This window comes from Paraburkholderia sediminicola, from assembly GCF_046030555.1.
GTDB lineage: Bacteria > Pseudomonadota > Gammaproteobacteria > Burkholderiales > Burkholderiaceae > Paraburkholderia > Paraburkholderia sediminicola_E.
The window spans coordinates 1-55,233 of sequence record NZ_JAQQCH010000036.1; the positions used below are offsets into that span (position 1 = coordinate 1).

At 60.8% G+C, this 55,233-nt stretch carries 47 protein-coding genes, 1 tRNA gene and 1 pseudogene; 28 read left to right on the forward strand and 21 right to left on the reverse strand.

The window, feature by feature from the left end; translation table 11 throughout:
- Window positions 1-287 precede the first annotated feature (287 nt).
- The 3 genes from imuA to PQQ52_RS31850 are packed head-to-tail and all read left to right on the forward strand — an operon-like array spanning window position 288 to window position 6,491.
- Entirely contained in the window at window positions 288-1,127 is an 840-nt protein-coding gene (gene imuA, locus PQQ52_RS31840; RefSeq protein ID WP_408220546.1) for a translesion DNA synthesis-associated protein ImuA, read from the forward strand.
- Entirely contained in the window at window positions 1,027-2,796 is a 1,770-nt protein-coding gene (locus PQQ52_RS31845) for a Y-family DNA polymerase (RefSeq protein WP_408220548.1), read from the forward strand. The genes imuA and PQQ52_RS31845 overlap by 101 nt, the downstream gene beginning before the upstream one ends.
- A gap of 5 nt (window positions 2,797-2,801) precedes the next feature.
- On the forward strand, window positions 2,802-6,491 hold the full coding sequence (locus tag PQQ52_RS31850) for an error-prone DNA polymerase (protein ID WP_408220550.1): 3,690 nt from the start codon (window positions 2,802-2,804) through the stop codon (window positions 6,489-6,491).
- 111 nt (window positions 6,492-6,602) lie between these two features.
- Here PQQ52_RS31850 and PQQ52_RS31855 read toward each other — a convergent pair whose 3' ends face one another.
- A complete protein-coding gene (locus PQQ52_RS31855) occupies window positions 6,603-7,523 on the reverse strand; it encodes a dTDP-4-dehydrorhamnose reductase family protein (protein ID WP_408220552.1) in 921 nt (306 codons plus the stop codon).
- 13 nt (window positions 7,524-7,536) lie between these two features.
- Window positions 7,537-7,755 carry a heavy-metal-associated domain-containing protein gene (locus PQQ52_RS31860; protein WP_408220553.1) on the reverse strand — a complete coding sequence of 73 codons (219 nt, stop codon included), beginning with the start codon at window positions 7,753-7,755 and terminating at the stop codon, window positions 7,537-7,539.
- 123 nt (window positions 7,756-7,878) lie between these two features.
- Between PQQ52_RS31860 and cueR the strand changes: the two genes are divergently transcribed.
- The 3 genes from cueR to PQQ52_RS31875 all read left to right on the forward strand — a co-directional run bounded on the left by cueR (window position 7,879) and on the right by PQQ52_RS31875 (window position 10,635).
- On the forward strand, window positions 7,879-8,301 hold the full coding sequence (gene cueR / locus PQQ52_RS31865; RefSeq protein WP_408220555.1) for a Cu(I)-responsive transcriptional regulator: 423 nt from the start codon (window positions 7,879-7,881) through the stop codon (window positions 8,299-8,301).
- A 293-nt stretch (window positions 8,302-8,594) separates the two neighbouring features.
- Window positions 8,595-8,741: a DUF3563 family protein gene (locus tag PQQ52_RS31870; RefSeq protein WP_153136489.1), complete on the forward strand. Its 147-nt coding sequence runs from the start codon at window positions 8,595-8,597 to the stop codon at window positions 8,739-8,741.
- Between the two features lie 844 nt (window positions 8,742-9,585).
- Window positions 9,586-10,635, forward strand: coding sequence for an ABC transporter substrate-binding protein (locus PQQ52_RS31875; protein WP_408220557.1), 1,050 nt, complete (start codon window positions 9,586-9,588; stop codon window positions 10,633-10,635).
- Window positions 10,636-10,691: 56 nt separating this feature from the next.
- Here the strand turns inward: PQQ52_RS31875 and PQQ52_RS31880 are convergent, their stop codons facing one another.
- Complete coding sequence (locus PQQ52_RS31880) at window positions 10,692-11,537, reverse strand: 23S rRNA (adenine(2030)-N(6))-methyltransferase RlmJ (RefSeq protein WP_408220559.1); 846 nt, start codon at window positions 11,535-11,537, stop codon at window positions 10,692-10,694.
- A gap of 196 nt (window positions 11,538-11,733) precedes the next feature.
- Entirely contained in the window at window positions 11,734-12,705 is a 972-nt protein-coding gene (locus tag PQQ52_RS31885; RefSeq protein WP_408220560.1) for a potassium channel beta subunit family protein, read from the reverse strand.
- Between the two features lie 222 nt (window positions 12,706-12,927).
- Between PQQ52_RS31885 and PQQ52_RS31890 the strand changes: the two genes are divergently transcribed.
- Entirely contained in the window at window positions 12,928-13,725 is a 798-nt protein-coding gene (locus PQQ52_RS31890; protein ID WP_408220562.1) for a 3-hydroxybutyrate dehydrogenase, read from the forward strand.
- 10 nt (window positions 13,726-13,735) lie between these two features.
- Entirely contained in the window at window positions 13,736-14,974 is a 1,239-nt protein-coding gene (locus tag PQQ52_RS31895; RefSeq protein ID WP_408220564.1) for a DUF3734 domain-containing protein, read from the forward strand.
- A gap of 240 nt (window positions 14,975-15,214) precedes the next feature.
- Here the strand turns inward: PQQ52_RS31895 and PQQ52_RS31900 are convergent, their stop codons facing one another.
- A complete protein-coding gene (locus tag PQQ52_RS31900) occupies window positions 15,215-16,414 on the reverse strand; it encodes an amino acid aminotransferase (RefSeq protein ID WP_408220565.1) in 1,200 nt (399 codons plus the stop codon).
- A 397-nt stretch (window positions 16,415-16,811) separates the two neighbouring features.
- On the opposite strand from PQQ52_RS31900, the gene uvrB reads away from it, so the two are divergent.
- The 5 genes from uvrB to PQQ52_RS31925 all read left to right on the forward strand — a co-directional run bounded on the left by uvrB (window position 16,812) and on the right by PQQ52_RS31925 (window position 22,587).
- The gene (uvrB, locus tag PQQ52_RS31905) at window positions 16,812-18,905 is read left to right on the forward strand and encodes an excinuclease ABC subunit UvrB (protein ID WP_408220567.1); all 2,094 of its coding nucleotides are present in this window, start codon (window positions 16,812-16,814) and stop codon (window positions 18,903-18,905) included.
- Between the two features lie 327 nt (window positions 18,906-19,232).
- Window positions 19,233-19,781 carry an iron transporter gene (locus PQQ52_RS31910; protein WP_408220569.1) on the forward strand — a complete coding sequence of 183 codons (549 nt, stop codon included), beginning with the start codon at window positions 19,233-19,235 and terminating at the stop codon, window positions 19,779-19,781.
- 136 nt (window positions 19,782-19,917) lie between these two features.
- A complete protein-coding gene (locus PQQ52_RS31915) occupies window positions 19,918-20,250 on the forward strand; it encodes a cupredoxin domain-containing protein (protein WP_408220571.1) in 333 nt (110 codons plus the stop codon).
- An 88-nt stretch (window positions 20,251-20,338) separates the two neighbouring features.
- Entirely contained in the window at window positions 20,339-21,184 is an 846-nt protein-coding gene (locus PQQ52_RS31920; protein WP_408220572.1) for an FTR1 family iron permease, read from the forward strand.
- Window positions 21,181-22,587 carry a 4Fe-4S binding protein gene (locus PQQ52_RS31925; RefSeq protein ID WP_408220574.1) on the forward strand — a complete coding sequence of 469 codons (1,407 nt, stop codon included), beginning with the start codon at window positions 21,181-21,183 and terminating at the stop codon, window positions 22,585-22,587. Before PQQ52_RS31920 ends, PQQ52_RS31925 begins: the two co-directional genes overlap by 4 nt.
- Window positions 22,588-22,883: 296 nt before the next feature.
- Here PQQ52_RS31925 and hemP read toward each other — a convergent pair whose 3' ends face one another.
- The 4 genes from hemP to PQQ52_RS31945 form a co-directional block, all read right to left on the reverse strand.
- On the reverse strand, window positions 22,884-23,144 hold the full coding sequence (gene hemP / locus PQQ52_RS31930) for a hemin uptake protein HemP (RefSeq protein WP_408220576.1): 261 nt from the start codon (window positions 23,142-23,144) through the stop codon (window positions 22,884-22,886).
- 193 nt (window positions 23,145-23,337) lie between these two features.
- Window positions 23,338-23,817 (reverse strand): SRPBCC family protein, encoded by a 480-nt coding sequence (locus tag PQQ52_RS31935; protein ID WP_408220578.1) that lies wholly within the window; start codon window positions 23,815-23,817, stop codon window positions 23,338-23,340.
- Window positions 23,818-23,894: 77 nt separating this feature from the next.
- A complete protein-coding gene (locus PQQ52_RS31940; protein ID WP_408220580.1) occupies window positions 23,895-24,293 on the reverse strand; it encodes an OsmC family protein in 399 nt (132 codons plus the stop codon).
- 188 nt (window positions 24,294-24,481) lie between these two features.
- Entirely contained in the window at window positions 24,482-25,360 is an 879-nt protein-coding gene (locus PQQ52_RS31945) for a pirin family protein (protein WP_408220582.1), read from the reverse strand.
- Between the two features lie 122 nt (window positions 25,361-25,482).
- On the opposite strand from PQQ52_RS31945, the gene PQQ52_RS31950 reads away from it, so the two are divergent.
- Window positions 25,483-26,469 carry a LysR family transcriptional regulator gene (locus PQQ52_RS31950; protein ID WP_408220583.1) on the forward strand — a complete coding sequence of 329 codons (987 nt, stop codon included), beginning with the start codon at window positions 25,483-25,485 and terminating at the stop codon, window positions 26,467-26,469.
- Window positions 26,470-26,881: 412 nt separating this feature from the next.
- Here the strand turns inward: PQQ52_RS31950 and PQQ52_RS31955 are convergent, their stop codons facing one another.
- The 9 genes from PQQ52_RS31955 to PQQ52_RS31995 all read right to left on the reverse strand — a co-directional run bounded on the left by PQQ52_RS31955 (window position 26,882) and on the right by PQQ52_RS31995 (window position 34,611).
- Window positions 26,882-27,301 carry an ExbD/TolR family protein gene (locus PQQ52_RS31955; protein ID WP_093646616.1) on the reverse strand — a complete coding sequence of 140 codons (420 nt, stop codon included), beginning with the start codon at window positions 27,299-27,301 and terminating at the stop codon, window positions 26,882-26,884.
- Window positions 27,302-27,317: 16 nt separating this feature from the next.
- Window positions 27,318-28,049 (reverse strand): MotA/TolQ/ExbB proton channel family protein, encoded by a 732-nt coding sequence (locus PQQ52_RS31960; RefSeq protein WP_408220585.1) that lies wholly within the window; start codon window positions 28,047-28,049, stop codon window positions 27,318-27,320.
- A gap of 27 nt (window positions 28,050-28,076) precedes the next feature.
- On the reverse strand, window positions 28,077-28,805 hold the full coding sequence (locus PQQ52_RS31965) for an energy transducer TonB (protein ID WP_408220587.1): 729 nt from the start codon (window positions 28,803-28,805) through the stop codon (window positions 28,077-28,079).
- A 273-nt stretch (window positions 28,806-29,078) separates the two neighbouring features.
- Window positions 29,079-29,315: a (2Fe-2S)-binding protein gene (locus PQQ52_RS31970; RefSeq protein WP_408220589.1), complete on the reverse strand. Its 237-nt coding sequence runs from the start codon at window positions 29,313-29,315 to the stop codon at window positions 29,079-29,081.
- Between the two features lie 215 nt (window positions 29,316-29,530).
- Window positions 29,531-30,418 (reverse strand): glutamate racemase, encoded by an 888-nt coding sequence (murI, locus tag PQQ52_RS31975; protein ID WP_408220626.1) that lies wholly within the window; start codon window positions 30,416-30,418, stop codon window positions 29,531-29,533.
- A 167-nt stretch (window positions 30,419-30,585) separates the two neighbouring features.
- On the reverse strand, window positions 30,586-31,065 hold the full coding sequence (gene bfr, locus PQQ52_RS31980; RefSeq protein ID WP_090685707.1) for a bacterioferritin: 480 nt from the start codon (window positions 31,063-31,065) through the stop codon (window positions 30,586-30,588).
- A 192-nt stretch (window positions 31,066-31,257) separates the two neighbouring features.
- Window positions 31,258-32,781 (reverse strand): fumarate hydratase, encoded by a 1,524-nt coding sequence (locus PQQ52_RS31985; RefSeq protein WP_408220591.1) that lies wholly within the window; start codon window positions 32,779-32,781, stop codon window positions 31,258-31,260.
- Between the two features lie 55 nt (window positions 32,782-32,836).
- Window positions 32,837-33,445, reverse strand: coding sequence for a TIGR00645 family protein (locus PQQ52_RS31990; RefSeq protein WP_408220593.1), 609 nt, complete (start codon window positions 33,443-33,445; stop codon window positions 32,837-32,839).
- Window positions 33,446-33,717: 272 nt separating this feature from the next.
- Window positions 33,718-34,611: a DMT family transporter gene (locus PQQ52_RS31995; RefSeq protein ID WP_408220595.1), complete on the reverse strand. Its 894-nt coding sequence runs from the start codon at window positions 34,609-34,611 to the stop codon at window positions 33,718-33,720.
- Between the two features lie 477 nt (window positions 34,612-35,088).
- Between PQQ52_RS31995 and acs the strand changes: the two genes are divergently transcribed.
- From acs to PQQ52_RS32025, 6 genes and pseudogenes are all read left to right on the forward strand, one after another.
- Window positions 35,089-37,071: an acetate--CoA ligase gene (gene acs / locus PQQ52_RS32000; RefSeq protein WP_408220597.1), complete on the forward strand. Its 1,983-nt coding sequence runs from the start codon at window positions 35,089-35,091 to the stop codon at window positions 37,069-37,071.
- Between the two features lie 148 nt (window positions 37,072-37,219).
- Entirely contained in the window at window positions 37,220-37,603 is a 384-nt protein-coding gene (locus PQQ52_RS32005; RefSeq protein WP_408220599.1) for a DUF4212 domain-containing protein, read from the forward strand.
- Between the two features lie 4 nt (window positions 37,604-37,607).
- Window positions 37,608-39,626, forward strand: coding sequence for a sodium:solute symporter family protein (locus PQQ52_RS32010; RefSeq protein WP_408220601.1), 2,019 nt, complete (start codon window positions 37,608-37,610; stop codon window positions 39,624-39,626).
- 60 nt (window positions 39,627-39,686) lie between these two features.
- Window positions 39,687-39,777: transfer RNA gene (locus tag PQQ52_RS32015), tRNA-Ser, on the forward strand.
- A gap of 1,038 nt (window positions 39,778-40,815) precedes the next feature.
- A pseudogene (locus PQQ52_RS32020) lies at window positions 40,816-41,658 on the forward strand (DUF6402 family protein).
- Window positions 41,655-42,170, forward strand: coding sequence for a hypothetical protein (locus PQQ52_RS32025; protein WP_408220603.1), 516 nt, complete (start codon window positions 41,655-41,657; stop codon window positions 42,168-42,170). The pseudogene PQQ52_RS32020 and the gene PQQ52_RS32025 overlap by 4 nt, the downstream one beginning before the upstream one ends.
- A 186-nt stretch (window positions 42,171-42,356) precedes the next feature.
- Here the strand turns inward: PQQ52_RS32025 and PQQ52_RS32030 are convergent, their stop codons facing one another.
- Window positions 42,357-43,160: a helix-turn-helix transcriptional regulator gene (locus PQQ52_RS32030; protein WP_408220605.1), complete on the reverse strand. Its 804-nt coding sequence runs from the start codon at window positions 43,158-43,160 to the stop codon at window positions 42,357-42,359.
- 121 nt (window positions 43,161-43,281) lie between these two features.
- Here PQQ52_RS32030 and PQQ52_RS32035 point away from each other — a divergent pair, with 121 nt between their 5' ends.
- The 6 genes from PQQ52_RS32035 (at window position 43,282) to PQQ52_RS32060 (ending at window position 51,064) form a co-directional block, all read left to right on the forward strand.
- Window positions 43,282-44,685, forward strand: coding sequence for an APC family permease (locus tag PQQ52_RS32035; protein WP_408220607.1), 1,404 nt, complete (start codon window positions 43,282-43,284; stop codon window positions 44,683-44,685).
- A gap of 18 nt (window positions 44,686-44,703) precedes the next feature.
- On the forward strand, window positions 44,704-45,813 hold the full coding sequence (locus PQQ52_RS32040) for a DmpA family aminopeptidase (RefSeq protein ID WP_408220609.1): 1,110 nt from the start codon (window positions 44,704-44,706) through the stop codon (window positions 45,811-45,813).
- 114 nt (window positions 45,814-45,927) lie between these two features.
- Entirely contained in the window at window positions 45,928-47,190 is a 1,263-nt protein-coding gene (locus tag PQQ52_RS32045; RefSeq protein ID WP_408220611.1) for an MFS transporter, read from the forward strand.
- Between the two features lie 110 nt (window positions 47,191-47,300).
- Window positions 47,301-48,245 (forward strand): LysR substrate-binding domain-containing protein, encoded by a 945-nt coding sequence (locus PQQ52_RS32050; RefSeq protein ID WP_408220613.1) that lies wholly within the window; start codon window positions 47,301-47,303, stop codon window positions 48,243-48,245.
- Between the two features lie 203 nt (window positions 48,246-48,448).
- Window positions 48,449-49,756 carry an MFS transporter gene (locus PQQ52_RS32055; RefSeq protein WP_408220615.1) on the forward strand — a complete coding sequence of 436 codons (1,308 nt, stop codon included), beginning with the start codon at window positions 48,449-48,451 and terminating at the stop codon, window positions 49,754-49,756.
- A gap of 60 nt (window positions 49,757-49,816) precedes the next feature.
- Window positions 49,817-51,064 carry a metal-dependent hydrolase family protein gene (locus PQQ52_RS32060; RefSeq protein ID WP_408220617.1) on the forward strand — a complete coding sequence of 416 codons (1,248 nt, stop codon included), beginning with the start codon at window positions 49,817-49,819 and terminating at the stop codon, window positions 51,062-51,064.
- Between the two features lie 43 nt (window positions 51,065-51,107).
- On the opposite strand, the gene PQQ52_RS32065 is transcribed toward PQQ52_RS32060, so the two are convergent.
- Window positions 51,108-52,019, reverse strand: coding sequence for a DMT family transporter (locus tag PQQ52_RS32065; protein ID WP_408220619.1), 912 nt, complete (start codon window positions 52,017-52,019; stop codon window positions 51,108-51,110).
- 122 nt (window positions 52,020-52,141) lie between these two features.
- Between PQQ52_RS32065 and PQQ52_RS32070 the strand changes: the two genes are divergently transcribed.
- Together PQQ52_RS32070 and PQQ52_RS32075 are read left to right on the forward strand one after the other, a co-directional pair.
- The gene (locus PQQ52_RS32070; protein ID WP_408220621.1) at window positions 52,142-53,062 is read left to right on the forward strand and encodes a LysR family transcriptional regulator; all 921 of its coding nucleotides are present in this window, start codon (window positions 52,142-52,144) and stop codon (window positions 53,060-53,062) included.
- Window positions 53,063-53,210: 148 nt separating this feature from the next.
- Window positions 53,211-54,308: an asparaginase gene (locus PQQ52_RS32075; protein ID WP_408220623.1), complete on the forward strand. Its 1,098-nt coding sequence runs from the start codon at window positions 53,211-53,213 to the stop codon at window positions 54,306-54,308.
- Between the two features lie 21 nt (window positions 54,309-54,329).
- On the opposite strand, the gene PQQ52_RS32080 is transcribed toward PQQ52_RS32075, so the two are convergent.
- The gene (locus tag PQQ52_RS32080) at window positions 54,330-55,109 is read right to left on the reverse strand and encodes a hypothetical protein (RefSeq protein WP_408220625.1); all 780 of its coding nucleotides are present in this window, start codon (window positions 55,107-55,109) and stop codon (window positions 54,330-54,332) included.
- Window positions 55,110-55,233: the final 124 nt, after the last annotated feature.

A 55,233-nucleotide genomic window follows, 5' to 3' on the forward strand; every position in this document is an offset into this window, starting at 1 on the left:
AACGTCACCCCGTCGTGGCTCACCCGTACGGCACCCACCCATAGCACGTTAACTCGGTTTTGTTCGCTTGGCAGCAGTGCCAAAGAACAGCTCTCCGGCAGGCGGAAAACCTGCAAAAACAAAAATAGCTTTCCCCCTTTTCATTTCCTTCCTGCGCGTGTTCCGTTGCGTCGCCTTGTCTTAACATCTACCTCAAAGTACTGTATAAATATACAGTGAAAGCTCGTCGCCCCATGCTTACCAGATGCTGGGCAGGGCGGAGCATTTCCTATTGAACGAGCGTATCTATGGCAGCAGCGATTCACCTGGGGACGACAACGCTGTCGTCGCAATTGAGGCGTCAAGTGTGGCAGGGCAATGAGCTTGCCGAGGCGGACCCGCGGGTGATTTCCAGCGGCTATGCTGCGTTGGATCAACTGCTGCCTGGGCAGGGCTGGTCGGCCGGTGGCTTGACGGAGTTGTTGATTGAACACGAGGGAGTCGGCGAACTGCGCCTGTTGGCCCGCGCGCTTCGGCATCTTACGGCACAAGCCGAACGGCACGTCATGCTCGTGGCACCCCCTTACCAGCCCTGTGCCTCGGCACTGAGGGCGTGGGGTATCGACGTCGAGTGTGTCGTATGGGTGCGTTCGAGTGAAGATCGGGCGCTGTGGGCTGCTGCTCAGGCATTGAAGCAGGATGGCATCGGCGCAGTGCTGGTATGGCTGCCGAATGCACGCGCCGACAAGGTTCGGCGTCTGCAGGTGGCCGCTCAGGAGTCGGCATCGCTGGCATTTTTGATCCGGCCCGTCGAGGCGGCTACGCAATCTTCGCCGGCGCCATTGCGAATGATCTGCGAGCCGCTCTTACCGGCCAATGCGCAGACGATCAACCGTCGTCAATGGTTGCAGGAGATTGGCATCTCGATTGACATCTTCAAGCGCCGCGGGCCGCCGCTAGCTGAGCCTCTGCGGCTCATTTTACCGTTACAAAGCGTCTCGTTGCCGGAAAGCAGAGTCGGCAGCAATCAAGGACGAGAGATCAAACATGTTGTGGATCGCAGTCACATTGCCGCTCTTGTCGCTGGAAGCGGTGAAGCCTCTCGAGTCGCTCCCGGATGGTTCACTCGCAAAGCCGAATCGGTGTGAGCCCGGCGATGCGGCAAGCCAACCCCCAGGTGCCGAAGACGTCACCGAGGTGCGCTGCTATGCGCTGGCCGATCACGCGCACATCCTGATGCCGGATTTCGACGCATTGCGTGCTGGGGTGCATGCGGGTCATTCGCGCTCATACGCATTGGCTTTGGCACCAGGTCTCAAGATGCTTGCGGCGGATACAGACCGCGAAACCCATGCGTTCGAAGCGATGGCGCTCGCTTTGTTGACGTACACGCCGAGGGTGTCGCTTGCGCACGCGCACACCTTGTTGCTGGAAGTCGGCTCCGGTTTACGGTTGTTTGGCGGCTTGCGCGCGTTGTTGTCACGGGTATCCGCGACGGTGGCCGAATTCGGCTATACGGCGCGCCTCGCATGTGCGCCAACCGCTTGGGGCGCATGGCTGTTGGCGCAGGCGCATGCCGATCGGCAGGGGTATCGTTGGCATGTGATAAAGGAAACGTCGCTTGCGCGGGTGCTCGACCGCGTATCTGTGTCGTTGTTGCCGGTTGCGCAGGCGCATCGCGATGCATTTGTGCACGTCGGTTGCACGACATTGGCCGATTTGCGTCAGTTGCCAAGGTCGGGGATCGTGCGGCGTTTCGGCAGTGGCATTCTGGATCTGCTGGCGCAAGCATATGGTACGCGTCCGGATCCACGCGAATCGTTTCGTGCGCCAGCATCGTTTCATGCACAGTTGGAGTTGCCGTCGCGGGTCGATAATGCCGATGCACTACTGTTCGCCGCGCGTCGGCTGATTGTTCAATTGGCCGGATGGTTGAGCGCGCATCATGCCGCGCTCAGTGGTTATACGTTGGTGCTCGAACATGAGTTGGCAGCCCGTCATGCGCCGAAGACGTCGAGTCTGAAGGTCGCGTGGGCCATACCGTCGCGCGATGCCGAGCATCTGATCTGGCTGTTGCGTGAGAAGTTGAATCAGACGATTCTGGTGGCGCCCGTGATCGAGTTGAAGCTGGTCGCGGATCAGATCGGCGAGTATGCAGGGCGGTCGGATACCTTGTTTCCAATGCCCGAATCAGACGGCGATTCGATTGCGCGTCTGCTCGAACGCTTAAGCGCGCGTTTGGGGCCGGAGAACGTGCTGCAGATGTCGGTGCAGGACGATCATCGACCTGAGCAGGCAATGCGCGTCGAAACCTACCAGGCGCAAGCGTTTTCGCGCAAGAAGCGTTCGTCTGCGAAAGCTAAGACAAAAATCAAAGCGGATAAAACCTGGCTGACCGATGAGTTGCAGCACGCAGCACTGGAAAATGTGCACGCAGACGACGATGCGGCGACACACGCAGAACACATATCACCACACCCTGAAAAAACGAGTGGCGCTAAAAGCAGTTGCCTATTCGTAACACAACCGGTCGATGCTCAGGCTTCGCTCGATCTGCCCGACAGTGCATTGCCATCGCAGCTTCGCCCTGTCTGGATGCTCGATAAACCGTTGCGCTTGATGATGCGCGACCAGCGGCCGATCTATCGTCGGCCGCTAAAAATGCTCACGCGTACCGAACGGATTGAAGCAGGATGGTGGGATGGTAACTGCGTCGAGCGGGATTACTACGTTGCGGCAGACGATCGTGGTCATATGTTCTGGGTGTATCGAGAGCGGCTTGGCGGCGAGTGGTATTTGCAGGGTTTGTTCGGCTGAACATCATGACGAGTTCCCGGCCCACATTCTTATTCGAGCAGGCGCTCGCGGCTCAACTGCCGCTGTATGCAGAATTGCATTGCCTGACTAATTTCTCGTTTCTGCGCGGCGCTTCGCATCCGTATGAACTGGTCGAGCAGGCGATGTCGCACGGCTATAGCGCGCTCGCGATTACCGATGAATGTTCGCTGGCGGGCGTCGTGCGCGCTCACACCGCGGTGAGAGAAATCAAACAGGAGCGGGACCGCCAAAAGAAGGAGCGCGAAGACAAGGCGAAAGCCGCGCAAGCAGGAGTGTCTTTAGAAGAAGCAACAAAGCCAGCGGGCCCACAACAGGAGACCTCGCAACAGGAGACCTCGCAACAGGAAACCTCGCAGCAGGAAACCTCACACCAGGAACCCCCACACCAGGAACCCTCGCCACAAGAAACTTCACAACAACAAGCCACCGACCCAAAAACCACTGATCAAGAGGCGTTAAAGCCGATCCCTCACCTCATCATCGGCAGCGAACTGAATCTGACGAACGATGCAGGCGAACCATTCTGCACACTGGTTGCACTCGCGACCAACCGTGATGGCTACGGCAACCTCTCCGAACTGATCACGCTCGCTCGCTCGCGTGCCGACAAGGGCAGCTATCGCCTCAGCCCGTCCGATTTTACCGATGCATTGCCGCACCTCGAACATCTCAGAACTTTGCCCGATTGCGTCCTGATCCTCGTACCGCAACGCACGGCGACGCTCTCACACACGCTGCGCTGCGCGCATTGGCTCGCCTCATTGGCTCCACAACGCTCATGGATCGCACTCGAACTCTGGCAAACCGGCAGCGACGATCTTCAGATCGACGCGTTGCGGATGATTTCGAAAGCGAGCGGATTGCCTCTGGTGGCGGCAGGTGGCGTCCTGATGCATGCGCGCTCGCGCAAGCCGTTGCAGGACACCCTGACCGCGATCGGCCTCGTCACACCGCTATCGGCATGCGGTCACGCGCTCGAGGCCAATGCCGAGCGGCATATGCGCACTCGCGTCCGGCTCGCCAAACTGTATCCGCGCGACACGCTTGAAGAAACGCTGCGTATTGCAGCCCTATGCCGTTTCTCGCTCGACGAACTCAAGTACGAGTATCCGGAAGAACTTGTACCTGCCGGGGAATCGCCATCGAGTTATCTGCGCAAGCTGGTCATGGCCGGTGCAGTCGAGCGTTGGCCGGACGGCATGAATCTGAAACGAATTGGTCAGATCGAGAAAGAGTTGCTGCTGATCGCCGAGCTGAAATACGAAAAGTATTTCCTGACGGTGCACGATATCGTGAGCTTCGCGCGCTCCAGAAACATTCTGTGCCAAGGCCGCGGTTCGGCGGCAAATTCGATTGTGTGTTACTGCCTGCATGTGACGGAGATCGATCCGATAAGCATGAATATGCTGATCGAACGGTTCATCTCGCGCGCACGCAACGAACCGCCTGATATCGACGTCGATTTCGAGCATCAGCGCCGTGAAGAGGTGATTCAATATATCTACGGCAAGTACGGCCGTCATCGGGCGGCGTTGACTGCGTCGCTGATTACGTATCACGCGCGCAGTGCGCTGAAGGATGTCGGCAAGGCATTGGGACTCGAAGCGTCATTGATCGAGCGGATCAGTAAATCGCAGCAATGGTGGGACGGCACGGATGCGGTCGCCAAATACCTGGCCGAAGCGGGCTTCGATGCCAACTCGCATATCACGCGCAATCTGATTCGCCTTACCAGGGAATTGCGTAATTTTCCGCGCCATCTGTCGCAACATGTCGGCGGCTTTGTGATCGCGAAAGACAAGCTGTCGCGGCTTGTGCCGATTGAAAACGCGACGATGAAAGACCGTAGCGTAATCGAGTGGGATAAGGACGATATCGATGCGCTCAATCTATTGAAAGTCGACGTACTGGCGCTCGGCATGTTGTCTGCTATCCGCCGCGCGCTGGAGTTCGTCGCATTGCGGCGCGGCTTTCCCACGTTCAGGATGCAGGATATTCCGCGCGAGGATCGGGCTGTCTACGAGATGTGCGGACATGCCGATACGATCGGCGTTTTTCAGATTGAGTCGCGCGCGCAGCAAAGTATGCTTCCGCGGTTGAAGCCGACCAAATACTACGATCTCGTGATCGAAGTCGCGATCGTGCGGCCCGGGCCGATTCAGGGTGGCATGGTGCATCCGTACCTACGCCGCAAGCAAGGTCTCGAGCCAGTGGACTACGCAAAGGATGAGTTGCGGCCGGTGCTCCAACGCACGCTGGGTGTGCCGATTTTCCAGGAGCAGGTGATGCACCTTGCGATGGTTGCGGCGAAATACACGGGTGAGCAGGCCGACCAGTTGCGACGTGCGATGGCCGCGTGGCGGCGCACCGGCAATCTGGCGAAGTATCAGAAGGATCTGAACGACCGCATGTCGGCGCGTGGTTACGAAAAGGACTTTATCGACCGGATCTGCAAACAGATCGAAGGCTTCGGCGAGTACGGCTTTCCGGAGAGCCATGCGGCGAGCTTCGCGTTGCTCGTCTATCTCAGCGCGTGGCTGAAGCGTTATGAGCCGGCCGCTTTTCTGGCAGGGTTGCTCAACAGTCAGCCATTGGGATTTTATTCGCCGTCGCAACTGGTGCAGGATGCGAAGCGCCACGGCGTCAAAGTATTGCCGCCTGACGTGACATTGAGCGACTGGGAATCGACCTTCGAAAGACGCGCTCGTGAAGGGCAGCGGATTTCATCGAGCGAGACCTGTTTGCATCGTCAGCAGGGCGTATTATCCGCGCAGCAATTGCGCGATCTGTCGCTGCGACGCTTCACGGTGGCCCGGACGATCCGGCGCGCGGCAAAACAGCTGACCGCACGCGTATTCCAATCGTCGAAAACCTATGGTGCGGGTGGTCCGGCAGTGCGCATCGGCATGCATCTGATCAAAGGTCTTTCACAGGTGGCGGCCGAACGGATCATGGCGGCTCGCAGCGACGCACCGTTTACCGACGTCGACGATCTGACGCGTCGCGCGGCATTGACGCGGCGCGATCTCGAAGCGCTCGCCGCGGCGAATGCACTGGTCAGCATCGCGGGCCATCGGCGCGAAGCGTGGTGGGCGGTGACCGCGCAGCACACGGTGCCCAAGCTGCTGCGCGATGCGCCGATCGCCGAAGCGCCGTTGGCATTGCCGCAGGCAGCCGAAAGTCGCGAGATCGTCGACGATTACGCGAGCATCGGCCTCACGCTCAATCGCCATCCGCTCGCGCTATTGCGCGAGCGTCTTGCCAAGCAGCGTTTTCGCACGGCGGCCGAACTCGCCGCGTGTCAGCACGGCACGCTGGCGCGCGCCTGCGGGATCGTCACCGTGCGGCAGCGGCCGGGCACGGCAAACGGCACCGTGTTCGTTTCCATCGAAGACGAAACGGGTTCGATCAACGTGATCGTCTGGCCATCGCTGGTGGAAAAGCAGCGCAAGGTGCTGCTGGGTTCGTCGTTACTGGCGGTGTATGGTGTCTTGCAGCGCGACGACGGCGTTTCTACCGGCGGTGACAGCGCCAGCAGCGTGGTGAACGCACATAAAGCGGGTAACGCGAAACAGAAACAGAAGGGTGAAGTGGTTCATCTCGTCGCGCATCGACTCGAAGATCACAGCGAATGGCTCGGCGAATTGGCCACGGCGAGCCGTGATTTTCATTGATGCCGACCCGACCCGACCCGACCCGACCCGACCTCCCGCAGCCAGGCCCGCATGCCCGGGCTCATATACACACGGGCAGAACCTGCACCGTAGCTGAACTTGCTGCTGGCACTACACCGGCATATCGCTCCGCAACGGAAACGCGGCCAGCACGTGCCGGATCGCAGCGTCGAATGGCGTGCGGCGGCCAATGCCGAATGCTTCGAGCCGATCCGACGCCAGGTGGCAGTTATGCGGACGTGGCGTAGCGTCGGTGGGTGTGTGCTGTGGCGTCAATTGCGCATCGACTTGCAGCGCTTCTGCAAGCCGCACCGCGATTTCATACTTGTTCATCGGCTCGTCGCCCGACCATTGCACGATGCCGCGGATCGCTTCGCCACGCGCGTGCCGCTCGAGCATCTGCCGGATCACGAACGCGACGTCAGGCGTAAAGGTCGGATAGCGGATTGCCCATGCATCCATGACGGCGGCCTTGCCCTCGCGTGAAGCCGATGCGGCAATCGCCGGCACGAGACTCGTCACCGCCGATTCCGCCCAATCGACGATCGGCCCATATAGCAGCGGCAAACGCAGCACGCAGCCGAGATCGGTGGATTCCGTCAGCGCGCGCTCGCCTTCAAGTTTGCTGCGGCCATAGGCATTGAGCGGTGCGGGCGCGGAATCGTGCTGATAGGGCGGGTGACTGCCGTCGAACACGTAATCGGTTGAGATCGAGAGCGTCCATGCACCGCGCAGCTTTGCCGCCGCGGCCAGGGTGCGCACCGCATCGACGTTCAACGCCCGGGCGAGCGCCGGATCGTGCTCGCACACATCCGGCCGGCGTTCCGCTGCGGCAATGACGAGCGCGTCCGGCGCTTCGCGCTCGACAAATTGTTCGACCGCCTGCGCGTCGCGTATATCCAGCGCGACCGTGTTTGGACCCGGCCGGCTGAACGCCGTGGCGACAACTTGCCAACCGGCCTGCTGTGCCAGTTCGTCGACGAGCGCCCGGCCGAGCAGCCCGGAAGCACCAATAACGGCAACTTTGAACATGGCGGTCGCTCGCTTAGTGGGCCGAGCCGCTGGTCACGCTGGTAACCGTGTAACCGGCCTCGTCGATAGCGGCCTTTAGCGCGTCGGCCGGTTGCGCCGATTCGACCGCCACGCGGCCGGATGCCAGGTCGACCTGAACCTGAGCGGTTCCATCGTGTTCACGGATTGCGTTCGTGACCGCAGTCACGCAATGCTGGCAGCTCATACCTTCTACCTGGAATTCGATCGTCATCGGGATTGCCTCGAAAAAATGGATGTGGCGATGGTTGAATTATGCCTGCCGATGCGCAATTGAGTAGCTGACCTTCCCACGATGGGAAGGTGTACGATCGACGCACACATTGGGGAAACAGTCATGAACATCGGTGAAGCAGCCCGCGCGTCGGGCGTCACGGCGAAGATGATTCGCTACTACGAAAGCGTGGACTTGCTGGTGGCGAAGGCGCGCACGAGCGCCGGCTACCGCGTATACGGGCCGCAAGAGGTCCATTCGCTGCGCTTCATCCGGCAGGCGCGCCGTCTTGGTTTTCTGGTGGAAGACATCCGCCGCTTGCTGGCGTTGTGGCACGACCGGTCGCGCGCCAGCGCCGAAGTGAAGGCGATTGCGCTAGAGCACGTCGCGGAACTCGATCGCCGCATTACCGAGCTGACCGACATGCGCGACACATTGGCGCATCTGGCTGATCATTGTCACGGTGACGAGCGCCCGGATTGCCCAATTATCGAGCGGCTCGCCGACACTGATCTGGTGTCGGGGAAAGGTTGTCATCCGATTTGAACGCACTGGGTGCAACCTGTAGGAAATTCATCGCAACCGATCGACCAAAAGCACTGTTATGGTGCCAAATAATTTGGGGTAATATCGATGGTTCCAAAAATTTCGTCTTGAATTCAGCTAAATCAATGACTTAAGTGCACCATAGGCATGCACCATTCCAAAACGGAATGCACGTCATGCGGGCATTTCACTAGCAAGGTTGCACCATAGGGATATAATTCGGGTTAACCCTTTTGAGGGAAATCCCTGATGCAAAACTCACCGGGGATTCAATCTGATCCTTGGAGAACATCATGTTTGCATACGTACTTGAAAAGCTGAGCACCTGGTTTGAAACTGCAGAACGCAACCGTCGTGAAGCCTATCTGGCGTCGTCGTCGGATATCGTTCAGCTCGAACAGCGCATCCGCTCGCTCGAGACCAACGGCTATTCGCTGTAAGTTTCAGTTGTATCAGGTTTGACCGGCAGCGTTTCGTGCGCGGCCGTTGCAGTAAAGTGTTGAGCCCCGTATAAACGGGGCTTTGTCACATCTGGAGCGCGAAAATTTCACGGCAAGTCGTGCTTCAAGGCTACTCATGGCCAATAACGACTAGCCTGGCGGTTGCGGCCGCGGTAAGGTAAAGCGCTTTCCGCGCAATCCGGCATTCTCAAACTTAACCGGTCCGCCCATGCTTCCTGTCCATTCGCTCAAATCTGTCCTGGCCGCGGCCGTCGCAGCTTCGCTGACAATGGCCTTCGCAGTACCGGCGACTTTCGCCGCGTCGAGCAACAATGCCCGTCAGCCCGTGATACTCGACTCGCAGAGCGGGATAAACGACGGCCAGAGCGGCACTGTGCTGCAGACCGCGCCGCTTTCGCGGCAGCCGATCATAGGGGCACAGCCCATCGCGACGCCCACGGAGTTGGCACCGAATTCGTCGATACCGATCGTTGTTGCGCCCTACATTCCCGTACCGGTTGGCGGCGGCAAGCCGGCTCCTCAACCGCAACCGCGGCCCCATCCAGTGCCTCCTGCGCAATAAGCGTCTCCGGCGCGATACCTCCCAGTAGTTTCTTTTCCATTCATTGACGCATCGAGCCGCGGGTTCTCTGCCGTGCCGCCGCATGCGTACGCGCGCCTTTGCCTAATGCGCGAGGCATTGCAGGCGCCATTCGGGTTTCGGCGCATGGCGTGTGCGAAACCGTCCGACGACAATCGTTGCGCGCGCTCTCGCCAACGATGCGGGCCATGCACAGTGCGCTGCGTCATCGCATCGAATGAAAACAGAACAAGGAGACATCAAATGCCTACTCACTGGATGCGGCGTGCTGCCGGCACCTGTGCCACATTGATCGCGCTGGCCGTATCCGCAGCGCTGCCCGGTGTCGCGCTCGCCAAAGACCTACCGGAAAAGCCCGCATTGACGATGGCCGTCGGTGGTTTGCCGGGCCTTTACTACTTGCCGGTACTCGCCGCACAGCAGTTGGGCTACTTCAAGGATGAAGGGCTCGACGTCACGCTCGAAGATTTCGCGGGCGGATCGAAGGCATTGGAAGCGGTCGTAGGCGGCAGCGCTGACGTTGGGGCCGGCGCATTCGAGCACACGCTGTTCATGCAGGCAAAGGGGCAGCACTACCGCGCGTTCGTGCTGATGGGCCGCGCGCCGCAGATCGTTGTCGCGGTGGTGAAGTCGAAGGCGGATCAGATCAAAACGTTGGCGGACTTCAAGGGGGCCAAAGTTGGCGTGAGCGCGCCGGGTTCGTCGACGGATCTGGTGCTCACCGTGGCTTTGCGCAAGGCTGGCGTACAGCGCAACGAGATTTCGGCGATCGGAGTGGGCAGCGGCGCCACCGTCCTGGCCGCGGTGAGCGGCGGTCAGATCGACGCGTTATCCAACGTCGATCCGATGATGACCAAACTGACGCGTAGCGGTGCGATCAAAGTGCTGGTCGATACGCGTACTGTGAAAGGCACGCAGGAAGTATTCGGCGGGACGATGCCGGCGGCGACGCTCTACGCATCGGAGACGTTCATCCAGAAGTATCCGAAGACGACTCAGGCGCTCGCCAATGCCATTGTGCGAGCGGACCACTGGTTGCAAACCGCCAGCGATGCTGATTTGCTGAAGATGGTGCCGCCGGCATATCTGCTCAACGACTCAGCACTCTATGTGGAGGCATTCCACAATGTGCGCGACGCATATTCGCCGGACGGCTTGATGCCCTCTGATGGGCCGGCGACCTCATTGCGCGCCTTGTCGTCGTTCGATAGCCACCTCGATCCGAAAAAGATCGATCTGAACGCGACCTATACCAACGACTTCGCCCGCAAGGCAGCGGCGCAACTCAAGTAAGCGGCCTGGCAGTCGGCGATTTACCCGGTCGCGCGCGTGTGCGACTGGGACGCTGCTCAATCGCCGCGATATTCGACCTTGAATTGCGCGGCCTTGTCCTCGCCGAGCGCTTCGACCAGCCAGGGCATCTGGTCTTTCAGCGTTTTTGCCAGCGTGTACGGCGGGTTCAGGATGAACATGCCGCTGCCGAACAAGCCGAAACCGTCGGTTGGCGGATTGCTGACGGTCAGGCTCACATGCAGCCAGTTGCGCTCCTGCAGCTTCTTCAACTGATCGGGGAAGCGCTGCGATTCAAGGCGTCTTACCTGCGGATACCAGATCGCGTAGGTGCCGGTCGGAAAGCGCTTCAAGCTTTCTTCGACGCAGCGCAGCGTGCGTGTGTAGTCGCGCTTGTCTTCATACGATGGGTCGAGCAGCACCAGCGCGCGGCGCGGCGCCGGCGGCAGTAGCGCGAGGATGCCGTCGAAGCCGTCGCCCGCATACAGCATCGCGCGGCGGCCAGCGTCGCGGAAGTTATGGCGCAGCACGTCGATTTCAGTGGTGTGCAGTTCGAACAGGCGTATGCGGTCCTGCTCGCGCATCTGCCGCCATGCGATATACGGCGAGCCTGGGTAGAAGCGCAACTGGCCGTCCGGATTCAGCGCGCTCACTTCGTCGACGTAATCCGCGAAGATCGGCGGCAGGTCGTTACGCTCCCATAGTTTGGCGATGCCGGTCTGGAACTCGCCGGTTTTGGTCGCGTAGCCTTCCTTCAGCGAATAGACGCCGGCGCCCGCATGCGTGTCGATGTACCAGTAGGATTTGTCCTTCTGGCCGAGGTAGCGCAGTAGCTGCAACACAACGGCGTGTTTCAGAACGTCGGCGTGATTGCCTGCATGAAAGGCGTGGCGGTAGCTGAGCATGATGAGGAGACGCTGAAAGAGGGCGTGCCGCTCCAAGGCGGATTCGGCGATGCGAGTGCAATGCGGCAGCACAACTGAAGTGCAGCGCGGTCGCGTATTGTACGCGACACCGCGTTGCACCCCGTAATGCGTTGCGCGTGACACGGACTTGATGGCACGCGGTCCATGTTCCGCGGACCGGCGAGCAGCCGGTCGGTCAGTCGCCGGCGTCGCCGATGATCTCCTCGATCCGCTGCTTGATCTCCGGCGTAATCCGCTCGGCCACATCGGCGGATTTCATGTTCTCACCGATCTGTTCGACGCGGGACGCGCCGGTGATGACCGTGCTCACATGGGGATTTTTCAGAATCCACGCAATCGCCAGCTGGCCGACCGTGCAGCCCAGTTCGTCGGCTACTTCGCCGAGCTTGCCGACCACGTTGTTCTTGCCGGCATCGGTGACCTGCTTGCGCAGCCAGTCGTAGCCTTGCAGTTGCGCCCGGCTATCGGCAGGTACGCCGCTGCGATACTTGCCGGTGAGCAGGCCGGAGGCGAGTGGACTCCATGTGGTGAGCCCAAGGCCGATATCCTCGTAAAGCCGCTTGTATTCCTGCTCGACGCGTTTGCGGTGGAACAGGTTGTACTGCGGCTGCTCCATGACCGGTTTGTGCAGATGATGCCGCTCAGCGATCTCGTAAGCCGCGCGGATTTCGTCGGCGCTCCATTCGGATGTGCCCCAGTACAGTGCCTTGCCGCGCGTGATCATGTCGCTCATGGCCCAGACGGTTTCTTCGACCGGCGTGTTGGGGTCAGGGCGATGACAGAACACCAGATCGACATAATCGAGCTGCAGCCGTTTGAGCGATGTGTCGATCGCGTTCAGCAAATATTTGCGGTTTAGCGTGTGGTACTGGTTCGGCGCTTCGTTGAGTCCCCAGAAGAATTTCGTCGACACCACATAGCTTACGCGCGGCCATGCCAGTTCCTTGAGCGCCTGGCCCATGATTTCTTCGGATTGACCGGCGGCGTACACCTCCGCGTTGTCGAAGAAGTTGACTCCCGCATCGCGCGCGGCCGCAAGCGATTCGCGCGCAGCACGATGATCCACCTGATTGCCGTAGGTGACCCATGAGCCGATGGATAGCTCGCTGACTTGCAGGCCGGAACGGCCCAGACGTCGATAATTCATGCATTCCTCCTTGGTAGTGATGCCGCCGGAATCCCGCCGAAACGCCTAGTTTAAAGAGATAAGGGTCGATGTGCGTTTTGCAGATGTTGTTCACACGGTTCATGCACAATAGCAGCGTTGGCCGCAGTGCAGCATTCAGCCAAACGGCCTATGCCGTTTGGCTGACTTCACGTCGCCCGCGGCCCGTGGTCTCATTGCTCATCAACTGCATGGAGGTTCTGGATGTCGTCACTGAACACGAATCTGAATGGCAAGGTTGCGGTGGTTACCGGCGCTGCGAGCGGCATCGGCAAGCAGATCGCGCTCACGCTTTCCGCTGCGGGCGCCGCGATCGCGATCGCCGACCTGAACCAGGACGGCGCTAACGCCGTTGCTGAAGAAATCAATAAGGCCGGCGGCAAGGCAATCGGCGTGGCGATGGACGTCACGAACGAAGACGCCGTCAACCAGGGCATCGACAAAGTCGCGGCCGAGTTTGGCTCGATCGATATTCTGATTTCCAACGCCGGCATCCAGATCGTCAACCCGATCGAGAACTACTCGTTTTCCGACTGGAAAAAGATGCAGGCAATCCACGTGGACGGCGCCTTTCTCACCACCAAGGCCGCGCTCAAGCACATGTACAAAGACGATCGCGGCGGGATCGTGATCTACATGGGCTCGGTCCATTCGCATGAAGCGTCGCCGCTAAAATCCGCCTATGTGACGGCCAAGCATGCGCTGCTCGGGCTAGCGCGCGTACTGGCCAAGGAAGGCGCGAAACATAATGTGCGCTCGCATGTGGTGTGTCCGGGTTTCGTGCGTACGCCGCTTGTCGACAAGCAGATTCCCGAGCAGGCCAAGGAGCTTGGCATCAGCGAAGAAGACGTGATCAAGCGCGTGATGCTGGGCGGCACGGTCGACGGCATCTTCACCACAGTGGAAGACGTTGCAGAGACGGTGCTGTTCCTGTCCACTTTCCCGACTGCGGCGCTGACCGGCCAGTCCTTTATTGTGAGCCACGGCTGGTATATGCAATAAGGAGGCGCCCATGGTGCAACGCAATCTCAAGCGGGCGCGCGTCGGCGCGCCCGGCGGCGAGGAAGGTGAGGGCGCCGGTCCGGCACCCTCCGCGCATCCCGGCCGGCATCTCCGATTGCCCAACTATGAAACCGTCGCGTTGATGCTGCAAGGCGGCGGCGCATTGGGCGCCTATCAGGCCGGTGTCTTTCAAGGGCTTTACGAAGCCGGTATCGAACCGAACTGGCTCGCCGGCATTTCGATCGGCGCGCTGAATACGGCCATCATTGCCGGCAATCCGCCGGAGAGACGCGTCGAGCGGCTGCTGCAATTCTGGGAGACGATCTGCCAACCGGCGTTCTGGTTACCGTTGCCGCCCTTTATCGAGCACGCGCTGTTCAATTCCAGTGACGCCGTTCGTAAGGCCTTCACAGCGACTCAGGCGATCGGCGCGATCGTGGAAGGGCAAAAGGGCTTTTTCGTGCCGCGTTTCCCGCCGCCGTTGCCCACCGTCTCCGGACCGCCGCAATTGGCGAGCTACTACGACACCACGCCGCTCAAGGCCACGCTGGAGGCGCTCTGTGATTTCGATCGCATCAATTCCGGTGAGATACGTGTGTCGGTGGGGGCGGTGAATTGCGGAACAGGCAATTTCGCCTACTTCGATAACAGGCACACGAAACTGAAGCCTGAGCATTTCATGGCGTCAGGTGCGTTGCCGCCGGGGTTCGCGGCGGTCGAAATCGACGGCCAGTATTACTGGGATGGCGGCTTGATGTCGAATACACCGCTCTACGAGGTGATTCAGTCCACGCCGCGTCGCGATACGCTCGCGTTCCAGGTCGATCTATGGAGCGCGATCGGGCCGGTGCCGGACAACATCACCGATGTTCAGGGGCGCATGAAAGACATCCAGTATTCGAGCCGTACGCGTCTCGTGACCGATATGCTGCAACGTTCGCAGCGCTTCCGGCATGTGCTGCGCGAGGTGCTCGATCGCGTGCCGTCTGACCAGCGCGACGATCCGTGGTGCAAGCTGGCGGATGATCTATCGTGTTCGAAGCGCTACAACGTGATCCACCTCATCTACCGGCAGAAGGAATACGAAGGGCACTTCAAAGACTTCCAGTTCGGTCTCTCCACAATGCGTGAACACTGGACAAGCGGGCTGGAAGATATCCGCCATTCGCTTGCACAGCCCGATTGGCTCGACATGCCTGATAACGACGCAGGGTTTGTCACGCACGATATCCATCGGGATACGCGCTGATACAACCGTAGGTGGGTGCAGCAGGTTATGTCGGCAATTGACGGCAATGGGTCGCAAGCAGCGAGTCGCAACAGCAGACCGTATCAGTAAGTGCCCGTCACACGCCTAACAACAGCTGGCCAATAAAAAACGGCGCCCGAAAGGGCGCCGTTTCTACAAGCAATACAAGCAGCTTCAGCACAAGCAGTTTCAGCAAATCAAAGCGCGCGCAACGAACGAAAACCCGCGCGCTGAAATACCTTACTTCAACACATGAGCGATTGCGCCAGCCACCACGTCGAGGTTGCGCGTATTCAGCGCAGCCACGCAGATGCGGCCCGTGCCCACAGCGTAGATGCCGAACTCTTCACGCAGACGGTCCACTTGCGGCGCCGTCAGACCCGAGTACGAGAACATGCCGCGTTGTGCGTTCACGAAGCTGAAATCGCGATCCACGCCGCTTGCCTTCAGACGTTCGACCAGACCATTGCGCATGGCGCGGATACGGTCGCGCATTTCGGCGAGTTCCGTTTCCCATGTGGCGCGCAATTCAGCCGACGCGAGCACCGCTGCGACCACCGCGCCGCCGTGCGTCGGCGGGTTCGAGTAGTTCGTGCGGATCACGCGCTTCAGTTGCGACAGCACGCGAGCCGATTCTTCCTTGCTTGCCGTGATGATCGACAGTGCGCCGATGCGCTCGCCGTACAGCGAAAACGACTTCGAGAACGACGACGACACGAACACGTTCAGCTCCGATGCCGCGAACAGACGAACTGCTGCAGCGTCGGATTCGATGTTGTCGCCGAAACCCTGGTAAGCGATATCGAGGAACGGCACCAGATTGCGCGCCTTGACGACTTCGACGATCTGCTTCCACTGATCGACAGTCAGGTCGACGCCAGTCGGGTTGTGGCAGCACGCGTGCAGCACGACAACCGTGCCTGCGGCGTAGCTGTTCAGCGCGCTCAGCATGCCTTCGAAGTTCACGCCGTGCGTGTGCGCGTCATAGTACGGATAGGACACGACTTCGAAGCCGGCGCTTTCGAACAGCGCGCGGTGGTTTTCCCAGCTTGGATCGCTGATCGCGACCTTGGAGTTCGGGTTCAGACGCTTCAGGAAATCGGCACCAATTTTCAACGCACCCGTGCCACCCAGGGCTTGAGCCGTCACGACGCGGCCTGCGGCGATCAGCGGCGAATCGTTGCCGAGCAGCAGCTTTTGCACAGCGGCGTCGTAGGCAGCGATGCCTTCGATCGGCAGATAGCCACGCGGCAGCGCGGCTTCGACGCGTGCCTTTTCCGCGTCGCGCACGGCGCGCAGCAGCGGAATCTTGCCTTCTTCATTGAAGTACACACCAACGCCAAGGTTGACCTTGGTGGCGCGCGCATCGGCGTTGAAGGCTTCGTTCAGGCCCAGAATCGGGTCGCGGGGAGCAAGTTCGACGGCGGAGAACAGAGACATGATGGATGGGCAGCAGTTGTGAAAAGAGGGCGGCTTCAAGCACGGGCGGCCCAGCCAAAGTTGTCTGACGAACGATTCAGACGGAGGGCGGGCATCGGCGGGCGAGCGCAACTTGGCATTGTAGCGAATCCGCGGGCGTTTTTCGGGCGACAAAGCCTGCTGGACTGAATTATTTGCTTGAAAAACAGGCACTCCGGCGTCATGTGGTCGTAGCGGGTCTGCCTCGGACCAAGCCGGTGAAGGCTGAGCAGCGACCCCCAAACTGGCGCGGAAGCGCCTTTTCATCGGCCACCTGACGCACACCTGTCTACCCCGCAGCCCCTACGCGGACCCGTTCAGCCCGGGTTCCCGCAACCCGTTAGAATAGTTCTTTGCCCAAGGCCCGATGCCGCTCCCCATGTCCGAACAACATCTGACTGAAGCCGACGAGACGCTCGACGAATCCAAATTCGTCACGTTCGAAGGCTCGCCGTTCCAGCTTTATCAGCCGTATCTGCCCGCCGGCGACCAGCCCACGGCGATCGACACGCTCGTCGAAGGCATTGAAGACGGCTTGTCGTTCCAGACGCTGCTCGGCGTGACCGGCTCCGGCAAAACCTTCACGATGGCCAACACCATCGCGCGGCTCGGCCGGCCGGCGATCGTGTTTGCGCCGAACAAGACGCTCGCCGCGCAGCTCTATTCCGAGTTTCGCGAGTTTTTTCCGCGCAACGCGGTCGAGTATTTCGTCTCGTACTACGACTACTACCAGCCGGAAGCGTACGTGCCGCAGCGCGACCTCTTCATCGAGAAAGATTCGTCGATTAACGAGCACATCGAGCAGATGCGGCTGTCGGCGACCAAGAGCCTGATGGAGCGGCGCGACGTGATTATCGTCGGCACGGTGTCGGCGATTTACGGTATCGGCAATCCGTCCGAGTACCACAAGATGATTCTGACGCTGCGCACGGGTGACAAGCTCGGCCAGCGCGACATTATCGCCCGGCTGATCGCGATGCAGTACAACCGCAATGAGGCCGACTTCCAGCGTGGCTCGTTCCGCGTGCGCGGGGACACAATCGATATTTTCCCGGCGGAGCACGCCGAAATGGCGGTGCGCATCGAGCTCTTCGACGACGAGGTCGAGACGCTCCAATTGTTTGATCCGCTCACCGGCCGTGTGCGCCAGAAGATTTCACGCTTCACCGTGTACCCGTCGTCGCACTATGTGACACCGCGCGACACCGTGGTGCGCGCGGTTGAAACGATCAAGGACGAACTGCGCGAGCGGCTCGAGTTTTTCTACAGCAACGGCAAGCTCGTCGAAGCGCAGCGGCTCGAGCAGCGCACTCGCTTCGATCTGGAAATGCTGCAGGAGTTGGGTTTCTGCAAAGGCATCGAGAACTACTCGCGGCACTTCTCGGGTGCGGCGCCCGGCGAGCCGCCGCCGACGCTGGTCGACTACCTGCCGTCCGACGCATTGATGCTGCTCGACGAGTCGCACGTGCTGATCGGGCAGCTGAACGGCATGTACAACGGCGACCGGGCGCGTAAAGAGAATCTGGTCGACTACGGTTTTCGCTTGCCGTCGGCGCTCGATAATCGCCCGCTCAAGTTCAACGAGTTCGAGCGCAAGATGCGCCAGGTGGTGTTCGTGTCGGCCACGCCGGCTGACTACGAAAAGAAAACAGCAGGGCAGGTGGCCGAGCAGTTGGTACGTCCTACCGGCCTCGTCGATCCGGAAATCGAGGTGCGTCCGGCGCGTACTCAGGTCGACGATGTGCTTGCCGAGATCAACGAACGCGTCAAGGTGGGCGACCGCGTGCTGGTTACGGTGCTGACCAAGCGAATGGCCGAGCAGTTGACCGAGTTTCTGGCGGACCACGGCGTCAAGGTGCGTTACCTGCACAGCGACATCGATACGGTGGAGCGGGTTGAAATCATTCGCGATCTTCGGCTGGGCACGTTCGACGTGCTGGTCGGGATCAACCTGCTGCGCGAAGGGCTGGATATTCCAGAAGTCTCGCTGGTCGCGATTCTCGACGCGGACAAGGAAGGCTTCCTGCGCGCCGAGCGCTCGCTGATTCAGACCATCGGCCGGGCGGCGCGTAACGTGAACGGCAAGGCGATTCTCTATGGGGACAGGGTGACCGACTCGATGCGCCGCGCCATCGACGAAACCGAGCGGCGGCGCACCAAGCAGATCGCCTACAACCTGGAGCGCGGCATTACCCCGCGCGGCGTGGTCAAGCGGATTCGCGACATTATCGACGGGGTGTACAACGTCGACGACGCCCGCGCCGAGTTGAAAGAACAACAGACTCGCGCGAAATTCGAGGACATGTCCGAGAAGCAGCTCGCCAAAGAACTCAAGCGTCTCGAAAAGCAGATGATGGAGCACGCCAAGAATCTCGAGTTCGAAAAGGCCGCGCAAACCCGCGACCAGCTGGCGCTCCTGCGGCAACGCGTATTTGGCGCGAACGTTGGCGACCACGTGCCTGGCATCGAATAACACCTCGCCGCCTGACAAGGCGCGGCAACGTGTCGCGCCTTGTCCCTCTTCGCCTTACACCCCCCCCACCTCCTTCCGCTCGCGCTTTCCTTAGCACCCCCTTAAGACCCTGCTGCCATAAGGCTTTGCGTGCGTCCTCGTTTGTCCTCCTTGCCGATCAATGATAAACTCGACCAATATTGAGAATGGTTCGCATTAACGTTCGTAATGCGCTTGTCTGCGGTCTGTTGCCTCAGTCGGAGGACGTCGGAACCATGGCATAAAACGCATGCGCAACGCACTGTTCCAATGGGTTCGATTCCAGTCAGATAAAAACAAGGAGTTTCAATGCGGATTTCTTCATTTGTGCGTGGTGGCGCAGCAGCGGTGGCCGCAGTCGCGGCTCTTTCAGCAGCGGCAGCGGAATACCCGATTGGCAAGCAGCAGATTCAGGGCGGTATGGAAATCGGCGCGGTCTATCTGCAGCCGATCACGATGGAACCCGAAGGCATGATGCGCAAGGCGTCAGATTCGGACATCCACCTGGAAGCCGACATCCACGCGGTCAAGAACAATCCGACCGGTTTCGCCGAAGGCGACTGGATGCCATATCTGCAAGTTCGTTATGAATTGACGAAAGCCGGTTCGAATCAGACCCAGAAGGGCGACATGATGGCAATGGTCGCCAACGACGGTCCGCACTACGGCGATAACGTCAAGCTGCAAGGCCCGGGCAAATACCACCTGAAGATGACCGTCGAAGCGCCGATGCAAACCGGTCACATGGCTTTCGGCCGTCACGTCGACAAGGAAACCGGCGTGGGTCCGTGGTTCAAGCCGATCACGCTCGAGTATGACTTCACGTTCGCGGGTATCGGCAAGAAGGGCGGTTACTGATCGTTGCAGACGCAGATCGTCACGGTTTGTCGCGCATCGGTATGCGGTGAGGCGTGAATGAGTGAATGAGTGAATGCATGTAGCAGGCGGCGCGTGGACAACAAAACCCGCTGCGCCGCGTTTTCCGGAAGGGCTAATGAGAATTAACCGAAAGATCGCGATCGTCGCCATGACCACCGCGCTGGTAGGCGCCGCGCACGCAGCGGATCTGCCGACCTTCAAGCTGGAAATGACCGACGGCAAGCTGAACCCCGCACGTATCGAAGTGCCGGCGGGGCAGCGCATCAAGATTGAAGTGCGCAACACCGGCAAGGGCGCGGCCGAATTTGAAAGCGTGCAACTGCGTAAAGAAAAGGTGTTGGCGCCGGGGGCGGATTCGTTCGTCGTGATCGCTCCGCTGGAGCCCGGCGAATACAAGTTCTTCGACGATTTCCATCAGCAGGCGCAGGGCGTGATCGTCGCGAAGTAATAGGAATGGCTTGGGGTGCGAGCGTATGCCTTGAACAACCGGGTTACGCATTCACCGAAGCAGTAGAAGGGTAGAAGGGAGAGCTTGGATGGGTCAGATTCTATTCATCGTGTGGCGGGAGAGTGTTGAGGCCTTGCTGGTCGTCGGCATCCTGTACGCGTGGTTGAAAAATGGCGACGACGACGCGCGCCGCGGTTTGCCGTACCTGTGGGGCGGCGTCGTGGCCGGTGTGATCGCGGCGGTCGCGCTCGGCGCGGCGCTGGTCGGTTTCACTGAAGTGCTCTCCGGGGACGCCCAGGATTATTTCCAGACCGCCATGGTGCTGGTCGCGTGTGTGCTGATCGTGCAGATGGTGCTGTGGATGAAGCAGCACGGCCGCTCCCTCAAGCGCGACATGGAACAGTCGCTGCAAAAGAGCAAGCGCGATTCGAACTGGTGGGGCGTCGCGTTGCTGGTCGCATTGGCGATCGCGCGTGAAGGCAGCGAAACGGTGATCTTCCTGTACGGCCTTGGTTTCGGCCAGTCCGGCCACGTGGATGGCAGCCAGATGCTCGCTGTGGCGATCGGCCTCGGTCTCGCATTCCTGACCTTCTACGTGCTGCAGTTGGGCGGCAAGTATTTCTCGTGGCGGCTCTTCTTCCGCGTTACCGAAATCATGCTGCTGTTCCTCGGCGCGGGGCTGTTCCAGACCGGTGTCGACAAGCTGATCGACAAGGAGATCCTGCCGACGATCATCGACCAGATGTGGAACTCGTCAGCCATCCTTGACGACTCGAGCACGTTCGGTTCGCTGGTCGCGACGCTCACCGGTTATCGCGCCCACCCGGCGCTGATGAACCTGATTGCCTACGCCGCGTACTGGGCGGTCGTCTATCTGCTGGTGCGTCGCGTGAATCGCAAGCCGGCGCAGCGGGCCGCGGGGCGCGCCGCATGAGTACCCTGATGACCCGCCCGGGGCGCCTCGCCGCGGCTGGGCAGTGGATGCAGCGCCACGGCAGTTTGATTCGCGGCATTCAGTGGGTCGTGGTGGCGGTGTACGCATTCCTGATTCTCGTGCCGGCAGTGATGCCGCTGCCGGACGACACCGCACACCTGTGGAATAACCTGACGCTTGCCGCGCAGTTCGTGTTCTGGGGCATCTGGTGGCCGTTCGTGCTGCTGTCGATGGTGATGCTCGGCCGCGTGTGGTGCGGCGTGTTGTGTCCGGAAGGCGCGCTCGCCGAATTTGCCAGCAAATATGGCCGCGGCTGGGCGATTCCGCGCTGGATGCGTTGGGGTGGCTGGCCGTTCGTCGCATTCGGCATCACCACCATCTACGGTCAGATGGTGAGCGTCTACCAGTATCCGAAAGCGGTGCTGCTGGTGCTCGGCGGTTCGACTTTCGCGGCGATGATCATCGGCTTGCTGTACGGACGCGAGAAGCGCGTCTGGTGCAAGTATCTATGCCCCGTCAACGGGGTTTTTTCGCTACTGGCGCGTCTCGCGCCGTTCCACTACAAAGTCGATGAAGACGCGTGGCGCCGTTCGTACAAGAACGGCGAACATGGGCATCGCGTGATTCCAATCAATTGCGCGCCGCTGGTGCCGCTGCGCAATATGAAGGGCGCGTCGGACTGTCATATGTGCGGCCGTTGCAGCGGACATCGCGACGCGATCGCGCTGACATGGCGTGCGCCGTCGTCGGAAGTCGTGCAGCTCGGCGACAGGCAGGCGAACCCGTGGGATACCGCGTTGATCCTGTACGGCCTGCTCGGCATTGCGATCGGCGCATTCCACTGGACCGCTTCGCGCTGGTTCGTTGACCTGAAGATGTTCTTCGCCACGTGGCTGGTCGATCACGACATCACCTGGCCGCTCGACACCAACGCGCCGTGGTTCCTGTTCACGCATTACCCCGAGCAGAACGACGTGTTCTCGTGGCTCGACGGCACGATGGTGATCGGTTACATCCTCGCCACGGCGCTGGTGTATGGCACGGTGCTGCTGGTGTTGCTGATGGGCGCGACACGCATGCTGGGGCGTTTTAGCGCCGTGCGTCTACATCATTTGACGCAGGGACTGATTCCGATTGCCGGCGCAGGCGTGTTTCTTGGCTTGTCGGCGACCACGCTGTCGCTGCTGCGCGCGGAACATATGTCGTTGTGGTGGGCGTCGGATATGCGCATCGCAATCCTGGCGATTGCCAATCTGTGGAGCGCGTGGCTCGCCTGGCTCGTCACACGTCGCTACAGCGAGCGCTTCGTTCAACGTGGCCTCGCGATGATGTGGTTCGCCGCGGCGCTGGCGGTGGTCGATAGCGCATGGTGGCTGATGTTCTGGGGCTGGGCTTCGAAGTAAGTCTTAACGATTCGACCTGCTACCGGGACCCACCCGGTGCCGTGCCAAACAAAAAGCCGTGGAGATGACACCATCCCACGGCTTTTTAATTTCTGAATCTGCGATACACGTCGTTTCGTGCATCCGCAATGGTGAGAACCAAAAAAGCGGCCTGGCTTGCTGCGACGGCTGGCTTGGTGTCTGCACGAAGGGGTCTAGTTCTCACGTGCAAGCCGTCGTGGCTGGCTAATGCCCAACACCTCTCGAGGAGGTGGTCCCCACAATACCCGGTATTGACTTCTATTCGGCGTTGCCTGTTACTTCGTCAGGATCAGCTTGCCTAAGCGCGTCGCGCGCAACTGGTAGGTCTCGCCGTTATGCATGATGCTGACGTGACTATGTCCTTGCAGCAATGCGTCGCTGCGCACGACCCGATCCGACTTTTCGCTCGTACCGTTGGCGGCATCCGCTGCGGGCTTCGCGGCGGATGCTGTCGCCGTCGCTGCTTTCGGACGACTGGTCAGCGCGGCCGCCGGGCGGCGCAAGCTGAGTGTGGAAGAGCGCGTGAGATCGGTCATTCGTTTTAGCTGTTGGTCGATTCGATGGATTAATTCTAAATGATAACTATTCCCATTTACAAGAAAGAGAAATTCATCGGATTCGACTTCCGATAGCTGAACGACACGGGGAGAACGACAAGGGAGGGCAGGCCGCCTTCCATATGGCGGCCTCACGCAGCGCAAAGGCGCGGGCAGAGTGCCCGCGCAGGCATCAATGCAACGAACCGGGTTCCTGGGTCTGCACGTACTGGCGGATCAGCCGCACGGTATCGATATCGTTCTCGCGATACGCCGACTTCACGATTTCCTGCGTCTGCACGGCGTCCTGGTCATCGGAGACGGGCAGGGTGGTCGTGTATTCGAAGCGCAGGAACAACTGCAGTTCGTCAGGCTGCTCAATGGTCATGGTCAGCGAGCCGCCGACATAGTCCGCGGTCGGCAGAATGTCGTAGCGCACGCTCTGGCTATCCTGCAGCGTGACGCGGTCGCGCACGGTGGCCTGGCCGTAGTGCAGCTCCCGTTCGAGCGTGTTGCCCTCGCGCGAAAGGACGGTGCAACTGTCGAGGCCGATCACGAACAGTTGCGGCTGTTCGGCGCGCAGCACGAGACCCTCCCACAACTGCTCGCGGGTCATCGAGTCGACTAACGGATTCAACGGATCGTTGATCTGGATAAGGTGTTCGAAATTCAAAACGACGGCTTCCTATGAAAGCGTTGCAATACATGCGGCCCGTTAGCCGGTGCCGGCCCTTCCGGGCCATTCCTGTATCAGGCGACGGCGAGACCCGAACGGATCGTGATCGAATGCGTGAGGATCTTGTGAACCGGGCACGCATTGGCAATTTGCAAGAGTCGTTCCCGCTGCTCGTCGGACAGATCGCCTTCCAGCATGATCTTGCGTTCGATGGTCGATCCCGCGTCGCCGGTTTCAAGCGACAGCGCCACGCGCACGTCGGCGAGCGGCCAGCCCTTACGCTGAGCGTACATCTTCAGCGTGATCGACGTGCAGGCGCCGAGACTCGACAGCAACAGCGCGACGGGCGTCGGCCCGCGATCGCCGCCGCCAAGCGACTCGGGTTCGTCGGCGAGCCATGTGTGCTTGCCGTCGTCGAAAAGGACCTGAAAATTCGTCGAGCCGATGTGGGCGGTGACGGTGGGCTCTGCCATGCGCGCTCCTGAACAGGGACGGAAATCGCCGCGCGCCACGGCCCGTCATGGTTAGACAGCGTGGCGCACGGCATGAGTCGCTATTGTGAACGAATTTACCGGCCTTCGCGCCATGTGCGGCGGCGCGCGGTGGGGTGAGCGCCGCGCCACCGCGATCGTGAGCGGCGGCGCGTACCGATGGTGGTGGGTTAGTGCGTGATCGCGCCCATGCGCCCGGCCTGGTAATCGGTCACGGCCTGGCGGATTTCGTCTTCCGTATTCATCACGAACGGGCCGTAGCGCACCACCGGTTCTTTCAGCGGCACGCCGCCGAGGAGCAGCACTTCGAGCGGCTCGGCGCCCGCCGTCAGCGTGACCGACTCGCCGTCGTTCTGAAACACCACCATCGTCTGCGCGCCGACTTCCCGGCGCGCTTCGCCTTCGCCATATAAACCCTTGCCGGACAGGCTGTAAGCAAACACGCGATAGTCGGCCGGCACCGGCTGCCGGATCGATGCTCCCGGTTGCAGCGAGAAATGCTGATACAGGATCGGTGTACGCGTTTCGATCGCCGCCTTCACGCCGAGCGCTTCGCCCGCAATCACCTTGACGTGCACCTTGCCGTCCGGGGACGTCGCCACCGGAATGCTGGCCGACGGTATCTCCTGATAGCGCGGCTCGATCATCTTGTCGCGGCGCGGCAGATTGACCCACAGTTGCACGCCATGCACGCGCCCGCCGGTGCGCACGAACGACGGGTCCGGCATCTCACTGTGCACGACGCCTGCGCCCGCAGTCATCCATTGCACGTCGCCGGCACGCAGCGTGCCCGAATGGCCGGCCGAATCCTTGTGGCCGAACTGGCCCTCAAGCGCGTACGTGACCGTCTCGAAGCCGCGATGCGGATGATCCGGCGCGCCTTTCGCCTCGCCCGGCGCGTAGTCAATGGGACCCATTTCGTCGAGCAGCAGGAACGGATCGAAATCCATCAGCATGCGGGTCGGAAACGGGCGGTGGACGACAAAGCCGCCACCTTCGGTCGTGCGAACGGCGGGAAACGTGCGTTCGATCGTGCGTGCCGTGCTCATCAAAGTCACCTCAAAAAATGGGGAATAGCGTTATTTTTGAAACATGGAGCTATTATAAGGACCGTTTTTCAAGGTGCCAGCCGCCCTCACGCAATGGATTGTTCTATTACTGGAACGATGAGATGAAGATCGATTCACACAATCTGAATGACCTGATGTACTTTTCACAGGTCGTCGAACATGGCGGTTTTTCCGCCGCCGAGCGCGTGCTGGGTATTTCCAAGTCGCGCCTGTCGCGCCGGTTGACCGAGCTGGAAGCATCGCTGGGCGTACGTTTGCTGCAGCGTTCCACCCGTAAGCTGGCGCTCACCGAAGCCGGCCAGCTCTTCTACCAGCACTGTCAGGCGATGCTGAGCGAAGCGCAGGCGGCCGTCAACGTGGTGCAGCAGTTGCGTTCGTCGCCGCGCGGCACCGTGCGTGTGAGCGTGCCGGTGACGATTTCGCAGACCATCCTGTCGCAGATTCTGCCGGAATTCATGCATCGCTACCCGGAAGTGCGGGTGGTGATGCGCGTGACGAACCGCGTAGTCGACCTGTTCGAGGATTCGATAGACATCGCGTTGCGCGTGCGCTCCGATCCGCCGGAAAACGCCAATATCGTCGTGCGCCCGTTGTGGCGCACGCAGCAGATGCTGGTCGGCGCACCGAGCCTGTTGCAGCAGAATGCGCCGCCGCTGTTGCCTGCCGATCTGAGCCGTTTCGAAACGCTCGACGTGCCGACCGGCGACGGCCGCCACGTCTTTAATCTGATCGCTCCCGACGGCACGCACCACGCACACGAACACGAGCCGCGCCTCGTCACAGCCGATCTGATGACGATTCGCGAAGCGGTGCTGTCCGGCGTGGGTATCGCCGCGTTGCCGGAGATGATGTACGGCAGCGCGTTGCGCGCGGGACAATTGTCGCCGGTGATGCCGGGGTGGACCCTTCCGACGCCGCAGTTGTATGCGGTATTCGTGTCGCGACAGGGAATGGTGCCGGCTGTGCGCGCATTCGTCGATTATCTGGTCGAAATGCTCGATCCGGACGAAGGCAAGCACATCACGGGCGAGTGTCCGACGCGTGCCACGGCAGACGCATCGCAGCCAGTTCTCGCGATTGCGTCATAGCACTTATTACGTGCGGCAACATCGCTTTTAGCATTTAAGCGCCGTTTGTCATGAGTACTTTCAATGGCGGTTTGCTTGAATGCGCGCGCTCGCGGGCCTATAGTGAAATCCCTTCGCTAAGGAGTCTCTTATGCGAAAACTCATGGCCTCTATAATAGTGGGCCTGATAGGGCTGACCGCGCTGTCCGTGTCGATCACGGCCGTCGCATGCGGTGACTCGAGCTATCAGTCATCTTCTGATGGTAAATAATCCCGCCGCCCGAAGGCGCCGAGTGCGCACAAAAAAAGGCCTTCATCTGACGATGAAGGCCTTTTACTTTTAGCCCTTGTTTCAAGGGCTTTTCTGTTTTATCGGCAGGCGCTGCTTGACAGCGCTGCGTCGCGACAGGCGGATCACCTGCCTTCACGGTGCTTATTTGCCTTTAGGCTGCGTGACGAAGCCGATCTTCGTGAGGCCGCCGGCCTGCGCCGCCGACATCACTTCAGCCACTTTTTCGTAAGCGACTTTGCGATCCGCATCCAGATGCAGTTCCGGTTGCGGATTCGCTTGCGCAGCTTCTGCAATCTTCGCGCGCAGTGCCGCGTCGTCGACCTTTTTGTCGTCCCACAACACGTTACCGTCCGCATCGACGGAGACCGTCACTTGCGCGGGCTTGGTGTCTTCCTTCTGACTGCTCGCGTGCGGCAGATCGATTTTGACCGCGTGACGAATCACCGGGATCGTCACCATGAAGACGATCAGGAGAACCAACATCACGTCGACGAGCGGCGTCATGTTGATTTCGTTCATCAGGCCGTCGTCATCGTCGCTGGCGAAAGGGCTCATTGCCATCGGAATGCCTCGTCGATCAGTTGGTGCGTGTGGCGAGGCGCAGACCGTCGCCGCGCTTGGACGACGACAGACGGGCGCCCGTCACGAAGAATGCGTGCAGACCGTGCGCAAAGCGGCTCAACTTGGCGACGACCGCCTTGTTGGCGCGCGTCAAGGCGTTGTAGCCCAGCACGGCCGGAATCGCGACGAACAGGCCGAACGCGGTCATGATCAGCGCTTCGCCGACCGGGCCCGCGACCTGATCGATCGACGACTGGCCGCTCGCGCCGATCGCCAGCAGCGCGTGATAGATGCCCCACACCGTGCCGAACAGGCCGACGAACGGCGCCGTGCTGCCGATCGACGCGAGAATCGCCAGACCGCTTTGCATGCGCGCGACGCTTTCGTCCATTGTGTCCTTCAGGCAGCGCGTCACCCAATCCGACACGTCCATGCGATCGTGCAGATGCGGTTGCGTCTGATGATGGTGATCCGCGGCTTCCTGGCCTGACAGCGCGAGTGCCAGGAACGGATTGTCCTGCGGCGTCGACGACCCGGCGCCGAGCTTCTTCACGCCGTCGGCGAGATCATCCGAATGCCAGAATTGCTGCTCGGCATTCTTGGTGAGGCGGTTCAGGCGCATCACGTTCCAGCCTTTGATAACGATCACGCTCCACGACATGACCGACATGATCAACAGCGCGAGCGCGATACCGCGCGTCACGAAATCCCCTTGCGCCCACACGTGCGCCAATCCGTAGTTTTGCATTGCAATTCCCTGTTTTTAAAATCTGCCTCAATCGTTCAGATTGAAGTTGTAAGGCTGGGTCGCCGTGGCCCGAATGGGTTGGCCGTTCTCGAGATAGGGTTGGCACGAGCTCGCATGCGCGGCGGCGATGGCGGCGTCGTCCAGACGACTAAAGCCGCTGCTCTTTTTGAGCGAGATGCTTTCGACCTTCCCCGTCGGTCCGATGACGAACGTCACGTAGGCCGTACCGGTTTCGCCGCGGCGCTTCGACAGCGCGGGGTAGTCCGGTGTGACCATGCTGCACTCGATGTGCGAGACGTTCTTCGGTGCCGTGATGTCCATGGTCGGGCGGCCGACGGCCGGCGCCGCCTGAGCGGGTGGTGCAGCCGGCGCGGCAGGCGCGGGCGTGGGCTCAGCCGCGGCGACGGGCGTCGGCGACGGGGCCGCGGCGACCGGCAACGGTGTCGGCTTTGGCGTGGGTGTCGGCTTTGGCTGGACTTTGGCTTTGGTATGAACCAGCGGTGTCGGCTTGGGCGGCGGCGGTGTGGTCGATTGCAGCGCAACGGGCGCGGCCACGGGTGCCGGCGCCAGCAGTTGTGCAGTCATGACGCGCGATTCGAGCGGCGGCGCGACCGGTTCATGACGCAATGTCAGGACCACCGCAAGCAAAGCGACGTGAATCGCGGCGACAGCGGCAGTCGCGGTCAATGCACGGGAATTCATTCGGGTGGACGAAGCCGGCGTGACACCGGCTGAAACGGTATGCGAAGCCTGCATGTTAGCGTGGCGACGTGCCGTCGATGCGGCACGTCAGACAAGACATCGTCATGTTCGGAAGATCAGCAACGAAATGAACAAAGTAGTCACGAAACCAATCAACAATTCCATCTCAAACTCCTTTTAACGGGTGAGCGGGTAGCTGGCTGGTACGGGTACTGGCTTGCTGACGGCAGTGGGATAGGGCGTGAAGCGGCGCGTAAAACAAGCGCATGAAGCTATAAAGCGGTGAGCGCCCGGGAACGCGGCGTGGGCCGCGTCCTGAAACCAGCCTCAGGCGGCTTTGCGCTCGTAAAACGTCAGCGGCATCGCCTGCGGGTGATGATCGAAGCCACAGCGGCTCGCACACACGCCGCTTTCCATCATGACGCCGCGCACGGATTCCGCGCACTTGCCACAGCAGGAAGCGACGCCGAGTTCGAACTGGAGTTCGTCGAACGAATCGACGCCTTCCGCGATCGAGGCACGGATCTTTCGGTCAGAAACAGACTTGCAGACACAGACAATCATGGTAGGGCGTCATAGCTAACGTTAATGCGAACTATTATCATTTTGATTGGCTGGTTTGGCAAGCGTCCTGCATGATTTTTTGTAACAAAACCAGACTCTTAGAAGGGTTTCATCTAAGGAATGAGATTCGCCGCGGATGGCGGGAAGGGCGCAAAAACGCCTAAAAAGCGCGCAAAACAGCCGCGTGGCGCCCTAAAAGGCAGCGGATCAGGGGTTTATGCGGCTTGGGAATCCGGCGCTGCCGTGCGGCGCGAAGGAATCACGACCTGTTCGACGGTCGCGTTAATGTGCAGCAGGGTCGCGGCGAGCTGTTGCTGATGGGTGCCGTCTGCGGTGGAATAAAAGCGGGGCAGAACAGACTCTGCGCTATCTGAAGCGGCGCGCAGCCCGTGCTGGTCGAGTACCCGTTCCAACTGGCGCGCGATGGCCACGCTCGTATCGACCAGCATCAGCCGGTCGCCGACGATGTCGCGGATCGCCGCATCGAAAAACGGGTAGTGGGTGCAGCCGAGCACCAGCGTGTCGGCGCCGGCATCGAGCATGGGCTGCAGATAGCTGCGCAGCAGTGCGCGCAGTTCGGCGGAACCTACGTCGCAGCGTTCCACTGCCTGCACGAGCCCGTGGCCAGGTTGGCAAAGAAAACGGCAGTCGGCGGCGTAGCGCTCCAACAGGGCCTGAAAGCGGGCGCTGCGCAAGGTTACTTGCGTGGCGAGCACGCCGGCGACCCGCGTTTTCGACTGCAGCGCGGCCGGTTTGACGCCCGGCTCGACACCCACCAGCGGAATCGCCAGCTTTTCGCGGACCAGCGCGATTGACTGCGCGGTCGCCGTGTTGCATGCAACCACCAGCGCCTTGGCACCTTGCCGCGCGAGCCATTCGCAGATTGCAAGGGTGCGGTCGGCGATGAAGTCGTCGTCGCGTTCACCGTAGGGGGCGTAGAGCGAGTCGGCGGCGTAGATGAGCGCTTCGCCCGGGAGTTGCGCCCGGACCGCCCGCAGCACTGACAAACCGCCCAGACCCGAATCGAAAATGCCGACCGGCGCCCGCGAACCGCCACCTGAGGGGGCAATCCGGGCACTCGAAGAAGGCGATTCTGTGGGCATAGGCGATAAGGAGGCGCGCGGCACAGCGGTCACGGCAAACTCACGAAAACAGGGACGTGCGCAAGTATATCGCCCGCGCGGCGCCGATCTTGCCAATGAGCTGGCCAGCAAGATGACGTATAAGCCAGCCCATGAGCCGGTGCGCGGGCCTTTCCAACCCGGCTCGATCAGGACTCGATCGAACCCATTGCAGTTTGCTGGTAGTTCTGGATACCGACCTTGTCGATCAGATCCAACTGCGTTTCGAGCCAGTCAATGTGTTCTTCTGTGTCGTCGAGGATCTTCACGAAGATTTCGCGCGAGATGAAATCGCGAACGGATTCGCAATACACAATCGCTTCTTTGCAGGTGCTTTGCGAAATCTGTTCGAGCTTCAGATCGCATTCGAGGATTTCTTTGGTTTCTTCGCCGATCAGCAGCTTGTGCAGGTCTTGCAGGTTCGGCAGGCCGTCGAGCATGAAAATCCGTTCGATCAGCCAGTCGGCGTGCTTCATTTCGCCGATCGATTCGTCGTATTCATGTTTGCCGAGTTTCTCGAGGCCCCAGTGCTTGTACATCCGCGCATGCAGGAAGTATTGGTTGATGGCGGTGAGTTCGTTCTTCAACTGGGAGTTGAGATACTCAATGACCTTCTTGTCGCCTTGCATGATGTGTCCTTGTAGGGGCTTTGAATTTCCCAGAACAATAAACGGCGAAAGGCAAAAAGCCAAGGCAAAAAACACAGTTTTTCACCTTGATTTGCAAGGTTTTTTGCGTGATGCGTACCGTTCTCATTCCAGGATAAAAAAGCCGGGGTTTGAGGCCCCGGCTTGCACTTTCCTAGCTGATGCTAGTACCGATCAAATCGTCGCGACTGGAATCTTGCCGATTTTGGCTTGCCATTCCTTCGGGCCGGTCTGGTGCACCGACGTGCCGTTCGAATCGACCGCGACCGTCACCGGCATGTCCTGCACGTCGAATTCGTAGATCGCTTCCATGCCGAGGTCTTCGAACGCAAGAACCTTCGCGCTGCGAATCGCTTTCGATACGAGGTAAGCGGCGCCGCCCACAGCCATCAGATACGCGGCCTTATGCTTCTTGATCGCCTCGATTGCAACCGGGCCGCGCTCGGCCTTGCCGATCATCGAAATCAGACCGGTTTGCGACAACATGGTCTCGGTGAACTTGTCCATGCGTGTTGCGGTGGTCGGGCCTGCGGGGCCGACAGCCTCGTCACGCACCGGATCGACCGGGCCGACGTAATAGATCACACGATTCGTGAAGTCGACCGGCAGCTTTTCGCCCTTGGCGAGCATATCGGCGATGCGCTTGTGCGCCGCGTCGCGGCCCGTCAGCATCTTGCCCGACAACAGCAACGTCTGGCCCGGCGTCCAGGCTGCCACTTGTTCCGGCGTCAGCGTGTTCAGATCGACGCGCTGGCTCTTTTCCGTGTCCGGTTCCCACTGCACCTTCGGCCATGCGTCGAGGGAGGGCGCTTCGAGCTTCGCTACGCCCGAGCCATCCAGCGTGAAGTGCGCGTGCCGTGTTGCTGCGCAGTTCGGGATGATCGCGATCGGCTTGCTCGCAGCGTGCGTCGGTGCAGCCATGATCTTCACGTCGAGCACGGTGGCAAGACCGCCGAGACCTTGTGCGCCGATACCGAGCGCGTTGACCTTCTCGTGCAGTTCGACGCGTAGTTCTTCGATCCAGTCTTTCGGGCCGCGTGCGATCACGTCCTGAATGTCGATCGGATCCATCAGCGATTCCTTCGCCATCACCATCGCTTTCTCAGCGGTCCCGCCGATCCCGATGCCGAGCATGCCCGGCGGGCACCAGCCTGCGCCCATGGTCGGCACGGTCTTCAGAATCCAGTCGACGATCGAGTCCGACGGGTTCAGCATCGCGAACTTCGATTTGTTCTCCGAGCCGCCGCCCTTCGCTGCGACCTGCACGTCGACTTTGTCGCCCGGCACGATCTCGTAGTGGATCACGGCCGGCGTATTGTCTTTCGTGTTCTTGCGCGCGCCTTCCGGCGGGCTCACGATCGACGCGCGCAGCACGTTGTCCGGGTTCAGATAACCGCGGCGCACGCCTTCGTTGATCATCTCGGTGACGCCCATCGTCGCACCGTCCCAACGCACGCCCATGCCGACCTTCACGAACACCGTGACGATGCCGGTGTCCTGGCAGATCGGGCGTTTGCCTTCGGCGCACATGCGGCTATTGGTCAGGATCTGCGCGATCGCATCCTTCGCGGCCGGGCTCTCTTCGAGCTCGTAAGCGCGGCCCAAGGCCTGGATGTAATCGAGCGGGTGGTAATAGCTGATGTACTGAAGCGAATCAGCAATGCTCTGAATCAGATCTTCCTGTTTGATGACGGTCATGGCTAGCTCAGTGGGGACAGTGGCGCTTGTTTTCAGACTCGCAGGGCAGGGCGAGTCAGTCGTGCGCCTTCAGGGGAGTGGAACCGTTGGAACCCAGCGGATGCAATCCCGCGGGCTCCTGAAAATGCTTCGGATGCGTATGCGTGGTGAGGCGGTCGACGAATGCCATCACCAGCGCCGAGACGAGGAACGCGACGTGAATGATCACCTGCCACATGATGGTGTGCGTCGAATTCTGGTCGGGGCTGATGAAAGTCTTCAGCAGATGGATCGACGAAATGCTGATCAGCGCCATCGACAATTTGACCTTGAGTACCCCGGCGTTCACGTGGTCGAGCCATTCCGGTTCGTCCGGATGACCCTCCACACCCAGGCGCGACACGAAGGTTTCATACCCGCCGATGATCACCATGATCAGCAGGTTCGAGATCATCACCACGTCGATCAGGCCGAGTACCACCAGCATGATGTTGGTTTCGTCGAGCGTCATGGACGCCGTGACCAGATGCCAGACCTCTTTCAGGAACAGAACGACGTAGACAGCCTGGGCAACGATCAGGCCCAGATAGAGCGGCACCTGCAGCCAGCGGCTCATGAAGATGATGACGGGCAGCGGGCGCATCGGGCGGCGCTGACGGGCTGAGTCGGGTCGCGGGGCGGACATAGGCAAGAGTCAGATGAAACGCAGGTGACGGAACACGGACCAAATGCGCTGACCCGAAGCGCAAACCAAACGCGCGGATCGAGCACGCAAACCAGGGCGCAGACGGCGCGGTACGCGGCCAGGGGAGGCCGGAAAAGCTCGCGTCAGGCGCGCTATTGTACAGCGTCGGCTGAATTTGCTGCGGCGCGGCGGGCAGTCTGGGCGGACTGGCGTTGCCGCGGCCCCAAACCGGCAACGCAGTGGCGCCGGTGACTTAACAGGCGGCGCTCAACTCAGGAGGCCACCGGCGGTACTCGCTTCACCTTCAGGCTTGCCAGCCCGATTCCTGCCACGACGCAGGCGAGCGCGATGCCGTGCGCGAGCGTGGGCCGCTCCCCGAGAAACACGATGCCGTAAATCGCCGCGGCCACAGGCAGCACGGCGCTGAACACGCCAGCGAGACTGCCCGGCACATGACGAATGCCCTTCATCCACAGCCAGAACGAAAAAATGCTCGCCGACAGCCCATACCACAGCACCAGCGTCCAGATGCTTACGGGCACTGAGCGATAGTCGAAGTGCAGCAGCGCGGTGGGGCCGAGCGGGAGCATCAGCAGCAGGCCGAACATATGCGTGTAGGCACAGATGTCGATGGGTGCGAGCGTCTGCGTCAAACGGCGCGACAGAATGATGTAAAGCGATTCGCAGCACACGGCGCCCAGCACCATCAGATTGCCGGTGAACGAAGTCTCGCCGCCCGCATTCTCATCCGCATGAGCCAGATTGATGACGATCACGCCGACGATCGCCAGCGCGATCGACGCGAGTGCCCGACCGTTCGGTCGCTCTTTGAGGATCAACCACGAGAGCAGTGCGACGACCGCGGGGATCGTGCTGGCGATGACGCCGGCTGCAACCGCGCTGGTGCGCTGCACGCCGCCCAGCATCAGCAGCGTGAACCCGAAAGTGCCGAACAGCGCCTGCAAAAACAGATCGAGCCATTCATCGCGTTTGACGCGACGCAGCTTGGCGACGCGCAACAGCGGCCACAATACCGCCATCGCAATGACGAAACGCAGCAGCGCGAACAGGGGGATGGGGACGAACTCGACGATCGATTTACCGATTCCGACATTGCTGCCGACCAGCAGCATCGAGGTAATGAGAAGCAGGGAGTAACGATTCAAGCTGGAATCCAGACGGCTAGTTCAGTTAGCATTGTAAGAGGGCGTGCGAGTCAGCGTAAAGGCGCGGCGCCAGTGCGGCACGCGTGATGCTGCCCATATGTCTGATATTGGCAGGTTGTGTTGGTATGTCGGTTCGGATGCATGGGCACAGCGTAACGCGTAGCATGCCGTGCCTGACGAGGCTGAGCTGCGTAAGGGTTTTCGCTTGCGATGCGGCTCACGTAAGTGGCCGGTAAGTTGCACGGTTTATGTTTGAACGCGAGAGCGGGACGTCGGTCTTTCACTCATTCATGTTGCGGTGCCGCATGGATGAAAATGAAAGGCGAACGGCCCGCGGTGCGGCGGTCGGCGATCGCTGCGCGAGGGTTGGAGACAGCGCGCCGCCTGGTGATCACGAATGGCGGCGCCATCATGACAAGGCGCGTCACAGGCGCGCCAGCACAGGTTTCTGGTTTCATCTTCACCAAGGGGTTGTCGATGTCTGCGATTGAATCTGTTCTTCACGAACGCCGTGTTTTCCCGCCCTCCGCTGAAGCAGCGGCTGGTGCGACGATCTCCGGTATGGACGCGTACCGGGCGCTTGCCGCCGAAGCGGAGCGTGATTACGAAGGTTTCTGGGGGCGCCTCGCTCGCGAGACGCTAAGCTGGAACACGCCTTTCACCAAGGTGCTCGACGAATCGAAGGCGCCTTTCTACACATGGTTCGAAGACGGCCAGCTGAACGCGTCGTATAACAGCATCGACCGCCATGTCGAAGCCGGCAACGGCGAGCGCGTCGCGATCATCTTTGAAGCCGACGACGGCACCGTCACCAACGTCACCTATCAGGATCTGCTGCAACGCGTGTCGCGTTTTGCGAATGCGCTGAAAAAACGCGGCGTGAAGAAGGGCGATCGCGTCGTGATCTATATGCCGATGTCGATCGAAGGCATAGTCGCAATGCAGGCGTGCGCGCGCATCGGTGCAACGCATTCGGTGGTGTTCGGCGGCTTCTCGTCGAAGTCGCTGAATGAGCGCCTGGTGGATGTGGGCGCCGTCGCGCTCGTCACCTCCGACGAACAGATGCGCGGCGGCAAAGCGCTGCCGCTGAAGAATATCGCCGACGAAGCCATTGCCATGGGCGGCTGCGACGCGGTGAAGAGCGTGATCGTCTACAAGCGCACCGGTGGCAAGATCGCATGGAACGAAAGCCGCGATCTGTGGATGCACGAACTCACGCAGTCCGAATCGGATCAATGCGCGCCTGAGTGGGTCGGCGCCGAGCATCCGCTTTTCATCCTCTATACGTCCGGTTCGACCGGCAAGCCGAAGGGCGTCCAGCACAGTACCGGCGGCTATCTGCTGTGGACCGCGCAGACCATGAAGTGGACCTTCGACTGGAAGTCCACGGATGTGTTCTGGTGTACCGCCGACATCGGCTGGATCACGGGTCACAGCTACATCACGTACGGCCCGTTGACGCTCGGCGGCACCCAGGTCGTGTTCGAAGGCGTGCCGACCTATCCGAACGCCGGCCGCTTCTGGGACATGATCGCCAAGCACAAGGTCACGCTGTTCTACACCGCGCCGACCGCAATCCGCTCGCTGATCAAATACGCCGAAGCGGACGAGAAAGTGCATCCGAAGAGCTACGATCTGTCGACGCTGCGTATCATCGGCACGGTCGGCGAGCCGATCAATCCGGAAGCGTGGGTCTGGTATCACGAGAACGTCGGCGGCGGCCGTTGCCCGATCGTCGACACGTGGTGGCAAACCGAAACTGGCGGCCACATGATCACGCCGCTGCCGGGCGCCACGCCGCTGGTGCCGGGTTCGTGCACGCTGCCGCTGCCAGGCATCATGGCGGCGGTCGTCGACGAAACCGGCCAGGACGTGCCGAACGGGCAGGGCGGCATTCTGGTCGTGAAGCGCCCGTGGCCGGCGATGCTGCGCAACGTGTGGGGCGATCCGGAGCGTTACAAGAAGAGCTATTTCCCCGAAGAACTCGGCGGCACGCTGTACCTCGCCGGCGACGGCGCGGTGCGCGACAAGGAAACCGGCTACTTCACGATCATGGGCCGCATCGACGACGTGCTCAATGTGTCCGGTCACCGCCTTGGCACGATGGAGATCGAGTCGGCGCTGGTGTCGAACCCGATCGTGGCAGAAGCGGCTGTGGTTGGCCGTCCTGACGATACGACCGGCGAAGCCGTGTGCGCATTCGTGGTGCTCAAACGTGCGCGTCCTGAAGGCGAAGAAGCAGTGAAGCTCGCCAACGAACTGCGCAACTGGGTCGCGAGGGAGATCGGTCCGATTGCCAAGCCGAAGGACATCCGCTTTGGCGAGAATCTGCCGAAGACGCGTTCGGGCAAGATCATGCGCCGCCTGTTGCGCTCGCTCGCGAAGGGTGAGGAAATCACCCAGGACGTGTCGACGCTGGAGAACCCGGCGATTCTCGATCAGCTCGGCGAATCGCTCTGAGCCTGGGTTTGCCTGGGTTGATGGCAGGAGCGTGCCGGACGACACGCTCCTGACTGGACCGAGGTATCGGCTGGATCAGTCAGGCTGTTAAAGCCACCGCGCGGACAATCCCGATTGCCTGCGCGGTGGCTTTTTGATACATAGGCGCATGGCCGCGCCACACCCCCCCTCCCACGCTACTCTCAATCCCGCGCCCGAACCCCCTGCGGTGTCGGCGGCGATGGCGCGCGCGCATCAGAAATACTGGCGCTTCAATCTCGCGTTGATCGCGACGTTGATGACGGTGGGCTTCGTGGTGTCGTTCGGTTTGCCGCTGGTAGCGCCGGCGTTGGATCAGGTGCGCTTCGGCGGCTTCCGGTTGCCGTTCTACTTCGGTGCGCAAGGGGCGATTCTGATCTACGTCGCGTTGATCGTCGTTTATATCGTGCTGATGCAGCGCGCCGACCGCCGTCTGCAACGCGCTTTCGACGCCGACGCGACTGCCGCCAGTGCCCGTGCCGATTCCGGCGCGCCCACTGCGCGCGGAAACTGAGCAGATGACGCTCACGCACCGGCTGATCCGCTCATACGCGCTTTATACGCTCGGCTTCCTGCTATTCATCTACGTGATGTGGCGCATCGAGCGCACCACCGGTCCAGGGGTGTGGATCGGCTATGTGTTCCTGTTTGTGCCGATCGCGGTCTATGCGGTGATCGGCTTGCTGTCGCGCACGTCCGATCTCGTCGAATACTACGTCGCGGGGCGGCGCGTGCCGTCCGCCTTCAACGGCATGGCAACCGCGGCCGACTGGTTGTCCGCTGCGTCGTTTATCGGTCTCGCCGGTTCGATCTATACGACAGGATATGACGGGCTCGCGTACCTGATGGGCTGGACCGGTGGCTATTGCCTCGTCGCGTTCCTGCTCGCGCCGTACGTGCGCAAGCTCGCGCGCTACACGATTCCCGACTTTCTCGGCACGCGCTTTTCGAGCAACGCGGTGCGTGGACTCGCTGCGTTAGCGGCGATCCTGTGCTCGTTCGTCTATCTGGTCGCGCAGATTCAGGGCGTCGGCTTGATTGCGACGCGTTTCATCGGCGTGGATTTCGCGGTCGGCATTTTCTGCGGACTCGCAGGCATTCTCGTGTGCTCGTTTCTGGGCGGCATGCGTGCCGTGACGTGGACTCAGGTCGCGCAATACATCATCCTGATCGCGGCCATTCTGATTCCCGTGTCGATGATCGCGCATAAGGATGGCCTCGGCTGGGTGCCGCAGTTCAACTATGGCCGCTTGATGGAGCGCGTCGAAGGCCTGGAGAAGCAGGTGCGCGAGGCGCCGCTCGAGCAGACCGTACGCGACGACTATCGGCGGCGCGCTGCGCTGATGCAGACGCGGCTCGATACGTTGCCGCAATCGTTCGTCGATGAGAAGCTGCGCCTCACGCAGGAAGTCGCGGACTTGCGTCGGCACAACGGCCCGCTGCGCGATATCAAGGAGCGCGAAAGGGAGCTGGAACAGTTTCCACGTGATGCCGCCGCCGCACAGATCGTCTGGACCCAAAGCCGCGACGAGATGCTGATGCGCGCGGCCGCGCCGGTGCCGATGCACGAGCCGTTTCCAGTGACAAGCGAAGAGGACAGGCGCACTCATGAGCGAAATTTCCTGTCGCTGCTGCTGTGCCTGTCGCTTGGCACCGCGAGCCTGCCGCACATCCTGACGCGCTACAACACGACGACCTCGGTGGCGTCCGCGCGACGCTCGGTCGGCTGGACGCTGTTCTTCGTCGCGCTGTTCTATCTGACGGTGCCCGTGCTGGCTGTGTTGATCAAGTATGAGATGTTGACCAACCTGGTCGGCCATCACTTTGCCGATTTGCCGCAGTGGCTCACGCAATGGCGCAAGGTCGAGCCGAGTCTGATCAGTCTTGCTGACACGAATGGCGACGGTATCGTGCGCTGGAGCGAGATCCGGATGCAGCCGGATATGGTCGTGCTCGCCGCGCCTGAGATCGCGGGGCTGCCGTATGTGATGTCCGGGCTGATCGCGGCGGGTGCGCTGGCCGCCGCGCTCTCGACCGCGGACGGATTGCTGCTGACGATTGCCAATGCGCTATCTCACGACGTCTACTACCACATGGTCGATCCGACGGCATCGAGCCAGCGGCGCGTGACGATCTCGAAGATTCTGTTGCTGGGGGTGGCGCTGTTCGCGTCGTATGTGGCGTCGCTCAATACGGGGAATATTCTGTTTCTGGTGGGCGCGGCGTTTTCGCTGGCGGCTTCGAGCCTGTTTCCCGTGCTGGTGCTGGGCGTCTTCTGGAAGCGAACGACCCGGCTTGGGGCCGTGGCGGGCATGGTGGCGGGGCTGGTGGTGTGCATTTACTACATCGTGTCGACGTATCCGTTCTTCACGCAGATGACGGGCTTCGCCGGTGCGCGGTGGTTCGGGATCGAGCCGATCAGCTCAGGCGTGTTCGGTGTGCCGGCGGGGTTTCTGGTGGCGATCGGGGTGAGTCTGATCGACCGGAAACCAGATGCTTATACGAGGGCGTTGGTGGACTACATCCGGCATCCTTAGGCGGGTTTGCGCAGGGGTCTGGCGCAGGGCGCGAAGTTTGCTATAATTCGGCTCCCCGCCGGAGAGATGGATGAGCGGTTTAAGTCGCACGCCTGGAAAGCGTGTATAGGTTAATAACCTATCCGGGGTTCGAATCCCCGTCTCTCCGCCAGAATACCCATAAGGCTTTGCGGTCGATCAGTTTTCGCCGCGGTACCTTTAAACCCCCTCTGTACCTTTGGCAAGCCTATCGCAATGGCTTTGCGCGCTCAGGTTTACGTCCATAAATCTTCTTGGTGACCTTGCCGTCGGCAGGCGCCAGGAGCGCTCGGGCGTGCTCTAAAGTCTCTGCATCGCTCGTGCATGTCGCGCTCGGTGAACCTCTCCTTGACCTTGGTCGTTTCCAGCACCTTCGCCATGAAGTTGCGTCACATCGTGTTCCAACCGCACGCGCGCCCCGTCTCTTCGTCGAAGTAGCCCTCAGTGCGCATGTTGCAGAACATGCCCGGGTGCAAGCTTCACCGGGCGGGCAGACTTTGCCGCCGCCGCTTCATGCAGTTCGTCGGGCCGCTCGCTAATCAGGCGCTTGCCGGTCGAATGCCCGGTCTTGCCGGGCGTGACGGAAATTCCGTCCCCCACAGGTTTGACATGGTGAGGCGCAGCAGACCGCCGCGGCGCAGGCCCGCCTCAAGCTGCCCAAGGTATACGGTGTTGTGATCAGTCGATATAAAGCAGTTTTTCGAGACGTGTTTACCACCTAGCATGATTTTCCGACCCGGTGGTTACAGGAAACCCCCGGCGTTCGGTACTCGAAAAACCCCGGCTTATAACAACCAATATGACGACCGCTTATTGCGAAAAAATCCCGTACTACAAGATCAATAAGGTGCTTTGGCGCTGGACTCGCTACGACGCTGACAGAGGCTGTTACCCAGTTCCTGATCTGGCGATTTCGATGACCAAGCCGCCACCGACGCTGCCCACCCAGCCTGACGCCGCGCCGTCTCCAACCGTGCCCGCGCAACCGTTGACGCATGTAGATCGCGTGAACAACTCCTTCGATGGATTGCTGTCGGTCGCGCAAGGCATATCACGCTTCAAAAAGTGGCTTGATACGCCGGATCCTCCCAAGCCACCCAAGGCTGTGCTCGCCAGGCGGCGGGAGCGGGCGGCGACTCCCCCGTTTGATCTTCAGGAAATTCCGGGCGTGATGCGTAAAGAGTTTATGCCTGTCTCAGCGAAACTCATGGAACGATGGTTTGCCGGTGAGCTCAACTATTCGCCAACTCCACGGGACGAAGTAAAGGGCTTAAACCAAGATGGACAGTCCTACCCACCGAGCATGATTGACAAGACCACGATCAAACTCGATTGGGTGCTACAGCAAACGAGGGCCAAGGCGGCGTACGATTTTCTCCAGACGTACGAGCGTCTCACCACACCAAGGGCTATTGAAGCTTTAGGGAGTGCCTTGCGCCCGCTGCGCTCGCCGTATGGGAAAGTGGATGCCTGGAGGTTCAGCGGTCAGGATATCAAGATCCTGCATAAGAATTTTGAGTTCTAGCTGGCAGGCGTCGAGAGCACTTTCAGTCAGAAGCTGGATCAGTTAATCGCGAGGGAGAAAAGCAACAGCGGTGTGCCCGATGATCTCACGGGCTCGCTCGGTTCGTTTAATTTCTATGCGGCCGTTGGCAACGCTACATTTGATCACGACGCAAACCAAGCTACGATCACCAGCATCATTCTCTATGTCAAGGATAACTACACCTTCACCGATGCGGCGGGAGAGCCGTCCCAGTGCCTTGGACACTGGAGTCGTGATGGCGTAGTCATTGTTCCCGCGACCGGCGCGGCGGGGCTGGCTGGGGTCTCGTGGCCAGACTATCCGGTTGCAGTGGGCGATATGCGCGTGCGTGGCAATGTGTACTACCCAGTGCGAAATAGCTCTTTCCGCGAGTGGCAAAAAATCCACCATCAAGGTGGCGATTTCATTATTTTCTCCGATTGCCGCTTTGTGACCCTTCCTAAACCTGTCGAGATTGAATTTCTATGAGCACGGCAGCAGAAGGCACAGGTATCGCTATGCTGATCGCAGTCGCCGCGCTCATCATTGTTTGCATTGCAATGGTTTCGATGGCACGGGCAGTATGCTTTATCGTTTCCAGCCGCGATGGGCGAAGCCAGCGAGCGCAACAAATGATTAAAGTGTCGCTCAAACGAACTGTCGTCGGTGCTGTCGCCACAGCCGTGCTCGTCTTCGCCTGGAGTTATTGGGACTGCGCACGACTACGTTCGCTCGTACGTCCTGCGGACTGCGACAGCGTGCAGTCCGCCGATGGCCGCTATACGGCACGCTCTTGCTATCTTGGATCAGAAATCATTTTGCAGTTGTATGAGGGGAGTAGCGAGCGACTTGTGGCAGAGAGAACATATGGCGATCACTCTCACGATCCTGTGCGCCTTTATTGGAAAGATGGTGCGCTGCAGTATGAGGACGGAGACGAACTCAGGACGATCACTCTGCCGCCATCCATATATGACCGACTGCTGGCCAAACTACCCTAGCCATGGGGTATCCACGAAAACTTGCCACCAACTCAATGACAGGCCACGGCGATGCGGACAATCGACACGAAAGCAGCCGCCGCCGCTCAGTTCCATTCGCTGGCGGCATCAGGAATCCTGCCGCAGCCGAATGTGTCGTCTCGTCGGCCTTATCGCGACACAACCAGTCGCAGGAGCCAACGCAGATTACCCCGCTTCATGCCCCAACGCCTGAATAAACAACGAAAACAATTCCGGCTGCGTCGAAATCCCGAGCTTGTTGTAAAGATTCCGCCGATGCACCTTCACCGTCTCAGGCGAAATCGCGAGCCGCTCAGCAATAGCCTTCGAAGAATTCCCCCGCAGCACCAACCGCGCAATCGCCATTTCCCGCTCCGACAGCAACTCCGCACCGAACCCTGCCAACGCACGCTCGACCCGGCCCGACAGGTCACGACTCTCGACGCTTTTACCCGGCTCAGTGGCAAGACGTGCCAAATGCTGCCGTATCGTCGCAACGAGCCACGGCGTACATACCGCTAGCCGCCCAAGCACTTCCACATCGAATCTGGCCTTCGCCCCCAACGACAACGACACAACCCCACCGACGGGCGCGACATTGACGATCAACTGCAATTCGTCCTCCCCAACCGCATCGCGAAAGTAACTCAGGAAGTATTCGCTTTGCCGGAACAAATCAGGCGCCACCTCTTCGAGCCGATAGAGCCCGTCGGCCAATCCATCATGCGCGGCCTGCAAAAACGGATCGAGCAGATAAAGCCCATTCAGGTAAAGCGGCACCGGCGAGGGCGCATCCGTCCCGCCGGTATCGAACTCTTCCAGCACGCGCGGCACCCCATCCTGCCCGACTAACACGGCAAGCGCGTTATCGAACGGCATGATTTCGTTGAGCAGAAGAATCAGATTCCGCCAGAACCGGGGCGCACCCAGATGATCGATCACGCGCGCCAGCGCCTGATGCATTGCTACTTCCGTGAACAGTCGATCCATGCGTCTCCACCTAATTGGCGTAACCCTAAGCGGTAATAGCATTGCGTAAATTGGCTTCCTACACTCCGCCGAACAGTGCTCAAGTATGGGCGCTGACAAAATCATTGCAAAGGAGAGGACGATGGCGATCACGGAAACGTCGGTTGCGGCGCAAGCCGTCTCCGCAGGGCTGGGCACATCCAGCGCGCTGAAGCGGTCGCTCAGCGTGCGGGACGTGGTGATGATTACCGTATCGGGGGTGACGCCCGCCAGTTCCATCTTCGTGATCGCGCCGTTTGCGATCCAGCAGGCGGGCAGCGGGGCGGTGCTGTCGTTCCTGCTCGGCGGCGTGCTCGCGCTGGCGTTCGCATTGTGCTATGCGGAATTGAGCGCGGCGCATCGCAGCGCCGGCGGCGAGTACGTAATGGCGAAACGGGTGTTCGGCGCGCTGCCGGGTTATCTAACCTTCATCGCGGTGCTGGCTGTCAGCGTGTTCATTCCGGCCGTACTGGCGAGCGGCGCGGCACCATACCTGAACAATGCCCTGGGCACGAACTTCAGCAATCAGTCGGTGGCACTGGCGATCGTCGTACTCAGTTACCTACTCGGCATTCTCAACATCAAGACCAACGCGTGGATCACCGGTGCGTTCCTGACGATCGAAGTGCTGGTGCTCCTCCTCATCGCCTATCTGGGATTCTCCGAGCCGCATCGCGCCTTCAGCGCGTTGATCCATCCTCAGGTCGCGAGCAACGGTACGCTGATTTCGGCGACGGCCGCCGCCATCATCCCGGCGGTGGGTACGGCGATCTTTTGCTACAACGGCTTCGGCGCCGCCGTGTTTCTCGCTGAGGACCTCGAAGGGGGCAATCGCAGCATCGCGAAAGCCGTCATGTATTCCCTGCTGGTTATCCTGGTGGTCGAGCTGATCCCGTTGACGGCGATCGTACTCGGTGCGCCTTCATTGATCGATATGTCGAAGAGCGCGGATCCGATCGGCTATGTGGTTCGCGAACTCAGCAACCCCGTCATCATGCGTGTGGTGAGCGCGGGGATTTTTCTGTCGGTGTTCAATGCGATCATTGCTATCGTGATTCAGGTAGGGCGTCTGTTGTATAGCAGCGGCCGGCACGCACTATGGGTGCGCAGTTGCAACCATGCATTTACGCGCATTCATCCGCGATTCGATTCGCCGTGGCTCGCCACGTTGACGCTTGCGATCCCGTCGGCACTGCTGCTTTTCGTCTCGAGCCTCGATGAACTGACCGCGTTCACGGTCGATCTGCTTCTGGTGATCTACATCGTGATCGCGGTGGCGGCGCTGGCCAGCCGCATCGTACGACGCGATGTCGAGCATCACTACCGGATGCCGTTGTGGCCGCTGCCGCCACTGGTGGCGATCATCGGCGCAACCTACACGTTGTATACGACGATGCAGAGCGCGGCCAAGCCGACGGATCTGTACATCATCGGTGGATTGTTGGTGTTGGCGCTCGCGATGTATGCGGCGTGGGCACGTCATAGTATGACGTTTCGCGAACTTTGAATCGAAGGAAAACAGGCAATGCGTACAAGGGAACTCGGCATCCGTATCGGGCGTGGCACGCCAGGACGTTTCAATGCGATTACCGATGTCGCCGGTGTCCGTGTCGGGCATCACACGTTGAACGTGGACGCGGGCGATGCGTCGGTGCACACCGGCGTGACCATCATCGAACCGCGCGCGGGCAGCGCGCGCATGGCGCCTTGTTTTGCGGGCTGCCACATTCTGAACGGCAACGGCGACGCAACCGGTCTCGAATGGATCCGCGAGGCGGGTTTGCTAACCACGCCGATCGCATACACCAACACGCATAGCGTTGGCATGGTGCGCGACGCGCTGGTCGCGGCCGAGCGGGGTGACGCCAAAGGGGAGGTGTACTGGTGCATGCCGGTCGTGCTCGAAACCTACGACGGACTGCTCAACGACATCTGGGGGCAGCATGTCACCGCGGACCATGTGCACCGTGCGCGAGCCGAAGCGCGCACGGGAGAGGTAAGGGAGGGGAATGTTGGCGGAGGCACGGGGATGATCTGCCATGAGTTCAAAGGCGGTATCGGCACGGCATCGCGGGTGCTGAAACCGGCCGAAGGCGGTTGGACCGTTGGAGCGCTGGTGCAGGCGAACTATGGGCGACGCGACGCGCTGCGGGTGGCGGGATATCCGGTGGGCGAGGTGCTCGGGGACGTGCATTCGCCGTTCAGCCAAACCGAAGAACGGCGCACGGGGGAAGCGGGTATGGGCTCGATTGCCGTGACGCTTGCGACGGATGCGCCTTTGTTGCCGCATCAGTGCACGCGCCTGGCGCAGCGTGCGAGCGTTGGGATCGCTCGCATGGGCGGAGGCACTGAAGATTCTAGCGGCGATATATTTGTGGCCTTTTCAGTGGGGAATTCGGGGCTGCCGGCGGCTGATTATGGGCGTGTCGGAAAGCCCACTACTGCCGTGGAGATGGTGAATAACGATCACATGTCTGCTTTGTTTTCAGCCGCCGCGGAGGCCGTTGAAGAAGCCATCGTCAATGCACTGCTGGCCGCGACGGATATGAACGCGCGTGGCGCTCGCGCGGTGGCGATCGGCGCTGAGCGCTTGCTGTCGGCGCTTCGTGAGGTGGGATGGCGGCCTGATAGTTAAGGCCGATGCCGTAGCCTTACACAAAGAAAGCGCTCCCACGCGTAAAAACAGAATAAATAAACTTGCTCTAAACTAGCTGGCGCCGAAACCAGCCTAGTAGAGAGCAAGGAACTAATGCCCCGACCTCCAGCCGATCCCGCCGGCGACCCTAGCTTCAGTTTGCCCAAACATCCCGCTTTCCAACGCTTCTGGTGCACCCGCATCCTCTCGTCACTGTCGTTTCAGATGCTCGCGGTGGCCATGGGCTGGCACATCTACGCGCTAACGCATAGCGCCTTCGCACTGGGCCTCGTGGGTCTCGCCCAATTTCTGCCGATGTTCGTGCTGACGCTTGTGGTCGGCCATGTCGCCGACCGCTACGACCGTCGCCGGATCGCGGCCATCTGTCAAAGCCTCGAAAGCGTCGCTGCATTGCTATTCGCCTTCGGCACCTTCGGCGGCTGGATCAGCGCGCCGGTCATCTATGTGCTGGCCGCATGCGTGGGTGCGGCGCGCGCCTTTGAATCGCCTGCGGTTGCATCGCTGTTGCCGGGTGTCGTGCCGCGCGGGCAATTGCCCAAAGCCACGGCATGGGCCACCTCCGCGAATCAAACCGCGCAGATCGCGGGTCCTGCATTGGGCGGCCTGCTTTACGGCATCGGTCCGGGCGCGGCCTACCTCGCATGCACGCTGTCGTTCGCGGCCGCTGCTGCCTCCGTGTGGGCCATCCCATTGCAGACCAGGCTGGCGAGCCGCGTGCCGGTTACGCTCGAGTCGGTGTTCTCGGGTATCGCATTCATCCGCAAGGAGCCTGTGATACTCGGCGCGCTATCGCTCGATCTGTTCGCGGTGCTGTTCGGCGGCGCAACGGCTCTGTTGCCGGTCTTCGCACGTGACATCCTGCACACAGGGCCGCTTGGCCTCGGCCTGTTGCGTTCGGGCACCGCCATCGGGGCTCTCACGGGGACCATCTGGCTCGCGCATTTCCCGCTGCGCAATCGACCCGGTGCTGCGATGTTCGGCGGCGTAATTGCTTTTGGCGCCGCCACTGTCGTGTTTGGTCTGTCACATCAATTTTTTGTGTCGCTCTTCGCGCTCATGGTGCTGGGCGCATCGGATACCATCAGCGTGGTGGTGCGCCTGTCGCTCGTGCAACTGCGTACGCCAGACGAAATGCTCGGTCGCGTCAGCGCGGTCAATTCGCTTTTCATCGGGACATCGAATCAACTGGGCGAATTCGAATCCGGTGTGACGGCCGGGTGGTGGGGCGCGCAACCGGCCGTACTGGTGGGCGGCATCGCGACGATCACCATCGCCTTGCTGTGGATGCGGTTCTTCCCGGAACTTAAGCGCACGCGCTCGTTGGAGCGGGAAGAGGCGCTGGCGCCGAGCCATTGATCGAGACGCTGGAGACTGAAATCGCGCAGCGAGGCGCTGCATGGCAAGCATGACTCAACGTGCGCTTCGACCCGCTATGATGGTCGCAACCTCACTCGGCCACCATCATCATGCGGATCGCCCCTTTACCCCCGCTCCAATGCCTGATCGCATTCGAATCGGCCGTGCGTCATGCGAGCTTCACTAAAGCGGCCGCAGAACTGCATCTGACGCAAAGCGCGGTCAGTCGCCAGATCGCACAACTCGAAGACTTCCTCGGTCGCTCGCTCTTCGTGCGCGAGCACCGCGCCTTACGTCTGACCATCGCTGGCGAACGATACGCAAAGCATGTGCAGTGGCTGCTCGCCAATTGTTCGGAGGCCACGCTCGATGTGATGAAGCGATATGGCGATCTGGAGTTGACAATTGCGTGTTCGTCGGGCGTGGCGGTGTTGTGGCTCACGCCGCGCCTGGGCGCATTTCGCGCCGCCCATCCGAACGTGAAGATCCGAATGATCGTGCGCGACGGGCTCGCATCACTGTCGCCGGCGGAATTCGACGTAGGTCTGTACTACATCCGTCAGCGTGCCGAGCCGCATTTCACCGCCCGTCGCATTTTTGACGAAGACGTGTACCCGGTATGTTCACCCGGATACCTCGCCGGCCGCATGCTGGATCCCGCCGATCTCGCGCATGAAACATTGCTGATGCAGGAAGACGGTCAGCGGCAATGGATGTCGTGGCCGGAATGGTTCCGTCTCAACAATGTGCAGATGCCCGGGTCGCCGCAGTCGGTCGTCGTCAATCATTATCCGCAACTGGTGCAGATGGCGATTCTCGGGCAGGGCGTCGTGCTCGGTTGGCGTCATATGATCGATGCATGTCTGGACGAGGGGTTGCTGGTGCGCGCCACGCGAGCGTCGGCGAGCCACGGCGGAGGTTACTACGTCGTATCGCCGAACGATCGCGCGGAGAATCAGGCGGCGCGCCTCTTTACACGCTGGCTGTTCGAGCAGGCTGAGGCGCAGACAAGCGGGCAGACGATCGCACAAGTGAGCAACGCGGGCACCCCCTAAAAGCGTTTCGCATGCGCCACGCGCATGCATGCATGCGAATCTTTCGTTTCGAAAACAAATCAGGTCTCTCTACGATCGGCTTTATGCATGCGAAAGCGCCGCTCGGTTCCGATGCGTCGCCTTGCTGGCAGATCCGCCGAACCCGTAGCCACGCAGCGGCCGCATGAGCGGTCGTACAAGCAGCCTGATGAGGAAAAGAGACCATGCAAGGAACGCTTTCATCCAACATTCCGATATCCGTGGATGCGCTCGCGCGGCAACGGCGCCGCGCCATTGTCGCCACTGTGCTCGGCAACGGGCTCGAATGGTTCGACTTCACGGTCTACAGCTTTTTCGCCGTGATCATCGCCAAGCTGTTCTTTCCGACCGGCAATGAACTGACCTCGCTGCTGCTTGCCGTTGCGACGTTCGGCGTGGGCTTTTTCATGCGGCCGGTGGGCGGCATCGTGCTCGGCGTGTATGCGGATAAAGTTGGAAGAAAGGCTGCGCTCTCGCTGACTATTCTGTTGATGGCGGCCGGCACCGCACTCATCGGCCTCGCGCCAACCTATGACCAGATCGGCTTGTGGGCGCCGGTGCTGATCGTGGTCGCCCGGTTGCTGCAAGGTTTTTCGGCCGGCGGCGAAATGGGCACGGCTACCGCTTTTCTGACCGAATATGCACCGGCGGGCAAGCGCGCATTCTATTCGAGCTGGATTCAGTCGAGCATCGGCTTTGCCGTACTGCTGGGCGCGGCGGTCGGCACCTTCGTGACGTCAAGCCTGAGCGCCGATGCGCTGCATTCGTGGGGCTGGAGAATGCCGTTCCTGATCGGGATTCTGATCGGGCCGGTCGGCTATTTCATTCGTAGCCGCATGGACGAAACGCCGGCGTTCAGCGCGGTTGCCGAGCAGGCGAAAAGCGATTCGCCGCTCGCGGAAGTGTTTCGCCGCTTTCCGCGTGAGACCTTCGCCAGCTTTTCGATGGTGATTCTATGGACGGTATGCACCTACGTGCTGTTGTTCTATATGCCGACGTATTCGGTGCGCACGCTGCATCTGCCGCAATCGACAGGCTTTTTTGCCGGCATGTTCGGCGGCCTGATGATTATGTGTTTCTCGCCAGTGGTCGGCGCACTCGCTGACCGCTTCGGCCGCCGCCGCTTTCTGTCGGGTGCCGCCGCTTTGATTTTACTGCTCGCATGGCCGATGTTCGCGTACATCAACCGCGCGCCTGGCCTCGCTTCGCTAATGGTGTTTCAGGGCGTGTTCGGCTTGCTGATCGCCGTCTACACCGGTCCGATTCTCGCGGCATTCTCGGAGCTGTTCCCAACCAAGGTTCTGTCCACCGGCCTTTCCGTTGCGTACAACTTCGCGGTGACGATTTTCGGTGGCTTCGCGCCGTTCTTCATCACGTGGCTGATCGCATCGACGGGCAGCAATATGGCGCCCGCGATTTACGTGATGATCGCCGCGGCTGTCAGCCTCGTCGGCACGTTCTATGTGCGCGATCCACGCCGTAGCCACGCCTGAGGCAGCGCGTCCGGTTAGCGAAAGCCAAATAGATTCCTTCATCAAGTCAGGAAGATTTCAATGAGCATCACGGTAATCAGCGGCGGCAACGTACTCGATCTGGCCCAGGGCGCGTTGCTCGAACATCATCACGTCGTGATCGAAGACGGCCATATCGTCGAAGTCACCGATCGTCCTGTCGATCTGCCGAATGCGCGCGTGATCGACGCACGCGGCAAAACGGTAATGCCCGGCCTGATCGATTGTCACGTGCACGTCCTCGCTTCGCGTGCGAACCTCGGTGTGAATGCGACTCAGCCGAATATCCTCACCGCGATTCGCGCGCTGCCGATTCTGAAGGCGATGCTCGGCCGCGGCTTTACGACGGTGCGCGACGCGGGCGGCGCGGATTGGGGTTTGACGCAGGCGCTGGAGAGCGGATTGATTCCGGGGCCGCGTATTTTCCCGTCGGGCAAGGCCCTGTCGCAAACCGGTGGCCACGGCGATTTCCGGCCACGTGGCGACGTGCTTGAACCGTGTTCTTGCGCCTTTCGCGCCGGGGCGATTGCGCGGGTTGTCGACGGTGTCGATGCGGTGCGGCTCGCCGTGCGTGAGGAGATTCAGAAGGGCGCTACGCAGATCAAGATCATGGCATCCGGAGGCGTCGCTTCGCCGACCGATCCGATCAGCAACACGCAGTATTCAGAAGACGAAATCCGCGCGATCGTCGCCGAAGCTCAGGCAGCCAATACCTACGTGATGGCGCATGCCTACACCGGCCGCGCGATTTCGCGTGCGATTCGCTGTGGCGTGCGTACGATCGAGCACGGCAATCTGGTCGACGAAGCCGCCGCGAAACTGATGCGCGAGCACGGTGCGTTCGTCGTGCCCACGCTGGTCACTTACGATGCGTTGGCCAAACACGGCGCCGATTACGGCTTGCCGGCCGATTCGATCGCCAAGGTCGAGACCGTGCGACAAGCGGGGCGCGACTCGTTGCAGATCTATGCGAACGCCGGCGTGCCGATGGGATTCGGTTCCGACCTGCTCGGCGAAATGCACACATTCCAGAGCGACGAATTGCGCATTCGTGCCGAAATACTCGGCAATCTGGAAGCGTTGCGTTCGGCCACCTCGATCGCAGCCGAGATCGTCGACCGAAGCGGCAAGCTCGGCGTCATCAAGGCAGGGGCAATCGCCGACGTGCTGGTGGTTGACGGCAACCCGCTCAAGGACATCGGTGTGCTGACCGGGCAGGGCGAGCGCCTCGAGTACGTCTTGCAGCGTGGTGAGGTGGTGAGCGAGCGGGGCACGGTCGCGTCGCGCTAATCGGGATGCATGGGCAGCGAGCGGCGCGGGTTGCGTCAATTTTTTAAGCCCCCGCCGCGCTCACACGCAACGCCGTCCATCGCACCGTCGCGAGAATCGATGCAGCGACGATCAACGCGCCGCCGATCCAGGCTGCCGTTGAAATCCGTTCACCTAACCAGATGCACGCGAACAACGCGCCGAAGGCGGGTTCGCTGCCCATCAGCAACGACACACGTGTCGGGCTGCTGCGTTTGATCGCGAAGTTTTGCGCGAAGAACGCAAACAGCGTGCACGCGATCACTAGATAGCCGATGTAGCCCCAGAACATGGCGTGTCCGGTGAGCGACGGCACGGGCTGCCACTGTTGCGGCGCGAACAGCACTGCCGCCGCCGCGCTGCCGAATGCCACGACACCCGACTGAACGGCGGTCACCGACAAAGGCGGCAACGTGGAGTCGCGCATGACGCGTTTAGTCACACAGACATTTAGCGCGCGCAGCAGTGCGGCGAGCAGAATCAGCGCGTCGCCGGGATTGAAACTCAGCGCGCCATCGCCCGCCAGCAGCCACGCACCGAACAGCGAAAGCACGACCGCCGCGCATTCGATACGGCTCGGCCTGCGCTTCAGCATCCACCATTCGACGACCGGCGTCAGCACCACGCACAGGCTGATCAGAAACGCCGCATCGGCCGCGCGCGTCAGCAGAATGCCAAAGGTTTCGCAAAGAAAGATGCCGAGCAGCAGGGCGCCGGCGATCAGCACGCCACGCAGCGTGCGGGCATCGGCGGCGCGTAGATGGCGCAAGGTGGGCGACAGGATCACGAAGGTGATGCCAAAGCGCATCGCCAGCAAACCCAGCACCGGATAGAACACCAGGGCGCTTTTGACGACGCCATAACTCGTGCCCCAGACCACGGCGACCGCGAGCAGCATCAGATCGGAGAGCAGAAGCAGGCGTTCTTGTTTCGACATGGCGGACCTCGAGCAGATGAACGCGTATTGTCGAACTTTGCTTGTGAGGCGATAATCAGGTAACTGTGCACAGCATTTATGTCGCAAATGCATTAATCAGTTCCCCCCGCGAGTGTTCGACGATGAACCCAACCGACCTTTTCGCCTTGCTGCCGGACATGGCGGTTTTCGCGCGCGTTGTCGACGCCGGCAATTTTTCCGTGGCCGCGCGTCAGCTCGGCAGTACGCCGTCTACTGTCAGCCGCCAGATCAAACGGCTGGAGGACGCCTTGGCGACACGCCTGCTCGAACGGTCCACGCGCACGGTGCGGGTGACGGAGTCGGGTGCCCAGGTGGCGCGTTTCTGCCGCGACATGGTGAGCGCCGCATCGGGCGCGGTAGATGCCGCCGGGCAACTGGCCGCCAGACCGCAAGGCAAGGTGCGCGTGAGCGCGCCGACCGCGTTCGCGAAGACCGTGATTCACCCGCTGATTCCCGGCTTTCTGCGCACCTACGACGAAGTCGACCTGCAACTGCTTTTCACCGATCACGACGTCGACCCGCTTGCGGAAGATGTCGATCTGGTAATCCGTCTGACCGAGCATCCTCCGCAAGGGCTCGCGGGACGCAGGTTGGGCGCGGTACGATGGCTGCTGGTTGCATCGCCCGCTTATTTGCGTGAGCGCGGCACGCCGGCGCAGCCGCGCGATCTCCTCAAGCACGATTGCATCTACCTCGGCGAAACTGCCGACGACAACCGCTGGCGCTTTCGTCGTGGCACCGAGACCCAAACCGTCGACGTGAAGGGGCGTTACATTGCCAATCACGCCGGCGCGCGGCTCGAAGCCGCGCAGCAAAATTTTGGCATCGCGAATTTGCCTGAGTTTGCCGCCACTGATGCATTGCTAACCGGCGAACTCGTGCAGGTGCTGCCCGACTGGAAGCTCGAGGCGCGCGCTTACGTGGGCTCGGTGTGGCTCCTGTATCCGCCCAACCGTTTCTTGCCGCCGAAGGTGAGGGCGCTGATCGACTATCTTGTCGAGCATATTCACGAGGCGGCGTAGGCACCGGTCCAACTCGCCGCGCAACGTGCACGCATGCGGTGGCCGTAGAACATCGATTTGGCTGGCACGAAAGACGACCGTAGAATCGCTCGCGCTACCATGACTTATAGCGATCGCAACGACAGAAGCGGTCAGGAGGAGAACGAAGATGACCTTGCGCGAAACCGGGCCGGTTGCGGCGACTGTCTATCGCGGCGAAGCAATCGAGAACACACATATTGCCCATGTCGCGGTGGTTCAGGCCGATGGCCGCCTGCTGTATTCATTCGGCGACCCGTCACGTATCACGCTTGCACGCTCCGCGGCAAAACCCGCGCAAGCCTTGGCCGTGCTGGAAACCGGCGCGCTCGAGCGTTTCGGTTTCGACGAAACCGATCTCGCACTCATGTGTGCCTCGCACAGCAGCGAGGCGCGCCACATCGAACGCGCGCGGCAGATGCTGGCGAAGGCGCAGGTCAGCGAAGCCGATCTGCGTTGCGGCGGTCATCCACCGCTATCTGACGCCGTGTATGTCGATTGGCTGAAACGCGATTTCAAACCGGGCGCGGTATGCAGCAATTGTTCGGGTAAGCACGCCGGCATGCTGGCCGGGGCGCGCTCGATCGGCGCGGCGATTGAGGGTTATGAACTGTCGGAGCATCCGTTGCAGGTACGCGTGAAGCATACCGTCGCCGACGTATGCGACTTGCCCGACGACGCGGTGCAATGGTCGATTGACGGTTGCAATTTGCCGACGCCCGCGTTCGCCCTCGACCGGCTTGCGCGTTTGTTCGCGAAGCTCGCCGCGGCGGAGGATGAGATTGCGGCTTCCTCTGCCACTTCTTCTTCCATTGCGCCACGAACCGCTGCGCTCGCCCGCATCTATCGTGCGATGGCTGCGCATCCGGAATGGGTAGCAGGCGAGGGGCGCTTCTGTACCGCGTTGATGCGGGCGTTCGATGGTGCGCTGATCGGCAAGGTAGGTGCCGACGGTAGCTACGCAATCGGCGTGAGGGCTTCGCGGCGAACTGCGCAGCTCGGCGCCGACGGCGCACTCGGCATAGCGGTAAAGGTCGAGGACGGCAACATCGGCGTGCTGTACGCCGTCGTTGCTGAACTGCTCGCGCGGCTCGATATCGGCAGCCCTGAGCAACGTGCGCAACTGGGCACGTTCCGTGCGCCGCCGATGTTCAACACCATGGGCATTGAAATCGGGCATCTGGCGTTTTCGCTTGCGCTCGAAGCGCATTCACACCGCCAGGCGTGAAGGTACGCAGGGTGGCGCCGGTTACGCGTCGTCTTTCTTGAAGCGATCCTGTACGGCCACCAGTTGATCGTCGCTGGTGGCCACGATCCACAGATGGGCCCGCTCGACCATCAGGCGATTGTGATCCTTTAGCGCGCCCATCGACACGGCGGTTTTCCACGCGACGGGTGCTGCGCGGCTGGTTCTTCCTGATGGTGTGCCGACCAGCAGTGCGTAGGGTCCGAGGGGCAGTGAAACGAACGGCATGGCCGGCTTGATGCGCACGCGCCAGTCGATGAATGGCGAATCACTGAAGAGAAGCGGCGTGGGCAGTCCATGCAGCACGGTGAAGTCATAGAGCGCGAGTTGTTCGCGCATTGGCCCATAGACCTGGCGAATATCGTTGACGAGTGCCGCACGGATTTCGTCGTCGAACATCGCTTCCTGAGTGTAGTGGTCGACTGCTTGCAGCGCGTCGTGCTGATAGGCGCTGAAGATCGCCAGGTCGAGGCAATCGTGAACGGCGCGTTGGACTTCTGCCGCGGAGCCGGCTTCTTCGGGTTTGCCGAGTTGGGCGGCGCGGAGGAAGCGCGCGAGGGCGGCATCCTGGGTTGACGGGCCGGTGACTAGCGGGTCGTCGGCGGCGTCTTTGTCGAGTGGGACGTAGAGGTATTTTTCTGCCGCGAAGCGGGATTTTTTGCCGTCATCAAAGCTGATTTCGCCGGTGGCGCAGTTGATGTAGCGAGTGCCGATGTGGCCGTGTTCCCACACGTAGTTTTTCAGGAAGGGACGCAGGGGGTGGAGTGGGTCTGGTTGTTGCATTTCTGCTTTGCACTCCGTGCGGGTTGGTGGCTGGTTTGGGTATGGTCACATAGAAATTGGGTTTTGTTTGGGGTTTTCTTGATTTTTTTGCCTGCTCGGTGGTTGTTGTTGTGTGCCTGCTTCT

Bases quoted from the DNA above. Each gene is read 5' to 3' on its own strand.
- PQQ52_RS32060 (WP_408220617.1), top strand. From the start codon at position 49,817: ATGAGCATCACGGTAATCAGCGGCGGCAACGTACTCGATCTGGCCCAG.
- PQQ52_RS31845 (WP_408220548.1), top strand. From the start codon at position 1,027: ATGTTGTGGATCGCAGTCACATTGCCGCTCTTGTCGCTGGAAGCGGTG.
- PQQ52_RS31890 (WP_408220562.1), top strand. From the start codon at position 12,928: ATGTCGTCACTGAACACGAATCTGAATGGCAAGGTTGCGGTGGTTACC.
- PQQ52_RS32030 (WP_408220605.1), bottom strand. From the start codon at position 43,160: ATGGATCGACTGTTCACGGAAGTAGCAATGCATCAGGCGCTGGCGCGC.
- PQQ52_RS31960 (WP_408220585.1), bottom strand. From the start codon at position 28,049: ATGCAAAACTACGGATTGGCGCACGTGTGGGCGCAAGGGGATTTCGTG.
- PQQ52_RS31850 (WP_408220550.1), top strand. From the start codon at position 2,802: ATGACGAGTTCCCGGCCCACATTCTTATTCGAGCAGGCGCTCGCGGCT.
- PQQ52_RS31880 (WP_408220559.1), bottom strand. From the start codon at position 11,537: ATGCTCAGCTACCGCCACGCCTTTCATGCAGGCAATCACGCCGACGTT.
- murI (WP_408220626.1), bottom strand. From the start codon at position 30,418: ATGCCCACAGAATCGCCTTCTTCGAGTGCCCGGATTGCCCCCTCAGGT.
- PQQ52_RS31910 (WP_408220569.1), top strand. From the start codon at position 19,233: ATGCGGATTTCTTCATTTGTGCGTGGTGGCGCAGCAGCGGTGGCCGCA.
- PQQ52_RS31970 (WP_408220589.1), bottom strand. From the start codon at position 29,315: ATGATTGTCTGTGTCTGCAAGTCTGTTTCTGACCGAAAGATCCGTGCC.
- PQQ52_RS32045 (WP_408220611.1), top strand. From the start codon at position 45,928: ATGCCCCGACCTCCAGCCGATCCCGCCGGCGACCCTAGCTTCAGTTTG.
- PQQ52_RS31990 (WP_408220593.1), bottom strand. From the start codon at position 33,445: ATGTCCGCCCCGCGACCCGACTCAGCCCGTCAGCGCCGCCCGATGCGC.
- PQQ52_RS32005 (WP_408220599.1), top strand. From the start codon at position 37,220: ATGGCCGCGCCACACCCCCCCTCCCACGCTACTCTCAATCCCGCGCCC.
- PQQ52_RS32055 (WP_408220615.1), top strand. From the start codon at position 48,449: ATGCAAGGAACGCTTTCATCCAACATTCCGATATCCGTGGATGCGCTC.
- PQQ52_RS31870 (WP_153136489.1), top strand. From the start codon at position 8,595: ATGTTTGCATACGTACTTGAAAAGCTGAGCACCTGGTTTGAAACTGCA.
- PQQ52_RS32035 (WP_408220607.1), top strand. From the start codon at position 43,282: ATGGCGATCACGGAAACGTCGGTTGCGGCGCAAGCCGTCTCCGCAGGG.
- PQQ52_RS31895 (WP_408220564.1), top strand. From the start codon at position 13,736: ATGGTGCAACGCAATCTCAAGCGGGCGCGCGTCGGCGCGCCCGGCGGC.
- PQQ52_RS32075 (WP_408220623.1), top strand. From the start codon at position 53,211: ATGACCTTGCGCGAAACCGGGCCGGTTGCGGCGACTGTCTATCGCGGC.
- PQQ52_RS31900 (WP_408220565.1), bottom strand. From the start codon at position 16,414: ATGTCTCTGTTCTCCGCCGTCGAACTTGCTCCCCGCGACCCGATTCTG.
- PQQ52_RS31885 (WP_408220560.1), bottom strand. From the start codon at position 12,705: ATGAATTATCGACGTCTGGGCCGTTCCGGCCTGCAAGTCAGCGAGCTA.
- PQQ52_RS31945 (WP_408220582.1), bottom strand. From the start codon at position 25,360: ATGAGCACGGCACGCACGATCGAACGCACGTTTCCCGCCGTTCGCACG.
- PQQ52_RS32050 (WP_408220613.1), top strand. From the start codon at position 47,301: ATGCGGATCGCCCCTTTACCCCCGCTCCAATGCCTGATCGCATTCGAA.
- PQQ52_RS32040 (WP_408220609.1), top strand. From the start codon at position 44,704: ATGCGTACAAGGGAACTCGGCATCCGTATCGGGCGTGGCACGCCAGGA.
- imuA (WP_408220546.1), top strand. From the start codon at position 288: ATGGCAGCAGCGATTCACCTGGGGACGACAACGCTGTCGTCGCAATTG.
- PQQ52_RS32080 (WP_408220625.1), bottom strand. From the start codon at position 55,109: ATGCAACAACCAGACCCACTCCACCCCCTGCGTCCCTTCCTGAAAAAC.
- bfr (WP_090685707.1), bottom strand. From the start codon at position 31,065: ATGCAAGGCGACAAGAAGGTCATTGAGTATCTCAACTCCCAGTTGAAG.
- PQQ52_RS31925 (WP_408220574.1), top strand. From the start codon at position 21,181: ATGAGTACCCTGATGACCCGCCCGGGGCGCCTCGCCGCGGCTGGGCAG.
- PQQ52_RS31965 (WP_408220587.1), bottom strand. From the start codon at position 28,805: ATGCAGGCTTCGCATACCGTTTCAGCCGGTGTCACGCCGGCTTCGTCC.
- PQQ52_RS31855 (WP_408220552.1), bottom strand. From the start codon at position 7,523: ATGTTCAAAGTTGCCGTTATTGGTGCTTCCGGGCTGCTCGGCCGGGCG.
- cueR (WP_408220555.1), top strand. From the start codon at position 7,879: ATGAACATCGGTGAAGCAGCCCGCGCGTCGGGCGTCACGGCGAAGATG.
- PQQ52_RS31860 (WP_408220553.1), bottom strand. From the start codon at position 7,755: ATGACGATCGAATTCCAGGTAGAAGGTATGAGCTGCCAGCATTGCGTG.
- PQQ52_RS31920 (WP_408220572.1), top strand. From the start codon at position 20,339: ATGGGTCAGATTCTATTCATCGTGTGGCGGGAGAGTGTTGAGGCCTTG.
- PQQ52_RS31955 (WP_093646616.1), bottom strand. From the start codon at position 27,301: ATGGCAATGAGCCCTTTCGCCAGCGACGATGACGACGGCCTGATGAAC.
- uvrB (WP_408220567.1), top strand. From the start codon at position 16,812: ATGTCCGAACAACATCTGACTGAAGCCGACGAGACGCTCGACGAATCC.
- hemP (WP_408220576.1), bottom strand. From the start codon at position 23,144: ATGACCGATCTCACGCGCTCTTCCACACTCAGCTTGCGCCGCCCGGCG.
- PQQ52_RS31940 (WP_408220580.1), bottom strand. From the start codon at position 24,293: ATGGCAGAGCCCACCGTCACCGCCCACATCGGCTCGACGAATTTTCAG.
- PQQ52_RS31950 (WP_408220583.1), top strand. From the start codon at position 25,483: ATGAAGATCGATTCACACAATCTGAATGACCTGATGTACTTTTCACAG.
- PQQ52_RS32065 (WP_408220619.1), bottom strand. From the start codon at position 52,019: ATGTCGAAACAAGAACGCCTGCTTCTGCTCTCCGATCTGATGCTGCTC.
- PQQ52_RS32025 (WP_408220603.1), top strand. From the start codon at position 41,655: ATGAGCACGGCAGCAGAAGGCACAGGTATCGCTATGCTGATCGCAGTC.
- PQQ52_RS32070 (WP_408220621.1), top strand. From the start codon at position 52,142: ATGAACCCAACCGACCTTTTCGCCTTGCTGCCGGACATGGCGGTTTTC.
- acs (WP_408220597.1), top strand. From the start codon at position 35,089: ATGTCTGCGATTGAATCTGTTCTTCACGAACGCCGTGTTTTCCCGCCC.
- PQQ52_RS31915 (WP_408220571.1), top strand. From the start codon at position 19,918: ATGAGAATTAACCGAAAGATCGCGATCGTCGCCATGACCACCGCGCTG.
- PQQ52_RS32010 (WP_408220601.1), top strand. From the start codon at position 37,608: ATGACGCTCACGCACCGGCTGATCCGCTCATACGCGCTTTATACGCTC.
- PQQ52_RS31875 (WP_408220557.1), top strand. From the start codon at position 9,586: ATGCCTACTCACTGGATGCGGCGTGCTGCCGGCACCTGTGCCACATTG.
- PQQ52_RS31985 (WP_408220591.1), bottom strand. From the start codon at position 32,781: ATGACCGTCATCAAACAGGAAGATCTGATTCAGAGCATTGCTGATTCG.